The 55,947-nt window shown below is 69.4% G+C and carries 48 protein-coding genes and 2 pseudogenes (2 of these 50 running past the window's edge); 15 read left to right on the top strand and 35 right to left on the bottom strand.

The features are described from left to right. The 3 genes in view from ACQ859_RS07385 to ACQ859_RS07375 are tightly spaced (at most 1 nt apart) and all read right to left on the bottom strand, a layout consistent with a single transcriptional unit that may run on beyond the window. Nucleotides 1-571, bottom strand: partial view of a DegT/DnrJ/EryC1/StrS family aminotransferase gene (locus ACQ859_RS07385; RefSeq protein ID WP_431265228.1) — the 5' portion only. The gene continues 533 nt to the left of window position 1, outside the view; the window shows 571 of its 1,104 coding nt (coding positions 1-571); the start codon lies at nt 569-571; the stop codon falls past the left edge of the window. Beyond that, nucleotides 568-1,164 carry a DapH/DapD/GlmU-related protein gene (locus ACQ859_RS07380; protein ID WP_431265227.1) on the bottom strand — a complete coding sequence of 199 codons (597 nt, stop codon included), beginning with the start codon at nt 1,162-1,164 and terminating at the stop codon, nt 568-570. The genes ACQ859_RS07385 and ACQ859_RS07380 overlap by 4 nt, the downstream gene beginning before the upstream one ends. Nucleotide 1,165: 1 nt before the next feature. Next, a complete protein-coding gene (locus ACQ859_RS07375; RefSeq protein WP_431265226.1) occupies nt 1,166-2,230 on the bottom strand; it encodes a Gfo/Idh/MocA family protein in 1,065 nt (354 codons plus the stop codon). Nucleotides 2,231-2,282: 52 nt separating this feature from the next. Between ACQ859_RS07375 and lysS the strand changes: the two genes are divergently transcribed. Next, the gene (gene lysS, locus ACQ859_RS07370; RefSeq protein WP_431265225.1) at nt 2,283-3,824 is read left to right on the top strand and encodes a lysine--tRNA ligase; all 1,542 of its coding nucleotides are present in this window, start codon (nt 2,283-2,285) and stop codon (nt 3,822-3,824) included. A 228-nt stretch (nt 3,825-4,052) separates the two neighbouring features. Here lysS and ACQ859_RS07365 read toward each other — a convergent pair whose 3' ends face one another. The 7 genes from ACQ859_RS07365 to ACQ859_RS07335 all read right to left on the bottom strand — a co-directional run bounded on the left by ACQ859_RS07365 (nt 4,053) and on the right by ACQ859_RS07335 (nt 10,948). Continuing rightward, nucleotides 4,053-4,337: a DUF4148 domain-containing protein gene (locus ACQ859_RS07365; protein ID WP_431265224.1), complete on the bottom strand. Its 285-nt coding sequence runs from the start codon at nt 4,335-4,337 to the stop codon at nt 4,053-4,055. Nucleotides 4,338-4,621: 284 nt separating this feature from the next. Further along, entirely contained in the window at nt 4,622-5,431 is an 810-nt protein-coding gene (locus ACQ859_RS07360; protein ID WP_431265223.1) for an enoyl-CoA hydratase, read from the bottom strand. A gap of 76 nt (nt 5,432-5,507) precedes the next feature. Further along, nucleotides 5,508-6,755, bottom strand: a complete 1,248-nt coding sequence (locus tag ACQ859_RS07355) for a DUF3108 domain-containing protein (protein ID WP_431265222.1) — start codon at nt 6,753-6,755, stop codon at nt 5,508-5,510. Continuing rightward, nucleotides 6,740-8,506, bottom strand: coding sequence for a M61 family metallopeptidase (locus ACQ859_RS07350; protein WP_431265221.1), 1,767 nt, complete (start codon nt 8,504-8,506; stop codon nt 6,740-6,742). The genes ACQ859_RS07355 and ACQ859_RS07350 overlap by 16 nt, the downstream gene beginning before the upstream one ends. Nucleotides 8,507-8,626: 120 nt before the next feature. Continuing rightward, complete coding sequence (locus ACQ859_RS07345; RefSeq protein WP_431265220.1) at nt 8,627-9,097, bottom strand: DUF3429 domain-containing protein; 471 nt, start codon at nt 9,095-9,097, stop codon at nt 8,627-8,629. Nucleotides 9,098-9,153: 56 nt separating this feature from the next. Beyond that, complete coding sequence (locus ACQ859_RS07340) at nt 9,154-9,927, bottom strand: DsbC family protein (RefSeq protein ID WP_431265219.1); 774 nt, start codon at nt 9,925-9,927, stop codon at nt 9,154-9,156. Nucleotides 9,928-9,967: 40 nt separating this feature from the next. Beyond that, entirely contained in the window at nt 9,968-10,948 is a 981-nt protein-coding gene (locus ACQ859_RS07335; RefSeq protein WP_431265218.1) for an FAD-dependent monooxygenase, read from the bottom strand. A 295-nt stretch (nt 10,949-11,243) separates the two neighbouring features. Here ACQ859_RS07335 and ychF point away from each other — a divergent pair, with 295 nt between their 5' ends. Further along, nucleotides 11,244-12,335, top strand: coding sequence for a redox-regulated ATPase YchF (ychF, locus tag ACQ859_RS07330; protein WP_431265217.1), 1,092 nt, complete (start codon nt 11,244-11,246; stop codon nt 12,333-12,335). 128 nt (nt 12,336-12,463) lie between these two features. Here ychF and ACQ859_RS07325 read toward each other — a convergent pair whose 3' ends face one another. Next, nucleotides 12,464-13,828 (bottom strand): ATP-binding protein, encoded by a 1,365-nt coding sequence (locus ACQ859_RS07325; RefSeq protein ID WP_431265216.1) that lies wholly within the window; start codon nt 13,826-13,828, stop codon nt 12,464-12,466. After that, nucleotides 13,828-14,493 (bottom strand): response regulator, encoded by a 666-nt coding sequence (locus tag ACQ859_RS07320; protein ID WP_431265215.1) that lies wholly within the window; start codon nt 14,491-14,493, stop codon nt 13,828-13,830. The genes ACQ859_RS07325 and ACQ859_RS07320 overlap by 1 nt, the downstream gene beginning before the upstream one ends. Nucleotides 14,494-14,719: 226 nt before the next feature. Here ACQ859_RS07320 and ACQ859_RS07315 point away from each other — a divergent pair, with 226 nt between their 5' ends. Further along, nucleotides 14,720-15,523, top strand: a complete 804-nt coding sequence (locus ACQ859_RS07315) for a MipA/OmpV family protein (RefSeq protein WP_431265214.1) — start codon at nt 14,720-14,722, stop codon at nt 15,521-15,523. Nucleotides 15,524-15,570: 47 nt separating this feature from the next. On the opposite strand, the gene ACQ859_RS07310 is transcribed toward ACQ859_RS07315, so the two are convergent. The 4 genes from ACQ859_RS07310 to ACQ859_RS07295 form a co-directional block, all read right to left on the bottom strand. Then, the gene (locus ACQ859_RS07310; protein WP_431265213.1) at nt 15,571-16,446 is read right to left on the bottom strand and encodes a glycoside hydrolase family 16 protein; all 876 of its coding nucleotides are present in this window, start codon (nt 16,444-16,446) and stop codon (nt 15,571-15,573) included. Between the two features lie 104 nt (nt 16,447-16,550). Then, nucleotides 16,551-17,867 carry an extracellular solute-binding protein gene (locus ACQ859_RS07305; protein WP_431265212.1) on the bottom strand — a complete coding sequence of 439 codons (1,317 nt, stop codon included), beginning with the start codon at nt 17,865-17,867 and terminating at the stop codon, nt 16,551-16,553. Then, nucleotides 17,864-18,763 carry an MOSC N-terminal beta barrel domain-containing protein gene (locus tag ACQ859_RS07300; protein WP_431265211.1) on the bottom strand — a complete coding sequence of 300 codons (900 nt, stop codon included), beginning with the start codon at nt 18,761-18,763 and terminating at the stop codon, nt 17,864-17,866. Before ACQ859_RS07300 ends, ACQ859_RS07305 begins: the two co-directional genes overlap by 4 nt. A 45-nt stretch (nt 18,764-18,808) precedes the next feature. Beyond that, nucleotides 18,809-20,212, bottom strand: coding sequence for a glycoside hydrolase family 30 protein (locus ACQ859_RS07295; protein ID WP_431265210.1), 1,404 nt, complete (start codon nt 20,210-20,212; stop codon nt 18,809-18,811). Between the two features lie 315 nt (nt 20,213-20,527). Here ACQ859_RS07295 and ACQ859_RS07290 point away from each other — a divergent pair, with 315 nt between their 5' ends. Then, a complete protein-coding gene (locus tag ACQ859_RS07290) occupies nt 20,528-21,490 on the top strand; it encodes an IS110 family transposase (RefSeq protein WP_431263498.1) in 963 nt (320 codons plus the stop codon). Between the two features lie 139 nt (nt 21,491-21,629). Here the strand turns inward: ACQ859_RS07290 and ACQ859_RS07285 are convergent, their stop codons facing one another. The 16 genes and pseudogenes from ACQ859_RS07285 to ACQ859_RS07210 form a co-directional block, all read right to left on the bottom strand. Then, nucleotides 21,630-22,700 (bottom strand): hypothetical protein, encoded by a 1,071-nt coding sequence (locus tag ACQ859_RS07285; RefSeq protein ID WP_431265209.1) that lies wholly within the window; start codon nt 22,698-22,700, stop codon nt 21,630-21,632. Nucleotides 22,701-22,800: 100 nt separating this feature from the next. Then, the gene (locus ACQ859_RS07280; protein ID WP_431265208.1) at nt 22,801-24,789 is read right to left on the bottom strand and encodes an RICIN domain-containing protein; all 1,989 of its coding nucleotides are present in this window, start codon (nt 24,787-24,789) and stop codon (nt 22,801-22,803) included. A gap of 125 nt (nt 24,790-24,914) precedes the next feature. Then, complete coding sequence (locus tag ACQ859_RS07275) at nt 24,915-26,819, bottom strand: glycoside hydrolase family 2 protein (RefSeq protein WP_431265207.1); 1,905 nt, start codon at nt 26,817-26,819, stop codon at nt 24,915-24,917. 50 nt (nt 26,820-26,869) lie between these two features. Next, nucleotides 26,870-27,856: a galactofuranose ABC transporter, permease protein YjfF gene (gene yjfF, locus ACQ859_RS07270; protein WP_431265206.1), complete on the bottom strand. Its 987-nt coding sequence runs from the start codon at nt 27,854-27,856 to the stop codon at nt 26,870-26,872. Continuing rightward, nucleotides 27,853-28,950: an ABC transporter permease gene (locus tag ACQ859_RS07265; protein ID WP_431265205.1), complete on the bottom strand. Its 1,098-nt coding sequence runs from the start codon at nt 28,948-28,950 to the stop codon at nt 27,853-27,855. The genes yjfF and ACQ859_RS07265 overlap by 4 nt, the downstream gene beginning before the upstream one ends. Continuing rightward, nucleotides 28,947-29,690, bottom strand: a pseudogene (locus ACQ859_RS07260) (ATP-binding cassette domain-containing protein); the annotation flags it as partial. The pseudogene ACQ859_RS07260 and the gene ACQ859_RS07265, both read right to left, overlap by 4 nt. 563 nt (nt 29,691-30,253) lie before the next feature. Next, a pseudogene (locus ACQ859_RS07255) lies at nt 30,254-30,601 on the bottom strand (ATP-binding cassette domain-containing protein); the annotation flags it as partial. Between the two features lie 104 nt (nt 30,602-30,705). After that, nucleotides 30,706-31,644: an ABC transporter substrate-binding protein gene (locus ACQ859_RS07250; RefSeq protein WP_431266484.1), complete on the bottom strand. Its 939-nt coding sequence runs from the start codon at nt 31,642-31,644 to the stop codon at nt 30,706-30,708. Between the two features lie 292 nt (nt 31,645-31,936). Beyond that, nucleotides 31,937-34,720 carry a TonB-dependent receptor gene (locus ACQ859_RS07245; protein ID WP_431265204.1) on the bottom strand — a complete coding sequence of 928 codons (2,784 nt, stop codon included), beginning with the start codon at nt 34,718-34,720 and terminating at the stop codon, nt 31,937-31,939. A 325-nt stretch (nt 34,721-35,045) separates the two neighbouring features. Further along, complete coding sequence (locus ACQ859_RS07240) at nt 35,046-36,521, bottom strand: extracellular solute-binding protein (protein WP_431265203.1); 1,476 nt, start codon at nt 36,519-36,521, stop codon at nt 35,046-35,048. Then, nucleotides 36,466-37,305 carry a carbohydrate ABC transporter permease gene (locus ACQ859_RS07235; protein WP_431265202.1) on the bottom strand — a complete coding sequence of 280 codons (840 nt, stop codon included), beginning with the start codon at nt 37,303-37,305 and terminating at the stop codon, nt 36,466-36,468. Before ACQ859_RS07235 ends, ACQ859_RS07240 begins: the two co-directional genes overlap by 56 nt. Continuing rightward, nucleotides 37,302-38,267: a carbohydrate ABC transporter permease gene (locus ACQ859_RS07230; RefSeq protein WP_431265201.1), complete on the bottom strand. Its 966-nt coding sequence runs from the start codon at nt 38,265-38,267 to the stop codon at nt 37,302-37,304. Before ACQ859_RS07230 ends, ACQ859_RS07235 begins: the two co-directional genes overlap by 4 nt. After that, nucleotides 38,264-39,406: an ABC transporter ATP-binding protein gene (locus ACQ859_RS07225; protein WP_431265200.1), complete on the bottom strand. Its 1,143-nt coding sequence runs from the start codon at nt 39,404-39,406 to the stop codon at nt 38,264-38,266. The genes ACQ859_RS07230 and ACQ859_RS07225 overlap by 4 nt, the downstream gene beginning before the upstream one ends. Before the next feature lie 80 nt (nt 39,407-39,486). Next, entirely contained in the window at nt 39,487-40,590 is a 1,104-nt protein-coding gene (locus tag ACQ859_RS07220; protein ID WP_431265199.1) for a hypothetical protein, read from the bottom strand. Between the two features lie 13 nt (nt 40,591-40,603). Then, nucleotides 40,604-41,653 (bottom strand): aldose epimerase family protein, encoded by a 1,050-nt coding sequence (locus ACQ859_RS07215; RefSeq protein WP_431265198.1) that lies wholly within the window; start codon nt 41,651-41,653, stop codon nt 40,604-40,606. Further along, nucleotides 41,650-43,974, bottom strand: coding sequence for a UDP-glucose--hexose-1-phosphate uridylyltransferase (locus ACQ859_RS07210; protein ID WP_431265197.1), 2,325 nt, complete (start codon nt 43,972-43,974; stop codon nt 41,650-41,652). The genes ACQ859_RS07215 and ACQ859_RS07210 overlap by 4 nt, the downstream gene beginning before the upstream one ends. Before the next feature lie 111 nt (nt 43,975-44,085). On the opposite strand from ACQ859_RS07210, the gene ACQ859_RS07205 reads away from it, so the two are divergent. The 3 genes from ACQ859_RS07205 (at nt 44,086) to ACQ859_RS07195 (ending at nt 47,814) form a co-directional block, all read left to right on the top strand. Then, nucleotides 44,086-45,093, top strand: coding sequence for an ArsR/SmtB family transcription factor (locus ACQ859_RS07205; protein ID WP_067277641.1), 1,008 nt, complete (start codon nt 44,086-44,088; stop codon nt 45,091-45,093). Nucleotides 45,094-45,278: 185 nt separating this feature from the next. Continuing rightward, entirely contained in the window at nt 45,279-46,460 is a 1,182-nt protein-coding gene (locus tag ACQ859_RS07200) for a glycoside hydrolase family 43 protein (RefSeq protein ID WP_431265196.1), read from the top strand. A gap of 100 nt (nt 46,461-46,560) precedes the next feature. After that, on the top strand, nt 46,561-47,814 hold the full coding sequence (locus ACQ859_RS07195) for a sialidase family protein (protein ID WP_431265195.1): 1,254 nt from the start codon (nt 46,561-46,563) through the stop codon (nt 47,812-47,814). Nucleotides 47,815-47,820: 6 nt separating this feature from the next. On the opposite strand, the gene ACQ859_RS07190 is transcribed toward ACQ859_RS07195, so the two are convergent. Then, on the bottom strand, nt 47,821-50,091 hold the full coding sequence (locus ACQ859_RS07190; RefSeq protein ID WP_431265194.1) for an aminotransferase class V-fold PLP-dependent enzyme: 2,271 nt from the start codon (nt 50,089-50,091) through the stop codon (nt 47,821-47,823). 103 nt (nt 50,092-50,194) lie between these two features. On the opposite strand from ACQ859_RS07190, the gene ACQ859_RS07185 reads away from it, so the two are divergent. Beyond that, the gene (locus tag ACQ859_RS07185) at nt 50,195-50,656 is read left to right on the top strand and encodes an Lrp/AsnC family transcriptional regulator (protein WP_431266483.1); all 462 of its coding nucleotides are present in this window, start codon (nt 50,195-50,197) and stop codon (nt 50,654-50,656) included. Between the two features lie 190 nt (nt 50,657-50,846). Then, nucleotides 50,847-51,530, top strand: a complete 684-nt coding sequence (locus ACQ859_RS07180; protein ID WP_431265193.1) for a PEP-CTERM sorting domain-containing protein — start codon at nt 50,847-50,849, stop codon at nt 51,528-51,530. Between the two features lie 43 nt (nt 51,531-51,573). Here ACQ859_RS07180 and ACQ859_RS07175 read toward each other — a convergent pair whose 3' ends face one another. After that, nucleotides 51,574-52,215 (bottom strand): NrsF family protein, encoded by a 642-nt coding sequence (locus ACQ859_RS07175; protein ID WP_431265192.1) that lies wholly within the window; start codon nt 52,213-52,215, stop codon nt 51,574-51,576. Continuing rightward, nucleotides 52,212-52,775: a sigma-70 family RNA polymerase sigma factor gene (locus tag ACQ859_RS07170; RefSeq protein WP_431265191.1), complete on the bottom strand. Its 564-nt coding sequence runs from the start codon at nt 52,773-52,775 to the stop codon at nt 52,212-52,214. The genes ACQ859_RS07175 and ACQ859_RS07170 overlap by 4 nt, the downstream gene beginning before the upstream one ends. 158 nt (nt 52,776-52,933) lie before the next feature. Between ACQ859_RS07170 and ACQ859_RS07165 the strand changes: the two genes are divergently transcribed. The 6 genes from ACQ859_RS07165 to groL all read left to right on the top strand — a co-directional run. Beyond that, nucleotides 52,934-53,209, top strand: coding sequence for a BufA1 family periplasmic bufferin-type metallophore (locus ACQ859_RS07165; RefSeq protein WP_431259154.1), 276 nt, complete (start codon nt 52,934-52,936; stop codon nt 53,207-53,209). 23 nt (nt 53,210-53,232) lie between these two features. Continuing rightward, a complete protein-coding gene (gene bufB / locus ACQ859_RS07160; RefSeq protein WP_431265190.1) occupies nt 53,233-54,081 on the top strand; it encodes an MNIO family bufferin maturase in 849 nt (282 codons plus the stop codon). Then, nucleotides 54,078-54,887 carry a DNA-binding domain-containing protein gene (locus ACQ859_RS07155; RefSeq protein ID WP_431265189.1) on the top strand — a complete coding sequence of 270 codons (810 nt, stop codon included), beginning with the start codon at nt 54,078-54,080 and terminating at the stop codon, nt 54,885-54,887. The genes bufB and ACQ859_RS07155 overlap by 4 nt, the downstream gene beginning before the upstream one ends. Continuing rightward, nucleotides 54,884-55,375 carry a DoxX family protein gene (locus ACQ859_RS07150; RefSeq protein ID WP_431265188.1) on the top strand — a complete coding sequence of 164 codons (492 nt, stop codon included), beginning with the start codon at nt 54,884-54,886 and terminating at the stop codon, nt 55,373-55,375. The genes ACQ859_RS07155 and ACQ859_RS07150 overlap by 4 nt, the downstream gene beginning before the upstream one ends. Before the next feature lie 165 nt (nt 55,376-55,540). Beyond that, entirely contained in the window at nt 55,541-55,831 is a 291-nt protein-coding gene (gene groES, locus ACQ859_RS07145; protein ID WP_297524612.1) for a co-chaperone GroES, read from the top strand. Between the two features lie 51 nt (nt 55,832-55,882). Continuing rightward, on the top strand, nt 55,883-55,947 hold the 5' end (the start) of the coding sequence (gene groL / locus ACQ859_RS07140) for a chaperonin GroEL (RefSeq protein WP_431259158.1). 1,573 nt of this gene lie beyond the right edge of the window; only the first 65 of its 1,638 coding nucleotides appear in the window; its start codon is at nt 55,883-55,885; its stop codon lies beyond the right edge, outside the window.

The raw sequence follows: 55,947 nt of genomic DNA, 5'->3' as shown, positions 1-55,947 counted from the left end.
AGCCCAGCGGCTTGCTCGGGAAGAAGCTGGTCGCGCCCCAGGTCGACAGGCCGCAGCTCTTCCTGCCCTTGTAGGAAGCGCCGAAGCTCTGCGCGGCGTCCTCGATGACGGGGATGTTCCCGTGCTTCGCGGCGATCGCATTGATCGCGTCCATGTCGCAGACCTGGCCGTAGAGGCTCACCGGCATGATGGCCTTCGTGCGCGGCGTGATCGCCGCCTCGATCAGCGTCGCGTCGAGGTTGCAGCTGTCGGGCTCGATGTCGACCAGCACCGGCACGCCGCCCAGCAGCACGATGGTCTCGACCGTCGCGGCGAAGGTGAAGGGCGTCGTGATGACCTCGTCGCCGGGCTGCAGGTCCAGCGCCATCAGCGCGATCAGCAGCGCCTCGGTGCCGCTGGCCACGGTGATGCAGTGCTTCGTGCCGACGTAGGCGGCCAGCGCCGTCTCCAGCTCCTTGACCTCCGGGCCCATGATGTACTGGCCGTGGTCCAGCACGCGTTGGATGCGCGCGTCGATCGTGGTCTTCAGCGCGGCGTACTGGGCCTTGAGGTCGATGAAGGGAAGGCTCATGGCGCGGGATCCTGGGTCTTGACCAGCGTCAGCGTCTGGCCGTCGAGTTCATAAAGATCGCCGCCGGCGGGGCAGGTCGCGCGGCCCCGGCCCTCGACCGGCAGATCGAGCTTCTCGCCGTGGCGGCTCATCCAGCCGATCTGGCGGGCCGGCACGCCGACCATCAGCGCATAGGACTTCACATCGCCCTTGACCACGGCGCCGGCGCCGACGAAGGCGTACTCGCCGATCGTCGCGCCGCAGACGACGGTGCAGTTCGCGCCCAGCGTCGCGCCGCGCTTCACCAGCGTGCGGCGGTATTCGCTCTTGCGCGGCACCGCCGAGCGCGGGTTGTAGACATTGGTGAAGACCATCGACGGGCCGCAGAAGACGTCGTCCTCCAGCGTCACCGCGTCGTAGACCGACACGTTGTTCTGGATCTTCACGTTGCGGCCGATCGTCACGTCGTTGCCGACGTACACGCCCTGCCCCAGCGAGCAGCCGTCGCCGACGCGCGCGCCCGCGCACACGTGGCTGAAGTGCCAGACCTTGGTGCCCGCGCCGAGCTGGGCGCCGTCGTCGACGACGGCCGAGGCGTGCTGCCAGAAACTCATGTCAGAACACCAGCGGCAGGCCGACGCGCTGGCCGTCGCGCGCGCTGCGGTAGCAGGCCACCAGCAGCTCCAGCGAGCGCAGGCCCTCGTAGCCGTCCACCTGCGCCTGCGCCTCGCCGCGCAGCGTCTGGATGACGTTGTCATAGTAGGCGGCGTGGCCGAAGCCGTAGACGCTGGTCGTCTCGTAGCTGGCGTTCTTCACCAGTTCGTCGTCGGGATGCGGCGTGTCGAAGGTCCAGTGCTCGATCTTGTTGACGGCGGTGCCGCCGATCTTGACCGTGCCCTTCTCGCCCAGGATGGTGATCGAGCCTTCCAGGTTCTGCGGATAGGTCAGCATCGTCACGTTGATGCTGGCCAGGCCGCCGTGGCGCAGGCGCAGGGCCAGCACGCCGGTGTCCTCGGCCTCGATGTCGCGGGCCAGGGTGGCGGTGTAGGCGTGGACGTTGTCCACCGGTCCCACCAGCCAGTCCAGCAGGTCGACGTAATGGCTGGCCTGGTTCATGAAGGCGCCGCCGTCCATGTCCCAGCGGCCGCGCCAGCGGGCGGCGTCGTAATAGCTCTGCGGGCGGGTCCAGAACACGTTGACCGTGCTCATGAAGATCCGGCCGAAGCGGCCTTCGTCCAGCGCCTTCTTGACCAGCTGCACGGTCGCGTTCAGTCGGTTCTGCTTCACGACGAACAGCTTCACGCCCGCGTCGCGGCAGGCGCGGACCATGGCCTGGCCTTCCTCGAACTTGGTCGCCATCGGCTTCTCGCTGAGCACGTGGCGGCCGGCCTGGGCGCAGGCGATGGCCTGCTGCGCATGCAGCCCGCTGGGCGTGGACAGCACGATCAGGTCGGCGTCCGAGCCCGCCAGCAGCGCGTCCAGCGAGGCGAAGCCGCGGTCCGCGGGCAGGCCGGTCTGGGCCAGCGCGGCCGTGACGGCCTCGGGGCGCGTATCGCAGACGGCGACCAGCTCCGCGCGGCCCTGATGCCGGGTCAACGCGTCGACGTGATTCTTGGAAATGCGGCCGCAACCGACCAGGGCGACGCGGACCGGGCGGTCCAGGATGGGGAACTGAGACATGGGGCGCGATTTTAAGAGCCTAAAATCGCCCCCTGCCTTTTTGCAGCCCACGATGAGCCAGCCCCAAGACCCCCAGACCGGCAACGACACGCCGGCGCCCGCCCAAGACGAGAACAAGCTGATCGCCGAACGCCGCGAGAAACTCGCCGCCGTCCGCGAAAAAGCCAAGGCCAAGGGGGTCGCGGCCTTCCCCAACGACTTCAAACCGCAGCACCGCGCGCAGCCGCTGCAGACGCAGTACGGCGAGCTCCCGAACGAGGAGCTCGAGCCGCAGGCCGTCACGGTGACGGTGGCCGGCCGCATGATGCTCAAGCGCATCATGGGCAAGGCCAGCTTCGCCTCGCTGGCCGACGCGACCGGCTCGATCCAGCTCTTCCTGTCCAAGGATGCGCTGGGCGAGGAGGTCTACAACGACTTCAAGCACTACGACCTGGGTGACATCCTGGGTGCCGAGGGCACGCTCTTCCGCACCCGCACCGGCGAGCTGTCGGTCAAGGTCACGACCCTGCGCATGCTCACCAAGAGCCTGCGTCCGCTGCCGAGCAAGTTCCACGGCCTGGCCGACCAGGAGCAGAAGTACCGCCAGCGCTACGTCGACCTGATAACCGACGGCGACGCCCGCGCGCGCTTCGTGGCGCGTTCCAAGGCCGTGTCCTCGATCCGCTCGTACATGGTCGAGAACGGCTTCCTGGAAGTCGAGACGCCGATGCTGCACCCGATCCCGGGTGGTGCGAACGCCAAGCCGTTCATCACGCACCACAACGCGCTGGACCAGGAGATGTACCTGCGCATCGCGCCGGAGCTCTACCTGAAGCGCCTGGTGGTGGGCGGGTTCGAACGCGTCTTCGAGATCAACCGCAACTTCCGCAACGAGGGGATCAGCGTCCGGCACAACCCCGAGTTCACGATGATGGAGTTCTACGCGGCCTACTGGACCCACCAGGAGGTCATGAGCTTCACCGAGGAAGTGATCCGCCACGCCGCGCGCGCCGCCACCGGCAGCGCCCAGGTCAGCTACGCGGGCAAGCCGGTCGACCTGGAGAAGCCGTTCACGCGCCTGTCGGTGCGCCAGTCGCTGATCGTGCACGCGGGCGTGACGGAAGCCGAGGCCGATGACGCCGAGGTGCTGCGCGCCAAGCTCAAGGAACTGGGCGAGGAAGCGCCGAAGCACTGGGGCCTGTCGGCGCTGCAGTTCGGGATGTTCGAGGCGGCGGTCGAGGAGAAGCTCTGGGAGCCGACCTTCATCGTCGACTACCCGGTGGAGGTCTCGCCGCTGGCACGCGCGTCGGATGCAGATCCGACCATCACCGAGCGTTTCGAGCTGTTCATCACCGGCCGCGAGTATGCCAACGGCTTCTCCGAGCTGAACGATGCCGAGGACCAGGCCGCGCGCTTCCAGTCGCAGGTCGCCAACAAGGATGCGGGCGACGAGGAGGCGATGTTCTTCGACGCCGACTTCATCCGTGCCCTGGAGTACGGCATGCCTCCGACGGGTGGTTGCGGCATCGGCATCGACCGTCTGATGATGCTGATCACCGACAGTCCCTCGATCCGCGACGTGATCCTCTTCCCCGCGCTGCGCCGCGAAAGCTGATCCAGGCGCACCGCACGCGCACCACCTGACCCCATTCAACGTGGAGTCAGCGGCTGCGAATTGGGGCCGGAATGGGGCTGGGGGTTCGCGGACGCGATGCCCCCTGCCCCGTGGAGTGCCCGCGCTAGGCCTCCCGAACGCAAAAAGGACACCCGAGGGTGTCCTTTTTCCTTGCTGGCCCCCAGGCCGGCCGGTGCGTCCGGCAGTGTCTCGGGGGAAGCGTCGGCCTTACTTGGCCGAGTTGCCTTCAGTGGCCGCGCCCTTCTTGGCAGCGGTCTTCACGGCGGCCTTCTTGGCGGCGATCTGGGCCGAGGTCGGCGAATTGATGCCGTTCTCCAGCGAGCCGACGCCTTCCTGTTCGGAGGTCAGCGCAGCCAGTTCGCCGGATTCACGGGCGGCTTGCAGCTCGGCGATGACTTCGGCGCGGGTCTTCTGGACCGGTTCGGCGGCGAAGGTGGCGCCGGCGGTCAGGAAGGCGGCGGCGATCAGGGTGGTCTTGATGAAGGTGTTCATGGCGGGCTCCTAGCGGTTCGTTGCACCGGACTCCGCACTCCGCGTCGTCCATGGGTTGAACTCTAGGCGCCACCGCCTAGGGGAAACACTAGGCAATCTGGAAAGATCCGTTCACGGATTGTCAACAATCCCCCAAGCGGTAACTCGGCGTACACCGATCGGGGTCAAGGATTGTTTCAATCAGGGCCGGGAATGGGGTGGACTGCCGAGGCCGCTGGCCCTCACCCCCACCCTCTCCCGCGGCGCGGGAGAGGGGCCACCCCAGTGCTCCTGCGGCGAATGGCTCAGCTGTGCTTGAACACCGGCGCCCGCTTCGCCAGGAACGCGTCCATGCCCTCGCGCTGGTCGTCGGAGCCGAACAGCGCGTGGAAGTAGCGGCGCTCGATCGCGACGCCGTCGGTCAGCGGTCCCTGGTAGGCCAGGTTGACCAGCTCCTTGATCAGCATCGTCGACGGGCCGCTGAAGCCGTTGATCGTCTCCGCCGCCGCCAGTGCCTCGGGCATCAACTGCTCCGCGGCCACCACCCGCGACACCAGCCCGGCGCGTTCCGCCTCGGCCGCATCCATCATGCGGGCCGTCAGCAGCATGTCCATCGCCTTGCTCTTGCTGACCGCGCGCGGCAGGCGCTGCGTGCCGCCCGCGCCGGGAATGATGCCCAGCTTGATCTCCGGCTGGCCGAACCGCGCCGTGTCCGCCGCGATCAGGAAGTCGCACATCATCGCCAGCTCGCAGCCCCCGCCCAGCGCAAAACCTGCCACCGCGCCGATCACCGGCTTGCGCACCTGCAGGATGGTCTCCCAGTTCTTGGAGATCAGCCCGCTCTTGAACGCCGACATGAAGGTGTGCGGCGCCATCGTCGGGATGTCCGCGCCCGCCGCGAAGGCGCGCTCGCTGCCGGTCAGCACGATGCAGCCGATGCCGTCGTCCGCGTCGAAGGCCAGCAGCGCGCGGCCCAGCTCGTCCATCAACGGGTCGCTCAGCGCGTTCAGCTGCTTCGGGCGGTTCAGCCGGATCACGCCGGTCTTGCGATCGCCGGCACCGGCGACCTCCACCAGGATGTTCTCGAACGTCACGCCGGTCAGGGCTGGGATCATGGGATGTCTCCTTGAACTGGAATGGCGGCAACTATAGGGGCGCCCTTGGACCGCGATGCCTGCGGCCTCGGGACGTTCAGGGGCTCGCGGCGGAGGCCGGCACGCCCGGCACCGCTGGGGCCTGCGCCTGCTTCGGCGGCGCCTTCAGCACCAGGTCGATGTGGGTGTGCGGGTCCTGCGGCCGGTTCTGCCAGATCCGCACCCGCACGGGCAGGTACTGCAGCGACGGTGCCAGCCAGAACTCCGCCTGCATGTCGCCCCGCGTGTCGGTCATGTCGGAATCCACGTGCCACGCCGGGATGGGCCCCAGCGGCGTCGCGACGTCCTCCAGGTCCCTGATCTTGTAGCGCCACAGATGCACGTTGCGTGGCAGCGCCAGCGGCTGCTGGATCAGCAGGTCGCCCTGCACCGCCTGCCGGCCGGTCAGGAACAGCCAGGTGAACTGCACGAACTGGCTGGCCGCGTCCTGCGTGCCGTCGGGTACCGGCTCGCGGCGACCATCGGCCAAGCGCACGCCGCCGAGATCGAAGAGCATCGTCGTCTGGCGCTTCCCGCCCGCGAGCCCGCCGGTGATCTCGTCGAAGCGCTTCGGTGCCAGGCCCAGGGGCGTGATGTCGCCATCGCTGCTCATCCGGCGCGACATCAACGGCGCGATCTTCGGACCGATCCAGGCTTCCAGGTGGACCTGGTAGTGCGATCCCTCGCGCAGCCATTGCACGCGGGCATCGCCGTAGATGGGGCCGCGGAAATCGCCGGTGAGCTTGTAGTCGAGTTCCGTCGACAGCGGCCACTCGATGCCCGGCGTCCACTCGCCGACCGCGTCGGACACCGCCAACGCCGGTGGCATGGCCAGCGCCTGCAATTCAGGCGGCGGCTCGCTGGCGGCGGGATCGGGCGGCAGCGGCGCCGGTCCCTCGCCGAGCGCCGGCATCGATTCGATGCGGCGTTGCGGCGTGCCCGGTGGTTCGTCCTTCGGCGGCGTGGTCGACGGCGCCGGGGGTGGCGCCGGGGCGAGTTCCCGGACGAAGGCAGCCTGCAGCCGCTCCGGTTCCGGCGTGTCGGGCATCCATTGGTCGTGGAGTTCGCGGGCGCCGCTCAGCAGCCAGAGATGCGCGGCGATCACCGCCCCCGTGAGCCCCGCCAGCGCGACGTGGTGACGGCGCACGCGTGCCGCCGCCTCGCGCCAGCGGCGCGGATCGGCCAGGCGCGTCGCGACGGCCACCGCACCCCTTGCGGTCGCGGACAGCCCGCGGCCGACCACCCGTCCGGCGTCCTGGATCTGCCGGATCTCGAGGGCGAGCCGCCGTCTCAGCCACCCAGCCATGCGCGCCGCAGGCTTTGCGCACGCGCGGGCGCCTTGTCGAGCAGACCCAGGCAGACCGGCCGCGCGGCGCTGTCCTGCGTCGGCAGCGTCAGCGCGAGCGTCAGCATCCGCTGGTCACGCGTCACCAGCAGCTCGAGCCGTTGCGGGTCGACGTGGTTCAGGGTCAGCGGCAGGTCCTCGAGCTTGCGCACGCGCCAGCCGTTGCAGGCGACGATCTCGTCGCCCGCGCTCAGTCCCGCGGACAGCCCGGCGCCGTCGAGCAGCACGTTCTTGACCGTCACGATGCCGTCGTTCTCCGTCACCCGCAGGCCCAGGCGCTGCGCCAGCGTCGGCTTGTCCAGGCACCAGCGCACGCCAACGCGTTCCAGCAGCTGGGGCAGCGGCAGGTCCTCGGTGCCGTGCACCCAGGTCGACAGCGTCTGCGCGACCGCCTCGCCGCCGATGTCGACGAGCTTCTGCAGGATCTTCGCCTCGCTGACCGGACCGCCGCCCGTGTCCTTCCACAGGCCGCGCATCAGGTCGTCCACCGACTGCGGCTTCTCGCATTTCTCCGCGCCGCGCAGCGACAGGTCCAGCGCCAGCGCCACCATCGATCCCTTGGCGTAGTAGCTGACCACCGCGTTGGGCGTGTTCTCGTCCTGGCGGTAGTACTTGGTCCAGGCCTCGAGGCTGGACCGCGCCACGCTCTGGTGCTTGCGCCCCGGCGCGCCCAGCACCTGCGTGAGCGTGTTGGCGATCAGCTTCAGGTAGCGGGCCTCGTCGATCAGGCCGGCGCGGACCAGGAAGAGGTCGTCGTAGTACGAGGTGAAGCCCTCGAAGAACCACAGCAGCTCGGTGTAGTTCTCCTGCTCGTAGTCGTAGCGCTCGAACACGTCCGGCCGCAGCCGCTTGACGTTCCAGGTGTGGAAGTACTCGTGGCTGATCAGCCCGAGCAGCTTGACGTAGCCGTCGCTGGTCTCGGCCTGGCCCAGGCGCGGCAGATCGCGACGCGCCGCGATCAGCGCCGTGCTGGCGCGGTGCTCCAGGCCGCCGTAGCCGTCGTCGGTGCAGTTCAGCAGGAACACGTAGCGCGACATCGGCGGCTTGCTCTTGCCGCAGTGCCAGAAGGCGATCTGCGTCTCGCAGATCTTCTGCGCGTCGCGCAGCAGACGCTCGCCGTCGAAGATCGGCAAGGCGCCGGACACGACGAATTCATGCGGCACGCCGCCGGCGACGAATTCGCCGCGCCAGAACGGCCCCAGCTCGAACGGGTGATCGGCCAGCTCGTCGTAGTCGGCGGCCTCGAACTGCAGCGGCGCGTCCTCGACCGGCGTCATCGCCGTGGCGACGTCCCAGCCCTGCGGCAGGCCGGTGAGCTCGACGCGGTGCGGCAGCTCGTCCTTGCCGTGCGCGCGCAGGCACAGGCTGGTGGCGTTGAAGAAGCCGCGCTGCGCGTCCAGGAAGGCGGCGCGCACGGAGGTGTCGAAGGCGTAGACCGGGTAGCTGACCACCAGCGCGCCGCGGCCGGCGCAGTCGAATTCCCAGCGGTTCTTCGCCGTCTGCGTGACCAGCACCTCGCGCTGGCCCTGACGCGCCGTGACGGCGCCGAGGTGACGGGAGAACTCCCGCACCAGGTAGCTGCCCGGGATCCAGACCGGCAGGCTCAGGGCCTGGCGCGGCTCGGGGGCCGGCACGGTCAGCGTGACCTCGAAGCGGTGCGCCTGCGGGTCGGCGACGGCGATGCGGTAATGGATCGTGGGGCGAGCGGTCATGGGGAACAGCCTACCAAGGCTGGCCCGCGCGTGGTGCGCGGGGGCGCGTTTTTGGGCGGTTCTCGTTCAAGGCGCCGGTCCAGGGTTCGCCCGGATCGACGCCTGTGCGGATTCGGGACTTCAGGTTCCCTGGGCGGCGATGAAGCAGCTGAGCGCCGCCACGGCGCTCAGCCGGAAGCGCAGCGTCAGCCAGGCCGACGCGCCCAGCGACGGGTACAGCTTGCGGTCGGCGACGTAGCAGGCGATCAGCAGGAAGCCCTCGATCACCAGGCCGGCGTAGGGCGGCATCGTCGAGGCGATCCAGGCCAGCAGCGCCGGCACGATGCCCCAGATGAAGGGCGACGGCGACGGGATGCTCTGGCGCATGCCCAGGCCCCAGTGGATCGCCCCCAGGAAGGTGATGACGATGGCCGCGTAGCGCGACAGCCCGTCGGTGACATAGGGATGGGCGTCCTCCCGCACCAGCCAGACCAGCACCGCGCCGAGCACGAAGGGGATCAGGCCGGCGTAACCCAGTCGCGCGGCGATCGGGTTGACGGAGGCCGAGGCGGCGTGCACCGGGGCGGCGTGATGGGGCGTGCGGTCGCTCATGGGAATCGGGGGGATCGGTCGGGATCGAGGCGGGATCAGTCGGTGTCGAGGCGGGCTCAGGACTTCTTCTGGGACTTGTCCGCGTCCTGGATCGCCTGGAAGCGTTGCTCGAGCTGCTGCGGGCTGAGCGCGCCCGGGGCGCGGGTGCCGTTCTCGAACAGGATGGCCGGCGTGCCGTTGACGCGGATCTTCTGGCTCAGGGCCAGGTTGCGCTGGATGGCCGAGCTGTCGCACTTCGGATCGGCCGGGCCCGTCATCGCGCCGTCGATCATCCAGTTGCGCCAGGCGACGGTGTTGTCCTTGGCACACCACATGGTGCGCGACTTCTCCGGCGAGTCGCCGCCGAGGATGGGGATCACGAAGGTGTAGACGGTGACGTTGTCGACCTCCTGCAGCGACTTCTCGAAGCGCTTGCAGTAGCCGCAGTTCGGGTCGGCGAAGACGGCGATGCGGCGCTTGCCGTCCCCCTTCTTCCAGACGATCGCGTCCTTGAGCGGCAGCGACGCGAAATCGATCGCGGTGATCTTGTCGATGCGTTCCTGGGTGACGTTCTTGCGGTTCTTCAGGTCGAGGATCTCGCCCTCGATGAGGTACTGGCCGGTGGCGTCGGTGTAGCGGATCTCGCTGCCGATGCGGACCTCCCACAGCCCGGCGACAGGGCTGGGACGGACCTCGTCGACCTTGATGTCCTTGGTCAGGGACATCGCGAGGTTCTTGCGGATGGTGTCCTCGTTGGCCTGGGCGGAGCAGCCGTACAGGCCGAGCGCAGCCAGCGAGGCGACCAGGGCGACGGTCTTGCGGGAGAACAGGGAGGACGAGGTGGCGGTCATGGGGACTTTCGAAAACTTCCAGGAAGAACGGCCGGGCCGTTCAATGGCCGAGCGCGCGCGCCGTGAGCCACTTCTTGAGCGGGCCGGCGCGGTCGACCAGGCGCAGGCCTTCATTGCGGAGCCGGGCCAGCACCGGCGCCTGGCTGGCGAAACCGCGCAGCAGGCCGTCGGTCAACTCGCCCATCGCCCAGGTCGGGGCGATGCGGGCGCGGGCGTAGCGGCGCAGCAGCTTCTCGTCGCCGAGGCTGCGCCAGGATTCGCGACGGACGATGACGTCGACCAGCGCCTCGACATCGGCCAGGCCGAGGTTGAGGCCTTGCCCCGCCAGCGGGTGGACGAGGTGGGCGGCGTCGCCGAGCAGCACCCAGCCGGGGCCGCACAGCGTGTCGGCGCGGCACAGCTGCAGCGGCCAGGCCTGACGCTCGCCGGCGAGCTGGAGCGTGCCGGCGGCACCGCCGGTGGCTTCGAGCAGGGCGGATTCGAATTCGGCCGGGCCGGCGGCCATCAGGCGGCGGGCCTCGTCCTTGGGCAGCGACCAGACCAGGCCGTAGCCGTGGCCGGGTTCAGGCCGGTCGAAGGGCAGCAGCGCCAGCACGTCCGGCGAGCGGAACCACTGCCAGGCCTGCCCCTGGTGCGGCTTGCTGGCGACCAGCCGGGTGGCGACGCCCATGTGGCCGTAGTCGTGACGCTCGTAATGCACGCCGAATTCCTGCGCGGCGCCGGTGTCGCGGCCTTCGCACAGGGCCTGCAGCGTGGCGGGGACCGGCTCGGTCACGCGCTGCACATGCGGCGCGAAGCGCAACGCGGCATCGAGCTGGTCCTCCAGCGCGGCCGCGTCGACGATGTGGGCGAGCTCGCCGGCCCCCTGCTGCCAGGCGCTGAAATGCAACTCGGCGCCGGCGCGGTCGCCGTGGATGCGCATGTCATGCACGGGGGTGCGGGCGTCCTCGGCCAGGCCTTCCCACACGCGCAGCCGGGTGAGCAGCGCGACGGAGGCGGCATTGAGCGCGTAGGCGCGCACGTCCGCGGAAGAGGATGGGGGGCGGTCGGCCGGGCGAGCAGGGCCACGCGCAGGCCGCGGGCGCCGAGCGCCAGCGCCAGGCTGCGACCGACGCAGCCGTTGCCGCGCACCAGGACGTCGAACTTTTCCATGGAGGACGATTGTAGGCAGGGGCGATGGGGCGGTTCCGGCCGGCCTTCCAGGCGGCGCACGGCGCCCGGACCGGCGGTTGACTAAAATGCCGGTTTCGCCCGCGCGCTGCCGCAGGCCCGTACAGCCCCCAGCATTCCCCAAGCATTTCCCCCGAAAGCCAACCATGAGCCTCAAATGCGGCATCGTGGGCCTGCCCAATGTCGGCAAGTCCACCCTCTTCAACGCGCTGACCAAGGCCGGCATCGCCGCCGAGAACTATCCCTTCTGCACGATCGAGCCGAACGTGGGCATCGTCGAGCTGCCCGATCCGCGCCTGGGGAAGCTGGCCGAGATCGTGAAGCCGGAGCGCATCGTGCCGGCGATCGTCGAGTTCGTGGACATCGCGGGTCTGGTGGCGGGGGCGTCCAAGGGTGAAGGTCTGGGCAACCAGTTCCTGTCGCACATCCGCGAGACGGACGCGATCGTGAACGTGGTGCGCTGCTTCGAGGATCCGAACGTGATCCACGTCAACGGCAAGGTGGACCCGATCTCCGACATCGAGGTGATCCAGACCGAGCTGTGCCTGGCCGACCTGGGGACGGTGGAGAAGAGCCTGCATCGCTACAACAAGGTGGCGCGCGCGGGCGACAAGGAAGCGGCGGCGCTGGTGAAGGTGCTGGAGAAGTGCCAGGTCGCGCTGGACCAGGCCAAGCCGGTGCGCTCGATCGACTTCAGCAAGGAAGAGCTGGTCATCCTGAAGCCGCTGTGCCTGATCACGGCCAAGCCGGCGATGTTCGTGGGCAACGTGTCGGAAGACGGTTTCGAGAACAACCCGTTCCTGGACCGCCTGAAGGACTACGCGGCGGGCCAGAACGCGCCGGTGGTGGCGATCTGCGCCAAGACCGAGGCCGAGCTGTCGGAGATGGAAGACGAGGACCGCGCGATGTTCCTGGCCGAGATGGGCCAGGACGAGCCGGGCCTGAACCGCCTGATCCGCGCCGGCTTCAAGCTGCTGGGCCTGCAGACCTACTTCACGGCGGGCGTGAAGGAAGTGCGCGCGTGGACCATCCACATCGGCGACACGGCGCCGCAGGCGGCCGGCGTGATCCACACCGACTTCGAACGCGGCTTCATCCGCGCGCAGACGATCGCCTTCGACGACTTCATCCAGTTCAAGGGTGAACAGGCGGCCAAGGACGCCGGCAAGATGCGCGCGGAAGGCAAGGACTACGTGGTCAAGGACGGCGATGTGCTGAACTTCCTGTTCAACGTCTGACCATCCTTTTCCGGTCCCCGAGACGCCCGCCTCTGCGGGCGTTTTTCATTGGCCGGCTGAACGCGGGGACCGCGACGATCACGGCGGTTGCGGTCCGTCCCCCTCCCGGCCCAGTCGCCAGAGCAGCGTCACCTGAAGGCCCCGCCCCCGAGGCCAGGCGACAGCTTGACCCGGCCTCCCAACTGACGCGCCGCAGCCAGCACGATGGACAGGCCGAGCCCCGAGCCCGATGTGGACAGGCTCGCCGCGTGGCCGCGCCAGAAGCGCTCGAAGACCTGCTCCCGGTCGACGTCGGCGATGCCCGGCCCGTCGTCGCTGACGCTGATGGCACACCAGTCGTTCTCGCCGCGCTCCAGCACGGCCTCGACGTGTCCCCCGGCGCTGCCATGGCGGATGGCGTTGCTGACGAGGTTGTGGACGATGGTCTCGACGCCGTGTTCCGGTACCCAGGCGATCAGGCTGTCGCAGCCCTGGTAGCTCAGCTCGATGCCGCGCGTGGCGGCGTCGCTCGCATGGAGCGCGAGGCAGTCGCGCATCAGGTTCGCCAGGTCGATGCGCGACCGGCGCGCCCCGTCGCCCGCCTCCAGGCGCGCGAGCACCAGCAGCTGGTTCACCAGCCGCGCCGAGCGTCCGACGCCCAGGCCCAGGCGCTGCATCGCCTCGTCGCGTTGCGGCCCCGGCGGCGAATGCTTCAGCGTGTCGTACTGCGCCGAGATGACGGCCAACGGCGTCCGGAGTTCATGCGCGGCATCGGCGAGGAAGGCCCGTTCCCGCTGCAGCAGCTCGGACAGTCGTGCCAGCGTGTCGTTCAGCGCGTCCGCCATCGGCATCAGCTCGCGGTGCGGCGGATCGAGGTGGACCGGCGCCAGGTCGCCGACCTGCCGCGCAGCGAGGCTCTCCGACAGCCGCCGCAGCGGGGCCAGTCCTGTCCAGACCGCCAGCCAGATCGGCAGGAAGAGCAAGGGGATGCAGGCCAGCAACTGGGCCAGCGCCGTCGTGTTGAAGACACCGGCGCAGAGCATCCTCATGCGCATCTCCCGGGTCTGCGCCACCAGGATCACGCGGTCGCCGCCGAGGGCCACCTCACGATGCACGCGCCACCGTTGCCCATCCACGTCGGCGTCGAAGAAACCGTTGGCGACCTCCGCCCGGAAATCGGGCAGCGGCACGCCGCCGCGCGCGATCAGCGCCTGTGCGCCGTCCCGGATCTCGAACCCGTAGGGCGCGCCGTCCACGCCCGCCAGGATCCCGTCTTCCACCAGCTTCAGGCGCACGCTCTCCAGCGCCGAATGCAACGACAGGTCGGGGTCCTTGAGCACGCGGTCGATCACGTGCGACATCGCGTGCATCTCCTTGTCGAAGTCGCCCGAGTCCGACCAGGTCGAGGCGCTGAACGAGATCCCCGTCACCACGACCCAGACCACCGCATAGGCGCCCAGCAGGGAGAAGAGCTGCCTGCGCGCGATGGAGGGGCGCGTGAACCAGCGGCGCATCACTCGGCCAGGCTGTAGCCCACGCCGCGCGTGGTGAGGATGCGGGTCTCGCCGAGCTTGCGTCGCAGGTTGGCGATGTGCCACTCCAGCGCGCCGAAGTCCAGCGGCTCCGACAGGGGCGAGATGGCCTGCGCGAGGCGGTGCTTGGCGACGACTTCGCCCGGGCGCCGCGCCAGTTCGGCGAGCACGCCGAATTCCTTGGGCGACAACGCGACGAGGGTGTCGTCCAACCTGACCTCGTGGCGCGCGGTATCGATGCGCAGCGGGCCGATCGTCCAGATCGCGGTCGCATAACCGCCCGCGCGCCGCGTCACGGCGCGAATGCGCGAAGCCAGCTCCTCGGCGGCCACCGGCTTGAGGACGTAGTCGTCCGCGCCTGCATCCAGCCCGGCCACGCGCGTCTCCAGCGCATCGCGCGCGGTCAGCACGATCACCGGGACCTTCAGCCCCTGCTGGCGCCAGTGCGTCAGCAGCTTGAGGCCGTCGCCGTCGGGCAGCCCGAGGTCGAGCAGCACACAGGCGAACCGTGCGGCGTCATCGCCGTCGGTCAGCGCGCGGGCCGGCGCCACGCCGCGCACCCACTCGCTCGTGAGCCCGCAACCGGCCAGCGCGCGCTGCACGTCGGCACCGAGATCGAGGTCGTCTTCAACGAGGAGGAGGTGCACCGGCAGGACCCGAGAGGCTGGGAAACAGCCAGTCTAGCCAACGCCAACCGAGGACTCGCCCAGGTCCGCCGCGCCTCCCGCGCGACGGGGCCACTCGGCATTTCCTGGGCATCGACTTCCAACAATCCCGTCACCGCATGCCGACCCGCCCGGGGTTCCGCATCCGATCCACCCGCATCACCTGCGTCAGCTGCATCACCTGCATCACCCGCTTCAACACCGAACCATGACTTCACTTCAACAGTTCCGCATCACGCTCACCGCCGCCCTGCTGGCCTATGGGTGCTCCGCATCCGCCCAGGAATCGGCCCCGCCCCTGGGCCTCAGCGGCCAGGTCGGCGTCGCCGCCGTCAGCACGTCCACCTACCTCGGCAGCCCGAACCGCGTGACGGTGCCGGCACCTGACCTCGGCCTGAGCTATCGCACCCGCGACTGGGGTCACATCGACCTCGACGGGCGTTCGGGCCTGAGCTGGAATGCCGAGGTCGGCGCGTTCTGGGGCGGCGTCCTGCTGGGCGTCGATCCCGGCCGGAAGGAACGCAAGCCGAGCGGCGGCTTCCCGGTCCCCGGCGACGCCCGCCTCAAGGGCATGGGAGACATCCGCAGCAGCGCGCAGGTCGGCGCGATGGCGGGTTACGGACCGGTCGGCGTCATGGTCCTGAAGTCGGTCGGCAGCCGCGGCAGCGAGGGTGCGCAATTCAGCCTGCTGACCCGGCACGCGATGCCGGTGGGAGACCGGCTCACCGTCACGCTGGACGCCAGCGCGACCTGGGCCGACCGCAAGATGATGCAGGCCTACTTCGGTGTCACGCCGACGCAGTCGGCCTCCAGCGGCTTCGCGGCCTACGCGCCCAAGTCCGGCCTGGAGAAGGCGGACCTGGCGCTGGGCGCCGAGTACAAGATCACCGATCACTGGACGGTGAAGGGCAACATCGGCGCGACACGCCTGCTCGGCGACGCGCGTCACAGCCCGATCGTCAGCAAGCCGACGGTGGCGACCGTCGGGGCGGGCGTGGCTTACCAGTTCTGATCCTCACGGGGCTGGCGGAACGTGGCGAGGCGGGATCCGCCTCAGGATCACTTCCCCGCCTGATACACCTTCACGTAATCGACCTCGTACCCGATCGGGAAGATCTTGTCGTCGATCTCCCCGCCGAGGTCGCCGCCGATGGCGAGGTTGAGGATCAGGAACTGCGGCTTGTCGAACGGCCATTGCGCCGTTCCCGTGCCCAGGTTCGGATACGCCGCGTGCACCTGCCCGTCGATGCCGAAGCGGATCTCCTTCGGCGTCCACAGCATCTGGTAGTTGTGGAACACGCCGCAGGCCGTGGCGAGCTTGCGGCCGTCGCCGACGCCGTGTCCTCCGTGCCCCGAGGTCGTGTGCACGGTGCTGAACACCCAGTCCGGCTTCTGCCCCATGTGCTCGAGGATGTCGAGTTCCCCCGACGCCGGCCAGTCGCCCTGGCTGCCGAGCGTCCAGATCGCCGGCCACGTGCCCTGCCCGCAGGGCAGCTTGGCGCGGATCTCGAAGTAGCCGTAGGTCCACTCGGCCTTGCCCTTCGTGATCAGCCGCGTCGACGTGTACTGCTGGCCGCCCCAGTCGGCCTGCGTCGACAGCGACTCCTTGCGCGCCGTGATCACCAGCCGACCGTCCTTCAGCGACGCGTTCTCGGCGCGCGGGCCCGAGTAGTACTGCTTCTCGCGGTTGTGCCAGCCCTGCTTGTTCATGCCGGTGTCGTAGGCCCACTTCGATTCGTCGGGCAAGGTGCCCTTGTCGAATTCATCGGACCACACCAGCGTGTAGCCCGCCGGCAGTCCGATCGGACCGGTCGCCGCGCCGCCCTTCCCGGTCGCCGTCTGGGCCTGGGCCTGGGCCAGCGCCGCGCCGCCATCGATCGCCAGGGCCGCCAGCAGGGGCACGGCGGCCCAGCGCCGCGTCAGTCGTTGCTTCATGAACGGGGTCTCCTTCGTTGCAGGTCGTCGTGATCCGTCGTGTCGCGACCCGTGGTGGTCGGCCATGATCGGCCCTGGCCAGCGGCGCACCGGCCGCGGCCGGTTCAGCGCTTCGCGCGCCGTTGCAGCAGTTGCTCGGCGTCCGCCAGCGCGCCCTTGATCGTCTTCTGTCCGCGCAGCACCTTGTCGAGCTCGGTCTGCACGACCTCCTCCGCGAACTTGGCCTGCTTGTGCACCGGCAGCGCCGTGATGCGCAGAGCGTCGTCGCGCCACAGCAGCCGCGCGCGCTGGCCGCCGAGGAAGTCCACCGGCTCGCTGAAGAACGGGTCGTCGTGGACATCCCGCAGCGCCGGGAAGGCGTCGTAGGACTTGAAGGCCTGCAGCTGCCGCTGCGGGTTCAAGGTCATCAACTGGATGAAGTCCCACGCCAGGCGCTTGCGCGACGGCGCGGACTTGCGCGCGATCGCATAGAAGGTGCCCCCGTACGGCGCGTGCGACCCGCCCGGCAGCGAGGACACCCGCCACAAGCCCTTGGTCTCAGGCGCGATGAACGCATTGAGCTGTCCCACCAGCCACGCCCCGGACAGCTCCGTCGCCAGACGGCCCTGCTTGAAGCCCGCACCCCAGTCGTTCGACCAGGCCGTCACCTTCGCATCGAGCCCCTTCTGCCGCGCCCGCAGCGCGACCTCGAACGCGCGCTCGAAGCGCGGCGAGTTCACCAGGACGTTGGATTCGGTGTCGAAGTAGATGCCCTCGCCCGGCTTCAATCCATCGGCGATCAGGATGTCCTTGATCTCCTGCACGTTCGCGATCAGGTAGGCCCCGGTCCGCGCCTTGATGCGCTCGCCGGTCGCCACGTAGGCGTCCCAGCTGCGCGTCAGGTCCTCCGGAGCCACCTCCGCGCGTTCGATGACGTCCTTGCGGTAGAGCATCGTGCCCGGCCCGATGTCCGCGGGCATCGCGACCACCGCCCCGCTGCGCGCGATCGCCTGGTCGTACGCGTAGGGCACGATGCGTGACCGGAAGGCCTCGATGCCGAACGGCGGCTGCCGCAGGTCGTCGAGCCCGCCGCCCTGCGCAAAGCGGCCGACGAAGCTCGACTCCAGCGCCATCACGTCCGGCAATCCCACCGCCGTGGACAGCGCGGTCGTCATCGCGGTGTGGTGGTCGGTGTACTGGCGCATCAGGATACGCAGTTCCACGTCCGGATGCAGGGCCTGCCACGCCGGGATCGCGGCCTTGGCGATCTCGTCCATCAGCGGGAAGGCGGCGATCGTCAGCACCTCGCGCGTCTGCGCCAGCGCCGGCACGACCAGCACGCCGGACCACGCCGGCGCCGTCATCGCCGCGAGCAAGCCGCGGCGGGTCAGACCCTGCGGCAGGCGCCCGTTGCGCCCCTGGTTTTCGTCGTGCGCGCTCAAAAGTCGAGCTCCATCGTCAGGACCGTGCCTTCACCCAGCGATCCGCCCGGCGGCGGCTGCAGGTAGACGCCGAAGCGCGAGGCCTCGCCCGGCCAGCGTTGCGCGCTGAGTTCGGAAATCGCCGCGTCGACGCCGGGACTCACCTCGCCGGTGTCCGGATCCACGTTCGGCACGATGCAGCGCTCGCACGCCGAGGCGTAGGTCATGCGCCGCCACCAGCCCTCGCCGTCGCGCCAGACCAGCTGCAGCAGATGTTCCTCGACGAACGGCACCAGCGCGTCCTGCAGACCGCGCAACACGAGGTTGGGACGCAGCCGGCGCACATCGACGCGATCGTGCCGATGGGCCGCGAGGTGCTCGTTGAGCTCGACAACCGACCCCGTGGAGACCGCATGCAGCGCGTTCGGCGCCGTGGCCAGCATCGACGGGCGCTCGAGCTTCACGAGGCGGAGATCCTCGCCGGTGACCTCGCGCAGGAACTGCGCCGCCACCGCGCCCGCGTCGCGGCCCGGATAGATCACCATGCGGCGCTCCTCGGCGTTCCAGATGAGCGCCTGCGTGACGTCGCCTTCCGCTTCGCGCGACAGGCGCAGCGGCTGCTGTCCTTGCGCGCAGAGCAGCAGCGCGTCGGCCAGCAGCTTGGGCTGCAGCAGCGCGAGCTTCGGATGCGATCCGAGCCAGGCGAGCTCGCCGCGCGCATCGACGACGATCCACTCGCGGTCGCCGACGATGCGGCCGTCCCCGTCGAAGCGCAGATCGGACACGCGCACGCCGGCGCAGGACTTCACCGGATACACGTACAGCGCCTCGACGCAGGCGTAGGCCGTCGACGATGCGCCGGCGCGGTCGCCGTCGGTGGCGGCGGCCCTGGCGGTCCTGGCGCTCGTGCCGGTCATGGCGCCCGTGGGCGCGGCGAGGGGGCGAAGTGGCCCACGTCGACCTCAGCGCGGCAACACGTAGGTCGCGATGCAGCGCGGCGGCAGCGACGCGACGCCCGCCTGGCCGTCGATGCGCAGCGAGAAGCGGTGCTCCCGCTCGCTGCGGTTCATCACGACGACGGCGATGCTGCCGTCCTCGTTGACAGCCGCCGTGCATTCGAGATCCTGGCTGCTCGCCGAGCACAGCACGCGGAAGGCGCCCGGCTTGATGAAGCGGCTGAAGTGGCCGAGGTAGTCGTACGAGCTCTGCGGCATCAGCCGGTTCTGCTCGCGGTCCGCGAGCATCGGCGCGCTGCACAGGTTGCCGACGTGGTTCGGTCCGCCGGTCTCGTCGAGCAGCAGGTTCCAGTCGATCCAGCCCACGGTCCAGCGGTTCAGGTCGTTGAGGATGCTGCGGCCGTAACGCTCGCCGGTGTTCCACGAGCCGATGTGCGGTCCGCCTTCCTGGCAGCCTTCGGTGAACAGCAGCTGCTTGTCCGGATAGGCGTCGTGCAGCAGGCCGACGTGGTCGAAGTGGTCCTCGACGTACCAGTGGAAGCCACAGCCCCAGACGTACTTCGCGGCCTCGGGGTCCGAGTACACGACATCGGCGCGCTGCACCATCTGGTCCCGGTTGTGGTCCCAGATGACGACCTTGATCCGCTGCAGCCCCGCCGCATGCAGCGCCGGGCCGAGGTGGTCGCGGACGAAGTCGCGTTCCTCCTCCGCGGTGTAGACGCACGAGTCCCAACGCTGCACCGCATCCGGCTCGTTCTGCACCGACACGCCCCAGACGGGCACGCCTTCGGCCTCATAGGCCTGGATGAACTTCACGTAGCACTGCGCCCAGGCCTTCGCGTACTGCGGCAGCAGCTTGCCGCCGTTGTTCATCTGGCCGTTGGTCTTCATCCACGCCGGCGGGCTCCACGGCGACACCAGCAGCTTCATCGGTCCCGGCGCGACCTTCATCGCCGCCTGGATCATCGGCAGCAACGCGCGGCGGTCGCGGTCGATGTTGAAGTGCGTCAGCGCCTTGTCCCCCGGCACGTCCGCATGCGCGTAGTTGCCCAGCGCGAAGTCGCAGCTGTTCATGTGGACGCGGTTGAACGTGTAGCCGTGGCCCGCGTTGACGTCGAAGTAGGCTTGCAGCAGCGCGTTCGCCTCGGCGGGCGGCAGCTTCTGCCAGGTCGTCGCGGAGGCTTCGGTGAAGGCGCCGCCGAAGCCCTCGATGCGCTGGAAGCGCCGCGCGCTGTTGACGACCAGCTTGGGCATGCCGGCGATCGCGGCATCGGCCATCAGCTGCGCCACCGGCTGCAGCGCCAGCTCAGGCTGCGCCTTCAGGCGCGTCGAGCTCGCCAGGTCCGCGCCTTTGGCGGACAGGGTCCATCGCAGGGACGCGCGTGCGCCCGCTGAAGTTGTCTCCGTCATCGAACTACCTTTGTTGTCGTGTTCAGGCCAGCGCTTGAAAGCGCTTTCATAGTCCGAGCATAGAGGCAGTCGGCTTGACGGTCAATCCAGGGATGGCCCGGAGTCCTTCCACGGCCGCTGGCCCTCACCCCTGCCCTTGTATGTAGCAAAGTACGCCCAGGCCGCCACAGGCCGACCAGCCCAGGGTAGGCGCTTCGGCGCCATGCCGAGGGAGAGCGAGGGTCGTGGCGGCCGACCTCGGTTCGTCATGAACAGACAGCCCGAACGGTTGTGAGGTCCATTGAGGCCGTATCGAACACAAGGAAGGGCGCTGGCATGAGCGAAGAGATCTTCATCGGTGTTGACGTTTGCAAGGCGTGGCTGGACCTGGCTCAGGTACCCGCTGCGCCTGCCGACAAGTCTGGCGCGTTGTCGCCGCGAGTGGACAACGACGAGTCTGGACGAGCAGCGCTGGTATCGCAGCTCAAGAAGCTGGGGCCCACGCTGGTGGTGATGGAGGCCACCGGTGGCTTCGAGGCGGCGCTGGCGAGTGAGCTGTGCGCGGCTGGAATCGCCGTGGCGGTGGTCAATCCCAAGAAGGTGCGCGACTTCGCCCGCGCGACCGGTGTCCTTGCCAAGACGGACCGGCTGGACGCTCAGGTGTTGGCCAGGTTCGCACAGGCCATTCGTCCTCAGGTGTATGCGCTACCGGGCGAGACGCAGCAGGAGATCATCGAGCTGGTGGATCGGCGAGCGCAGCTGGTGACCATGCGGGCGCAGGAGAAGAACCGCTTGTCCACGGTCAAGCACGTGGCACGCACGAGCGTGCGGCAACACATCGAGTGGCTGGATAAGCGGATCAAGGAGATCGACAAGGATCTGGACGGTCGCTTGAAGGACTCGACGATCTACCAGCCCAAGTACGAACTGTTGGACAGCGTGCCGGGTGTCGGTCGAGTCACGGTCACGATGCTGCTGGGGCGCCTGCCCGAACTGGGCACCTTGGACCGCAAGCGCCTGACGGCGTTGGTGGGCCTGGCGCCGTTTGCCGATGACAGCGGCAAGCGGCGCGGCCAGCGCTACATCCAGGGCGGACGAGCGGACATCCGCACGGCGATGTACATGGCTGCACTCACGGCCAAGCGATGCAACGGGCCCATCAAGGCGTTGTACGAACGTCTGCGCCTGGCGGGCAAGCCCTTCAAGGTGGCGATGACCGCATGCATGCGCAAGCTGCTGATCATCCTCAACGCCATCCTCAAAACCGGCCAACCCTGGAGAAACGCCGAAGCCGCTTGACACGGTTGCTCTCCCGCAAGCGGGAGAGGGCGAAAGAGGAGCCAGCGCTGCGAGCCGATCCGGTCGGACTCCCTCTCCCGCTAGCGGGAGAGGGCGGGGGTGAGGGCCCGCTGCGGTGGCAGTGCAGAGGCCTCTTGTCTCACTTTTCCGGATACGCCTTGCGCAGCGCCTCGTACTGCGCCTTCGTGATCGGCATCATCGAGCCGTGGCGCAGCTGCGCGGGCATCTCGAAGCGGTCCCACTCCTTGCGGCGCGAGTTGCCCCAGACCTCCACCCACGGACCTTCGAGGCGGGGCGCCATCGACAGGCCGTAGCCGTTGCCCGCGTACTGCTCGTAGTACAGGAACCAGTCGATACCGTTGGGCGCGCGCACCAGCGTCGGCGCCTCGCGGAACGCGGGACTCAGCGCCGGGCCGGGCTCGGGATACGGGCCCAGCAGTTCCTGCGCGCAGGTCATGCGGATGGTCTTGCCCGTCGTCCAGATGTAGGACGGGTAGCGCTCGTCCTTGATCACCGCGCAATAGCCGCCCTCCGGATTCGCGATCAGGAAGGTGTCGATGGTCGCGATCTCCCAGTTGAACAGGCGCTTGGGCGGCGCGTCGAAACGCTTCAGGTCCGGCGACAGCGCGTAGAGCGTGCGCTGGCTCGACCAGTAGCGCTCGGGATCCTCGGGGACGCCGGGCACCGTGGCTGTATGCCACAGCACCACGAACTGGTTCGACGGCTTGTCGAAGTAGAGCTTGGGCGCGCCGATGCGCTGCATCGCATTGGGCAGGCCGGCGACCTTCGACAGGTCGGGCCGGTAGGTGCCGAAGACCTGCCACTTGATCAGGTCGTCCGAGACCCAGAAGCGGATGTCCGGATCGTCGTCGCTCTTGTTGCCGACCAGGTAGAAGCGGCCGTCCGGTCCCTGCGCGATGGACGGGTGGCCGTGGTACTCCTCGTTGACGGCCTTGCCGCCGTTGAGCTTGGTCCAGTGCAGGCCGTCCAGGCTCACCGCGTAGTGCAGCACGCCGTAGCGTGCGTCGGTCATGTGGGCGAAGAGGTAGGCCTCGGGGCCGGTCTTCGCGAGCGCGGCCGCGCTCGGCGGACCGGCCGTATGGGCCGGGTTCGCCACGACGGCGGGTTTGGCCGCCGGAGCCTGCGCCATGACGGTCGACACCGCGGCCATCGCCAGGATCGCGCCCGCAAGCGCTCGGATGCGTCTCATGTCTCTCTCCTTGTTTGCATTGCTGAATCGATCCTGCGCGATGGCTTCTCCCGCAGGAGCAGCGCGCCTCGACGCGCGGCTCCTCAGTCACGTCCCGGCGTCACGGCGCCGAGATCGCCCATCGCTGGCAGTCGCCGCCCAGCCATTCCCACTGCTGGACCTTGGCGCCGTTGGTCGTCGAACAGGCGTTCACGTCGAGCACGCGACCGCTGTTCTTGTTGATGAAGCGCCAGTAGCCGGCACCGACGTTCTCGATGCCCCAGCGCTGCGTGGCCGCGTTGTTGGCCGTCCATTGCCGCACCTGCGCGCCCATCGCCAGCGAGGCGTCCTGCACCTCGAGCTTCAGGCCGCTGTTCACCGAGGTCAGTTCGTAGAAGCCGTCCGAGGTCGCGGTGACGTTCCAGCGCTGGCAGTTGGCGCCGCTGTAGGGCCACTGCTGCACCAGACCGCCGGCGGCCGTCGAGCAGCCCGCCACGTCGAGCGCCTGCGCGCTGTGCTTCGCGATCACCTTGTAGGTGCCGTTGGCGACGTTGTTCGGGCTGACGCGTTCGAACTTCCAGCGCTGACAGTCGCCGCCGATCCAGCTCCATTGCTGGACCTTGGTCCCAGCCGCGGTCGAGCACGCATCCACGTCCAGCACCAGGTTGCTGTTCTTGTTGATTACGCGGAAGTAGCCGTCGCCGACCGGCTCGATGCGCCACTTCTGGCAGTTGTTGTTGACCACCGTCCAGGTCTGCACCTTGCCGCCGCTGGCCGTGGAGCAGCCGTCGACATCGAGCTGCTGCCCGCTGTGCTGCGCCGTCAGCGTGTAGTCGCCGTTGCCGGTGTTGGTGACGCGCCAGCGCTGGCAATCGCCGCCGACCCAGCTCCATTGCTCGATCTGCGTGCCGGCGGCCGTCGAGCAGCCCGTCACGTCGAGCACCTGCCCGCTGTGCTTCGCGACGAGCCGGTAGACGCCGTCCGCGACCGGCTGGTTCAGCGGCACGCTCGCGAACTGCACGCGGCAGGCGACGTTGGCCATCTGCAGCACGCGGGTGCCGTCCGTCGACGGCAGCAGCTGGCTGCTGTAGTTGCTGCACGGGTCGGTGCCGGTGTTCGGCGTGACCAGCGGCGCGGCGGCCTCGGTCCACTGCCCGGCGCCACCGTTCGTGTTGAACATGTAGATGCGGCCGTTGACGTCGTCGTTGATCGCGTTGCCGGCGTTGCGGCGCACGATCTGGCCGATCAGCAGCAGGCGCCCCTGCGCGCTGCCGTCATTCATCCACGACACCGTCGGCGCATGCGAGAAATGGTTACCCGCCGTCGATTCGACACGCGTGCCCATGTTGCTCGCCGTGCCCCAGTTGCTGCCGTTGGACGAGGTCCGGAGGTACACGTCGCAGCTGCGCGAGCCGCAGATCTCGTAGCTCATCACGTAGCTGCCGTTGGGCAGCCTGCGCACGATGGGCATGCCGGGACGCAGGTCGCCGTTGTCGCTGATGCCGACGTCGATCGTGTCGGCGCTCCAAGTGAGGCCGCCGTCGGTCGACACCTTGTGCGCGATCAGCTGGTTGAAGCCGCCGGACTTGTATTCCTCGCTCGAATAGAACATCAGCAGCCGGCCGGCGCTGTCGACCGAGAACTCCGGCTCCCAGGTGCCGACGCTGCCCGTCGCCGCAATGGCGTGCGAGGTCCAGGTCCGGCCGACGTCCGTGCTGCGGTAGATGCGGATCGAATACGCGCTGCCGTTGCGGGTCGTCGTCGCCCAGAACAGCGTGCCCGGCGCGGTCGAGCCGAGCTGCTGAGGGACCTCCCACATGCCGCTGCAGCAGTGCCACGGCTCGGGCACCGTGACGCTGCCGACCTGGGTCCAGGTCGTGCCCTGGTTGGTGCTCTCGTAGATCAGCGACTGCGCGCCGCCGAGGTCGTAGGACGCGATCAGGCGGCCGTTGGCACCACCGCTGGCGGCCAGCCGGATCATCCGCGGGTAGAAGCTGTCCTGGTTGCCCAGGACCGTCTCCGCCGCCTGCGACGGCCCGGCGACGAAGGCGGTCGCCGCCATCACCATCGCGAGCAGCCAGCGCCACCCACTCCAAGCGAACTTGCTCATGCGTGTCTCCATGTGCGGCCTCGCGGGCCGCGTTGCTGTCGTCGAACGGCGAGGTAAGCGGCGCCGATCAGGGAAGGGGCGGCTCTGCGGCCGCCGCCGGTTGTCTTGGATGGGCCTGTGGCCCGTCAGCGCACGCCCGCGGCGCCTGAGGCGGCGGACGCCGCCGGAGCGGCCGCCTCCGGCGGCAGGCCGTCGATCAACGCCTTGTTGGCCTTGGCCACGCGGTCGAAGTCCAGCTTCTTCACGCGGCGGTCGTAGGTGAAGAAGCCGTTGAGCTCCTCCTCGACGTCCGTCGTCTCGGTGTAGATCGCGGCGCTCAGGCCCTTGTCGGCGCGGAAGCCGCGCAGCGTGTTGACCTGCGCGACGTAGGCATCGTTGATCGCGGCCGCGCTGTCGAACAGGTGGTAGCAGCACTTCGACTCGGGCCGGTACATGTGATCGGGCACCTTCAGGCTGTTGCCGCCGTACTCGCCGAGCACGGCGATGCGCCACGGCTGATACGCCGGCGCGGCCGGACCGGGGTAGTCGTGCAGGTCGATCAGGTCGCCGCCGCCCTCGTCGTGCGGTGCGAAGTTGATGCCGGAGTGCGCATTGATCAGCCGCGTCGGGTCCATCGCCCGGAACTGCGCGGCCATGCGGCGATGCTCGAAGTCGCCCCAGCTCTCGTTGAAGATCACCCAGGTGACGATGGACGTCTCCGAGCGCAGCTGGTCGACGATCCCGCGCCACTCGACCTCGGTCTTCGCGCGCACGGCCAGGTCGGTCTCCGCATCCCAGGCCTGCGGCATGTCCTGCCACACCAGCAGGCCGAGCTTGTCCGCGTGGTGGAACCAGCGCGCCGGCTCCACCTTGATGTGCTTGCGGACCATGTTGAAGCCGAGCTTCTTCGTCTCCTCGAGGTCGAAGCGCAGGGCGGCGTCGGTCGGCGCCGTGTAGAGGCCGTCGGGCCAGAAGCCCTGGTCCAGCGGGCCGAACTGGAACACGAACTTGCCGTTCAGCAGCGGGCGCGGCACGCCGTCGACCATGCCGACCTCGATGCTGCGCATGCCGAAGTAGCTGTCGACCTGGTCGACGACCTGGCCGTCGCGGCGCAACGTGACCTGGAGGTCGTAGAGGAACGGATCGTCGGGCGACCACAGCCGCGGTTGCGGCACGGGCAGCGAGAGCGCCTTGTCGGCAGCACCTCGTACACGACCGACGACCTTCCCGTCCTTCAGCGCGACGGCCTCGACCTGCAGCCCTTTCGCCTCGCCGGCGCGCACGGTCAGCGCGAGCCGCTGTTCGCCGACCACCGGCGTTATGTCGAGCTTCGCGATGTGCGCCGGACCGACCGGCTCCAGCCACACCGTCTGCCAGATGCCGGAGCTCGGCGTGTAGAAGATCCCGCCCGGCTTCAGCGACTGCTTGCCGAGCGTGCCGTCGTTGGTGCTCGGATCGAAAGCGGCGACGACGAGCTCATTGCGCCCGGGTTTCAGCATTGGCGTGATGTCGAAGCCGAAGGACGTGTAGCCGCCCTCGTGCTGTCCGACGCGCGAGCCGTTGACGTAGATCGTCGCCAAGCGGTCGACGGCGCCGAAGTTGATGCGCACACGCTGCCCCTTCCAGGCCGCGGGCACCTCGAAGCTGCGGCGGTACCAGAGGTTCAGCTCGCCGAGACGCTCGATGCCCGACAGCAGCGATTCCACCGGATACGGGACGCGCACGCGTTCGGTCGATGCCGGGAACTTCGGCGCCGAAGCCGGCGGCACGCGCGCGTCCGGGGCGCTCTTGCCGCCCCAGTAGTCCCACTGGCCGTTGAGGTTGAGCCATTGCGCGCGGACCAGCTGCGGGCGCGGGTATTCGGGGAAGGGCACCGGGGCCTTCAGGGCCTCGTCGGTCCATGGCGTGGTGAGCCGCACATGCGGCGCGGGCGCGACGACGGCCTGCGCGTCCTGCCAGGGCTGCGCCGTCGCCGTTCCGCTCAGCGACGCGAGCGCCGAGAAGGCCGCTGCCAGGGTCGCGGCGATCCGCAGGGAATGCTTCGAAGACATCGATCTGTTTCCTCGTTGTTCTGGTGAAGTGCCGATGAAGGGAGGCAGACTCAGGCGCGCCGCGACGAGCGGCCGTGCCACAGCACCATCACGCGCTGCAGCCCGCAGAACAGGCCCAGCAGCGCGCCGATCACGATGCGGGTCCACCACGAGCTCAAGGTGCCGTCGAACAGGATCAGCGTCTGGATCAGGCCCAGCATCAGCACGCCGGTCAGCGCGCCCAGCACATGGCCGATGCCGCCGCTGAGCAATGCCCCGCCGATGACGACCGCGGCGATCGCATCGAGTTCCAGTCCCTGCGCATGCAGCCCGTAGCCCGACAGGGTGTAGATGCCGAACAGCACGCCGCCGAGCGCGGCGCAGCCGCCGCTGAGCGCGTAGACGCCGATGCGTGTCGCGGCGACGGGCAGGCCCATCAGCCGCGCGGACGTCTCCTGCCCGCCGAGCGCGAAGACCGCCCGCCCGAACGGCGTTGACCGCGACACGGCCACCGCGAGCGCGAGCACCGCCAGCGCGCAGACCGCGCCCGGTGTGATCTCGCCGAGCGGCCCCAACGACCAGCGCGCCTGCGACCACGCGGTCAGCGTCGCGTCGGTGATCGGGATCGAGTCGACGCTGAGCAGGTAGCAGAGCCCGCGCGCCAGGAAGAGCCCGGCCAGCGTCACGATGAACGGCGGGATCGCGAAGACATGGATCACCGCGCCCATCAGCGCCCCGAAGGCCGCGCCGCCGAGCAGCAGCAGCGGGATCAGCACCAGCGGCGACAGGTGCGCGCGCTCGACACCGAGCGCCAGCAGCATCGTCGTCAGCGCCACGACCGAGCCCACCGAGAGGTCGATGCCGCCCGACAGGATCACGAAGCTCATGCCGACGGCGACGACGAGCAGGAAGGCGTTGTCGATCAGCAGGTTCAGCAGCACCTGGCTCGACAGCAGACCCGGGTAGGCCGAGGCACCGGCCAGCGCGCCGGCCACCAGCAGCAGCACGGAGGCCCAGCTCGGCAGGTCACGGGCATGCACGAGGGAACGGGCATTCATGACGTCGCTCCCGCGCGCCGTTGCCAGCGCTCGCGCCAGACGCGCCACACCGGCGCCTGGCTGATCGACACCGCGAAGACGACGGCGGCCTTCACCACCAGCGTGACTTCGGGGGCGATGCCGAGCGCGTAGATGCTGGTCGTCAGCGTCTGGATGATCAGTGCGCCCAGCAGGCTGCCGCGCAGGCTGAACCGGCCGCCGAGCAGCGAGGTGCCGCCGAGCGCCACGGCGAGGATCGCGTCGAGTTCCAGCATCAGGCCGGCGTTGTTGGCGTCGGCGCTCTTGATGTTGGCGCTGATCATCAGCCCGGCCACGCCGGCGCAGAGGCCGCACGCGATGTAGACCGCGAGCATCAGCCCGGCGGCGTGAACGCCGGCGAGCCGCGCGGCAGCGGGGTTGGCGCCGCTGGCCTGCAGGAACAGCCCGAGCGCGGTCCGGTGCTTCAGCAGGCCGAACAGCGCCGCGACACCCAGCGCGATCCAGGGCGCGAACGGCAGCCCCAGCAGGAAACCGCTGCCGAGGAAGAAATACGGCTCGTGATAGATCGTGATGATCTGGCCGTCGGTGATCAGCTGCGCGATGCCGCGGCCCGCGACCATCAGGATCAGCGTCGCGATGATCGGCTGGATGCCGCCGGCGACGACGAGCAGGCCGTTGAAAAGGCCGCAGACCGCCGCCGCGCCGAGCGCGCCGAGGATCGCCGTCGTCATCGGCATCGCCGCGCCCTCGCGCGTCACGAGCAAGGCCGCCACCGCGCCCGCGATCGCGACCACCGCGCCGACCGAGATGTCGATGCCGCGCACGGCGATCACCAGCGTCATGCCCATCGCGACGACCATCAGCGGCGCCGCGCGGTTGAGGATGTCGATCAGCGGCCCGTAGGCATGGCCGTCCTGCCAGCGCAGGCTCAGGAACTGCGGATTCAGCAGCGCATTCAGCGCCCAGAGCGCGAGCAGGACGTAGGCCGCGTGGCGCGCGCCGGCGTGGTGGTCGGCTCCTCGCCGCGCGGAGGGGTTCGCGAGGGTGTCTGCCGCCGCGGTCGTGTCCGCATCGGCGCCACGCCGCCAGCGGCGCAGGAAGGACGGCGCGCTCATGCGTGCGCCTCCGTGGCACCGGCCATCTCGTGCAGCAGGCGGTCCTCGTCGAGCCCGAGCGCGTCGAGCTCCGCCACCTGGCGGCGCTCCCGCAGGACGGTGACGCGGTCGCTCGCGCGCAGCACCTCGGGCAGCTCCGAGGAGATGAAGATCAGCGCCATGCCCTGGCGGCACAGGGTCAGCACCTGGTCCATCAGGTCCTGCTTGGCGGCGATGTCGATGCCGCGGGTGGGCTCGTCGAGGATCAGCAGCCGCGGCTCGGTCGCGAGCCAGCGCGCCAGGATGGCCTTCTGCTGGTTGCCGCCGGAGAGCAGTCCGATGGGCGTCTCCGCATCGGCGGTCTTGATGCCGAGCCGGGTGATGAAACGCTGCGCGAGTTCGCGTTGCGCGGGGCCCGACAGCGTTCTGAACACGCCGCGCCTGGCTTGAAGTGCGAGCACGATGTTCTCGCGCACGCTGAGCTCGGCGACGATGCCGTCGACCTTGCGTTCCTCGGGGCAGAAGGCCATGCCGACGCGAACGGCGTCGCGCGGGCTGCGCAGCCGCACGGCGTTGCCGTCGACGCGGATCTCGCCGGCGTCGGCGCGATCCGCGCCGAAGAGCAGGCGCGCGGTTTCGGTCCGGCCGGCGCCGAGCAGGCCGGCCAAACCCAGCACCTCGCCGGCAGCAACGTGCAGATCGATGCCCTCGACCGCGCCCCGGCGCCCGAGCCCCAGGGTGGCGAGGATCGACGGCCGCTGGCCCTCACCCCCACCCTCTCCCGCAAGCGGGAGAGGGGCAAGAGGCCGCTTGACTGCCTAGACCCCGCGCGCTGCGCGCGCCCCTCACCCCTGCCCTCTCCCGCAAGCGGGAGAGGGGGTAAGACGGGTGGCGCGGGCCGGTCAGCTCGGTGCATTCTCACTCCCTCTCCCGCTTGCGGGAGAGGGTGGGGGTGAGGGTCAGCGGCCATGGAAGTGCTGGAGCTTCTTGCTCCCTCTCCCGCTTGCGGGAGAGGGCGGGGGTGAGGGCCAGCGGCGGTGGAAGTACTGAATTCCCGGCCGAGCATCAAGGTCACGAGTTCCATGCGCGGCAGCTCGGACACCGCACGCTCGCCGACGAACTCGCCGTTGCGGAACACGGTGAAGCGATCCGCCACCGCGTAGGCCTGATCGAGGAAATGCGTGACGAGCAGCACCGCGACGCCTTCATCGCGGAGCTTCCGGATCATCGCGAGCAACCGCTCCGTCTCCGCTTCATCGAGCGACGATGTCGGTTCATCGAGGATCAGCACCCGCGCCTGCTGATGCAGCGCGCGGGCGATGGCGATCATCTGCTGGACAGCGACGGGGAAGTCGCCGAGTGGTCGGCGCACATCAGCCTGGATGCCGAGCCGCGCCAGCGCGTCACCGGCGTCCTCGCGCACCTTCGGCCAGTCGATCGCCACACCACCCCATCGACGCGGGAAGCGTCCGGCGAGGACGTTCTCCGCCACTGACAGGTTCGGACAGAGCTGCACCTCCTGATGCACGACCGCGATGCCGGCGCGCTGCGCCTCCAGCGGCGATCGCGCCGCGAAGGCCACGCCGTCGAGCGTGATCGACCCCGCGTCGCGGTCCTGCACCCCGGCGAGGATCTTGATCAGCGTGGACTTGCCCGCGCCGTTCTGCCCCATCAGCACCTGCACCTCGCCGGCGCGCAGCGTCAGCGCCGCGTCCAGCAATGCGGGCACCCCGCGGAAGGCCTTCGCGACCCCGCGTGCCTCCAGCACGACGCTCATCAGTACTTCCGCTTGGGCAGTTCCTGCGCGGCGACCTCGGCCGGGAACACGCCCTCCTCGGTCACGATGCGGCGCGGCACGGTCTTGCCGGCCTTCAGGTCTTTCACCGTCTGCATCAGCTGCGGCCCCAGCAGCGGGCTGCACTCGACAGTGACGTTGAGCTTGCCCGCGACCATCGCCTGGAACGCGCCCTTCACGCCGTCGATCGAGATGATCAGGATGTCCTTGGCCGGCTTCAGCCCAGCCTCCTCGATCGCCTGGATCGCGCCGATCGCCATGTCGTCGTTATGCGCGTAGAGCACGTCGATGTTGCGACCTTCGGCCTTGAGGAAGGCCTCCATGACCTCCTTGCCCTTCGCGCGGCTGAAGTCGCCGGTCTGCGAGCGCACGATCTTCAGGCGCGGGTCGGCCTTGATGCCTTCCTCGAAACCCTTCTTGCGGTCGAGCGCCGGCGCCGCGCCGACGGTGCCCTGCAGCTCGACGATGCGGATCTCCTTGCCAGGCGGGCGGCTCTTGACCTTGTCGGTCAGCCACTTCGCCGCGCGGCGGCCTTCCTCGACGAAGTCGGAGCCCATGAAGGTCGCCCACAGCGTGGTGTCGCTCTCCTGCACCGTGCGGTCGGTCAGGATCACCGGGATGCCGGCGGCTTTCGCCTCCCGCAGCACCGTGCCCCAGCCGGTCTCGACGACCGGCGACAGCGCGATCACGTCGACCTTCTGCGCGATGAAGGCGCGCAGGGCCTTGATCTGGTTCTCCTGCTTCTGCTGGGCATCGGCGAACTTGAGATCGATGCCGGACTCCTTCGCCGCGGATTTGATCGAGGCGGAATTGGCGGTGCGCCATTCCGACTCCGCGCCGATCTGCGAGAAGCCGAGGACGATCTTCTTGTCGGCGGCGAAGGTGCTGGGAATCGCGCCGAGCGCAGCCATCGCGCCCATCGACACGGAACCGAGAACGAAACGGCGGCGCGCGGCCGGACGAGCTTGTCGCATGGAAACTCCTTGGTCTGCGAAGGTCGCTGGCCCTCACCCCTACCCTCTCCCGCCAGCGGGAGAGGGAGTAAGAGGGTCTGAGCAGTGCCACCGCCGCTGGCCCTCACCCCTGCCCTCTCCCGCAAGCGGGAGAGGGAGAGAGAGGAGCCGCCGCTGCGAGCTGAGCCGGTCGGACTCCCTCTCCCGCTTGCGGGAGAGGGTGGGGGTGAGGGCCAGCGGCGGTGGAAGGACTGAAAGATCAGTACTTCGCGTTGAAGCTCAACCCGTAGAACTTGTCGTCCGACCGGATGTCGTGCGGGAAGCTCTCGTTCTGGAAGTAGCTGTAGTACTTCGACCCGGTCAGGTTGTTGGCGTTGAAGCTCACGCTCAGCTTCTCGCTGAACGCGTAGCCGATCGCGAAGTCCAGCCGGCCGTAGTCCTTGACGCGGTTGTAGGTCGGCGGCACGTTCGGGTCGCAGGCCGCGACCGCCATGCCGTTCTCGGCCGACGGCGCCAGCAGGCAGCCGAAGGAGCCTTCGTTGAACTTGCTGCGCCAGGTGTAGGTCAGGCGGCTGGTGAAGCCGTACTTCTCGTACAGCAGGCCGGCGTTGAAGCTGTGCTTGGACACGCCCAGCAGCGGCTTGCCGAACAGCGGATCGGTCTTGGTGTTGACCTCGCTGTCCGCCAGCGTGTAGTTGCCGAAGACGCCCAGCCCGCTGAACGCGCCAGGCAGGAAGTCCATGAAGTACTGGCCGCTCAGCTCCAGGCCCTTCAGCGTCGCCTTGCCCAGGTTGCGCGGACGGCTGATGTCGTACTCGACGCCGTCGATGACCTCGGGCGCTGTCGACCGCACCACGCGGTTCTTCAGCACGCGGTGGTAGACCGCCGCCTGCAGGTAGCTGCCCTTGTTGAAGTACTTCTCGATCGACAGGTCGTAGGCCGTGCTGGTCTGGTCCTTCAGCTCCGAGTTGCCGCCGCTGCCGCTCGGGCGGATGTTGGCGTTGGTCGGGATCGAGTAGGTCAGCGACGGGTTCAGGTCACCCAGCGCCGGACGCGACATCGTCTTGCCGGCAGTGGCACGGATCAGCAGGTTGGGCACGACCTCCAGCTTGGCGCTGAAGTTGGGCAGGAAGCGCGAGGCCGTCGAGCTCGCGGTCTGCGGCGTCACCACGCCGTTGACCCGGCCGGCGCCGCTGATGTCGCGCTCCAGGCGCACGAAGCGGCCGCCGATCACGCCGTCCAGCGGCAGGCCGGCGAGCTTGGTCTCGTAGTGCGGCTGCACGTAGACGGCGTAGGTCTTCTCGTCGGAATCGTAGTTGTTGAGCGGGTCGTAGGACGGGTCCCCCAGGGCGCCGCCGTACAGCGCGCGCAGCGTGTCCGTGTTGTTGAGCAGGTAGTCCGGATTCGGCGTCATCCACGGCGAGCAGTTGTTGATCTGCGGGATGCAGTTCGGCGCCGTGATCAGGAAGTTGCCCGGCAGCTGCGTCGCGCTGCTCACCAGCGTCGCGCGGTTGCCGCCCGGGGCGTTCGGGCCGCCCGGCGCATTCGCGCGCCAGTGCGATTCGCGCTTGGTCACGCGGGCGCCGAAGTCGACATTGCTGATGAAGCCGCCCAGCTCGTAGTTGCCGCTCAGCGCCACCGCGTCCTGCTTGGACTTCGCGCGGTTGATGTCCTGGAACAGCGAGTTGGCGAAGCGGAAGTCCGTCGCCTGGCCGAGCGGATTGCCCGGCATGTTGGTGGTGCCGTAGCCGCCGTTGTTGATGACGATGTCGACGGCGTTGATCTGCTTGCCGAGGTCGACGATGACCGTGCGGTTGCTGTTGGTCGACTCCATCCGCGACAGGTCGAGGTTCATCGACAGCGGACCCGAGTTGTACTTCCAGCCGCCCGCCAGCACGCGCTGGTCGGTGGACTGCTTCTTGGCCTGCGTGCTGGTCAGTCCCGGCACGTTGTTGAAGGTCGCCGACACGCCGTTGCACAGGCGCTGGATCGGCTGCGACGACGGGCCGAGGAAGCCCGCGCCGTCGACGTGCGCGTCGAAGCAGTCGTCGCTGCCCTTCGGGTTGGTGATGTTCTGCGCCGCGAAGATGTCCGAGAAGATGAAGAAGGTCGCGAACTTCGCGCGGTAGCCGGCGTAGAGGCCGTCGACGTAGAACTCGTTCTCCTGGTTGGGGCGCCACTGGAAGGACGCGTTGACCTGCGGACGCTGGTACTCGCCGGTGTCGGTCAGGCCGCCGACGCAGGTCGGCAGCACCAGGCCGGGCGCTCCGGGCGGGCCGTTGGTGCCCGAGCGCGGATCGCAGTTGAACGAGATCGGCCGGTTGAACTTGTGGTCGGCGTAGGAGATGTCGACCAGGCCGCCCATCTCGCCCGCCGGCGTATTGGTGCGGTAGGAGCCGAGCAGGCCGAGCTTGGTGCTGGGCTTGTCGGCGTAGTCGCCCTGGCTGGCGCGGCCGTTGAGCACCAGCGTCAGGCCCTTGCTGAACTCCAGCGGCTTGCGCAGCCGCAGGTCGATCGCGCCGGCCACGCCGCCTTCGATCAGGTTGGCGCCGGCCGACTTGTAGACGTTGGCGCGCGAGATCGCTTCCGCGGGCAGGTCCTGGAACGCGAAGCCGCGGCCCACGCCGGTGAACATCTCGCGGCCGTCGACGGTCGTGATGATGTCGCCGATGCCGCGGATCAGCGGGTTGACGATCTCGTTGTTGAAGTTGACGACGGTCTGCACGCCGGGCACGCGCTGCAGCGCCTCGGCCACGGTGTTGTCGGGGAACTTGCCGATGTCGTCGGCGACGATGGACTCGACGACCTGGTCGGCGTCGCGCTTGGTCTGCACCGCCGCCGCGCGGCTGGCGCGCTGGCCGACGATGACGACCTGTTCCAGCTTGGTGCCCGCCGCGCCCGAGGCGGCGGTCTCAGGCGCGGCGGGAGCCGCGGGAGACTTGGGGGCGTCCTGCGCCAGGACCTGCTGGCCGGCGAGGCACAGCGTCAGGCAGGCAGCCGCCGAGATCGGCGAGAGCCGGAGGGAGTGGGGGATTCGATTCATTGTTGTCTCCAAGGGCCTCGTGACCGGTGCGCGGGGAGGAACGCACGCCTGGTCCGGGCCGGGTTTTAATACAAACAACTTTTCTTGCAGTATTCGGCGAGATTCGGCGCCTGCCGGCACTCGATGCGTGCCTGCCGCTGCCCCGGTGTGGCGGGATCTCCGCTGGACCGGTCCTACGTTTGAAGCTCAGGAAGCCGTAGAAATCGACGCGAACGCGGTGACCGATGCGTGGGCCCAGGCTTGTGCTCCGGGTTGCTTCAGCACGGTCTTTCAGGACCTTAGCGTTCGGTTTTTGTGATTATTCACAAATTAATTCGTTATAAACCTAGCGCAAACCATGAGAGACGCCAGCCTGTGCCGTCGGCGCCACGCCGGTGTCGCTGGAGGCCGCGCCGAGGAAGCGCGATTCGCGCTCCAGCAGGCGGTTGATGCGCTGCTGGCCCTTGGCCAGCGTCGCGTCCAGCGGCTCGCCGGAGACGACGATGGAGGCCACCGTGTCACCCAGCATGCCCATCACGCGCGACTGCCGCGCGACGGTCGTCGGCAGGCCGGTGCCGTGCGCGGCGACCGGACCGAGCGACGCACGCATCGGCAGCGCCTTGAACGCGGCGCTGTCGACCGCCGACTGCCGCGCGGGCAGTTGACCGGTGCGGGCCCAGGCCAGGCTCTCGTCGTTGAGGAAGCGCAGGAAACGCAGCGCGGCGGCGCGCTCCTGCGGCGTCTGCCGCGGATTGCGCAGCATCACCCACACGTGGCTGTCCGCCCAGGTCGCGGGCTGGGTGAACAGCGTGGGCTCGGGCACCGCCTCGTACTGGCTGCTCAGCGGATTGCCGGGCTTGGCCGCGCGCGTGGTGAGATCGCCCAGCAGCCAGGTGCCGTTGGGCATCACGCCGCCGGCGCCGGCCATGAAGGCCTGCAGCGCGGCGCTGTAGTCCATGTTGCGCGTGGACAGGCCCTCGGCGTAGACGGTGCGCATGAACTGCACCGCCTCGCGGACCGGCGGGGACGTGAGGTCGACCGCCTGGTCGCCGCGCGGGAACAACGTCCCACCCTGCTGCGCCACCAGCCCCAGCACCGAGCGCGCGAAGAAGCTCGGATCGTTCAGCGTCAGCCAGACGAAGTAGGGCTTGCCGGTCGCGCGCTTGAAGGCGCGCGCCTGGTCGAGCGCCTCGGCGGTCGACCTGGGCAGACGAGCATGGCCCTTCGCGTCGACGAGGCCGGCCTGCCTCATGAGGCCGAGGTTGATGTGCCACAGCGCCGCGTGCGAGTCGTACGGCAGCGCGACGACATGGCCTGCGAAGGTCACGCCGTGGCGCGCATGCGGGGTGAAGTCCTCGACGGCCACGCCCTCGCGGGCGAAGCCGTCCTCGAGCGGCTGCAGCAGGTCGCGCTTGGCGAAGTCGCCCAGCACCGAGCTGTGCATGATCGCGATGCTCGGCAGGTCGCCGCCGACGATGCGCGCGCCCAGCTGCTGGTAGTAGGCCGAGTGCTCCACGACCTGCGTGTCGACGCGGATGCGGCCGGCCTCCCGCGCGTTGAAGCGGTTGGTGAGCGCGGTGATGATCCCGCACTCGCTGCTGGCCTTGGACGGATCGGTGACCTGGCCGTACTCCGCGTCGCAGCTGCCGAAGAAGCGGGCGAGCGTGATGTGGACTTCGCCGCCCGACGCGCCCCCTGCCCTTGCGCGAACGTCGCGACGTTCAGCGTCAGCAAGGCCGCGAGGGCGATGTGCTTGAGGATGCGCTTCATGCCGCCTTCCCTCCCGCCACCGCGGCGACGATGTGCCGCTGGAAGAAGGCATAGAGCACCAGCACCGGCAGCGCCGCGAAGACCGCCTGCGCCATCAGAAAGCCCAGGCCCTCGGACTGCGCGAAGTTGGTCTGCGTGGCCGCGAGACCCAGCGTCAGCGTGTACATCTCGGGACGGGTCGCGGAGATCAGCGGCCACAGGTAGTCGTTCCAGGCCGCCAGGAAGCTGAAGATGCCCAGGGTCGCCTGCGCCGGCAGCGTCTGCGGCAGGATCACGCGCCAGAAGATCTTCCAGCGCGAGGCGTTGTCCATCAGCGCGGCCTCTTCGAGCTCGCGCGGGATCGCCTTGAAGAACTGCGTCATCAGGAACACGCCGAACGGCGCGGCCAGGCGCGGCAGGATCAGCCCGGCATAGCTGTTGTGCAGGCCGAGCTCCGCGAAGATGCGGTGCAGCGGGATGACCACAGCGGGCTCCGGCACCGCGAGGCCCGCGAGCGCCAGCGCGAAGGCGATGCGGCGGCCGGGGAACTCGCAGCGCGCGAAGCCGTAGCCCGCCAGCGACGAGATGAACAGCACCAGCGCCGTCTGCACCAACGCGACGATGCAGCTGTTGAGCACCCAGCGGAACACGGCCGGGTTGGCGAGGATGTCCGCGTAGTTGCGCAACGTGAAGGGCGTCGTGAGGATCGCATCGGTACGCTCCATCAGCACCGCGTTCGACTTCAGCGACAGCGCGAAGACCCAGGCGAGCGGGAGCATCCACAGCAGCGCGAGCGCGATGGCCGCGCCGAGGAGCACGCGGTCCCACGGACCGTTCTGCCAGACCCGGGCGCTCATGCCTGCGCTCCTTCGCGTCGCTCGGCCCAGCGCTGGACGGACACGCCCAGCACCATCAGCACGAACAGGATCTGCGCCGCGGCGGCGGAGTAGCCCAGCGCCCATTGGTCGAAGAGCGCCTCGTAGATGAACATCACCAGCGTGCGGGTGCTGTTGTTGGGACCGCCGTTGGTCAGCAGCTGCGCCTGGCCGAAGACCTGCAGCTGGCCGATCACCTGGATGATCGCGACCATGATCAGCGTGCGGCGCAGCGCCGGCAGCGTGATGAAGCGGAAGCTGCGCCAGCGGCTGGCGTTGTCCAGCGCGGCGGCCTCGTAGAGATCCGGCGGGATCTGCTGCAGCGCGGCGAGGATCAGCATCATCGGCAGGCCGATGCCCCACCAGAGCGTGACCAGCGCGATGAACGGCAGTGCCAGGGACTCGTTGCTGAGCGGCGCGAGGTCCGGCAGGCCGAAGGCCGCGAGGCTCTGGCTCAGCAGCCCGCGGTCGGGCAGCAGCACCAGGCGCCAGATCAGCGTCACGACGGTCACCGACAGCACGTTGGACGCGAAGAAGGTGCCGCGCAGCCACGCGCCGGTGCGCCCGGGCCGGTTGAGCACCAGCGCGAGCGCGAGGCCCAGGCCGACGAAGGCCGGTGTGCAGATCGCCGCGAAGAAGATGGTGTTGCGCGCGCAGATCAGGAAGACCTCGTCGCGCACCAAGTCCAGGAAGTTGGCCAGGACTACGAACTGGCCCTTGCCGGTCAGCAGGTCGACGGCGTTGAAGGAGAGCCAGAAGCCTTCGAGCACGGGCGCCGCGAGCAGACCCAGGTAGCAGAGCGCGAACGGCGCAATGAAGGCCCAGCCGACCCAGGCCGGGCCGTCCATCGCCGAGCGACCCAGCGCCCCGCGCGGCGGCTCGGCGCCCGAGACGACCTCGGCCGCCTCGCTGGCGGCGCCGGCGGTGAGCGTCGCGGCGCTCATCGGACTTCCGCCGCGGTGGCGCCCGCCACCAGCGCTTCGGCCGGCACGCCGTCCGGGCGCGGCTCGGCGTGATACGCAAGGCCGGCGCCGTCGAAGAGGTGCACCTGCTCGAGGTCCGGTCGCAGGCGGACCGTCTCGCCCATCGCGAGCGTGCTGCTCACCGGGACCTCGGCCACGACGACCGTGCCGTCACCCAGGCCCACGTGCGCGAGGCTGCGTTCGCCGAGGCGCTCCAGCAGCTCGACGCAACCGGCGATCGGGCCATCGGCGGCGAGGCGCAGGCCTTCGGGCCGCACGCCGATCTCCAGTTGACCCGCGATCGGCTTCGCCGCGATCTGCGTCGTCACGACGGCGCCGCCGGGGAGCCGGACGGCGATCCGTCCCTGCTGGTCGGCCATGCGCTCGACCGGCAGGAAGTTCATCGACGGGCTGCCGACGAAACCCGCGACGAATCGGGTGCGCGGGCGCTGGTAGATGTCCATCGGCGGACCGGCCTGGTCGATGCGGCCGCCGTTGAGCACGACGATGCGGTCGGCCAGCGTCATCGCCTCGACCTGGTCGTGGGTGACGAAGACCATGGTCGCACCCAGCCGCTTGTGCAGCCGCGCGAGCTCGATGCGGGTGCGGTTGCGCAGCTTGGCGTCGAGGTTGGACAGCGGTTCGTCGAACAGGAAGGCCTTGGGCTCCTTCACCACCGCGCGACCGATCGCGACGCGCTGGCGCTGGCCGCCGGACAGCTGGGCGGGCCGGCGCTGCAGCAGCGTGTCGAGCTCCAGCATGCGCGCGGCGTCCTCGACGCGGCGGCGCACCTCGGCGTCGGCGATGCCGATGTTGCGCAGGCCGAAGGCCATGTTGTCGAACACGCTCATGTGCGGGTAGAGCGCGTATTGCTGGAACACCATCGCCAGCCCGCGCCGGCCGGGCGGCAGCGCGGTGACGTCCTGGTCGGCGAGCAGGATGCGGCCGCCGGAGACGCTCTCCAGCCCCGCCAGCATGCGCAGCAGCGTGGACTTGCCGCAGCCCGACGGGCCGAGCAGCACGATGAACTCGCCCGCCCCGATGCTGAGCGAGAAGTCGGGAATGATGTCGACAGAACCGTAGCGCTTGGCCACGCCGTCGAACACGATGCTTGCAGTCATACGTCTCCTGCCGGGCGCCATCCGTCGCAGCGCCTCTGGTCATTGGCGACCGGGGCCGTGGTCCCCCGGTCCGCCGTGTCTCAATCCGCGCGGGTCGATCCGCGCTTGCGAGCGCCATGTTGCCGCAACAGCTCGGCCTCGCGCTCACGATACGGCGTGCCGTCGGTGTGCAGCACGTCGTGGAACCAGACCAGCGGCGGATCGATCGTGTAGGGCTTCTTCCACGAGTCCCACGGCATCTTCGTCTGGCTCTTGCCGTCCACGAAGCCCCAGTTGAGCATGCCCACGTCCTCGCGCCAGGCGATCGGCAGCGCGACGTCGAAGGTCGAGCCCAGGCTGCGCGCCATGTACTCGGTGCAGATCAGCGGACGGCCGTAGGCCTGCAGCTGCTTGATGCGGGCTTCGAGTTTCTCGGGCCAGCTGTAGTCGTGGAAGCTGACGACGTCGGAGCCGGCCAGCTGCGCCTTCTGCACCGCGTTGAGTTCCTTGGACTCGGGGCGCCAGTCGTCGCCCAGCCACACGCCGCTGGTCAGCGGCTGCGAGGGCTTCTGCGCGCGCGCCCAGTCGAAGACCTGCGGGATCAGTTCCGCCACCAGCGCGATCTTGTCCTTGGCCTCGCGCGGCAGGTAGTAGCCCATGCCGCCGCCCTGGTTGTCGGGCTCGTTCCAGACGTCCCAGTAGGTGACGCGCGGATCCTGGCCGTAGGTGCGGACGATGTCCTCGACATAGGCGCGCAGCGCGGGCCAGGTCGAGCGGTCGGCGAGCTGCGTCGCGGACGGGCTCTGCACCCAGCCGGAGTTGTGCACGCCGGGGATGGGTTCGCGCTGCGGGCCCAGCTTCGGATGCGGGTCCCAGCAGGAATCGAACAGCACGAACATCGTCTTGATGCCGTGGCGGTCGGCGATGTCCAGGTACTGGCCGATGCGGCCCTTGAAGCCCGCCGCGTCCTGCGCCCACAGCAGGTCGTGCAGGAACACGCGCATGGTGTTCATGCCCAGGCCGGCGGCCCAGCCGAGTTCGAGGTCGATGCGGTCGGCGTCGAAGCTGTCGGCCTGCCACATGGCGAGCTGGTTGATGGCGGAGGCGGGCACGAAATTCGCGCCCAGCGCCGGCGGCTGCGCCTGGAACCAGGTGTGGGCCTGCTCGGGCGTCCAGCGGGCGGGAGCGGAGGTGGAATTGCTCATGGGGGTCTCGGGGTCAGGCCTTGTCGGCCGGGGAGGTCGAGGAAGGGAACGAGGAGGCGGCCGAGGGAACGAAGCGGTAGGTCAGGCGATGACGGTAGACCTCGCCGGGACGCAGCACCGCGCCGGGTTGCGGCCATTCGGGGTGATGGGGACTGTCGGGCAGCGCCTCGGGCTCGATCGCCAGGCCGCCGTGCTTGAGGTGCGGGCGGCCGTGCCGGTCGGGCGTCTGGGGCAGGAACTCGCCGGCGTAGAACTGCAGACCGGGCGCGTCGCTGTGCAGCGCCAGCATCAGGTGGCCGTCGCCTGAGCGGAGCACCGCGGCAGCGCCCTCGCCGGCCGGCTCGTCGATCAGCCAGCAGTGGTCATGGCAAGCGGGCTGGACATCCAGTCGGCGCAACGCCTCGAGCGCGTCGCCGATGCGGCGCGGCTGGCGGAAGTCGAAGGGCGTGCCCGCGACTGGCGACTGCTCGCCTGTAGGGATCAGGTCGGCCCGCACCGGCAGGTAGCGGCTGCCCGCGATCCGCAGTTGCTGATCGAGGATGAGACGGTCCGGCCCATCGAGGTTGAAGTAGGCATGGCTGCTGACGTTCACCAGCGTCGGCGCATCGGTGCGCGCCTCGAAGCTGATGCTGACCGTCAACGGGGCTTCGACGCGGTAGACGACGCGGACATCGAGGCGGCCCGGATAGCCCTGGTCACCGTCTTCCGAGCGCAGCGTCAGTTCCAGCGAGTGCTGGTCGTGATGGGCGACGTCCCAGACCTTGCGGTGGAAACCGGCCGTGCCGCCGTGCAGCTGGTTCGGCCCCTCGTTCGCGTCGAGCGCGAAGCGCTGTCCGTCGAGTTCGAACGACGCGCCCGCGATGCGGTTGGCGTAGCGGCCGACCACGGCGCCGAGATAACCCGGCTGGCGCAGGTAGTCCGCCGGTGTTTCGTAGCCGAGCAGGACCTCGCGGTCATCGCCGTTCACGGGCACCACACAGGACATCCACGACGCTCCCGCATCGGTGATGGCGATGCGCAGTCCGTCCGGCGAGCACAGCTCGAAGGTCTTGAGCGCGCTCATGCGAGCACTCCCGCGCCATCGGAGGCGGCGCAGACATGGACCTCCGCCGCGCGGCCGTCCGGCGAGCGGTAGCCGCGTTCGACGGCGACGCGGATCTCGTCGACCATCGCCCGCGGTGCGAGCGCGATGACGCAACCGCCGAAGCCGCCGCCGGTCATGCGCGCACCGCCGTGCTCGCCGATGACGCCCTGCATCAGCGCGGCGAGCGCATCGATCGCGGGAACGGTGATCTCGAAGTCGTCACGCATGGACCAGTGGGATTCGCGCATCAGGTGGCCGATCGCGGCGAAGTCGCCGCGCGATAGCGCGTCGGCCAGACCGGCGCAGCGATGGCTGTCGGAGATGATGTGGCGCGCGCGGCGGCGCACGACCGGGTCGAGCTGTCCGCCGAGCCGCGACCAGAGCGCGTCATCGACATCGCGCAGCGCCTTCACGCCGAGCCCCTGGGCCGCCGCCTCGCATTGCTGGCGGCGCAGGTTGTATTCGCTGTCGACCAGGCCGCGCTGGATCTTCGAGTCGACGACCAGCACCGCGATGTCCTCGGGCATCGGGATCGGGCGGACCTCCAGGCTGCGGCAGTCCATCAGCAGCGCGTGGCCCTTCACGCCGAGCGACGATGACAGCTGGTCCAGCACGCCGCAGCGGCAGCCGGCGTAGACGTTCTCGGCGCGCTGGCCGGCGAGCGCCATCGTCGTCGGCGGCAAGGTCCAACCGTTCAGCGCGGAGAACGCGTGGCCGATCGCCATCTCCAGCGAGGCCGACGAACTCAGCCCCGCGCCCTGCGGCACGTTGCCCGCGATCGACAGCGTCGCGCCGCCGACGGCGTGGCCCTGCTCGCGCAGCACGGCGACCATGCCCTGCACGTAGCGCAGCCATTGCGGACTCGCCGCGACGTCCGCGGCGTCGGCGATGCGGAAGCGGCCGGCCGCGCCCAGGGCGCCGTCGCCCGGCAGGTCGCAGGCGAGGACCTCGATCACATCGTCGTCGCGCCGCGCCGCGGCCACGACCGTGTCGCGGTCGATCGCGCAGGGCATCGCGAAGCCCTCGTTGTAATCGGTGTGCTCGCCGATCAGGTTCACGCGCGCCGGAGCGCGGCTCAGGCGTTCCGGCGACTGGCCGAAGGCGCGTTCGAATCCTTGCACCGCACGTTCACGCGGTGTCGCTTGACGATCCTGGCTCATGCGCCCTCCGCTTGTGCGGCGCGGCGCGCCTGCCGGTAATGCACGGTGTCGCTGACCTCGCGCAGCCGCTGCGCCGCGGTCTCCGGCGTGATGGTCGCGCTGCGCCTCGCCGAGCATCTCGAAACCGACCATGAACTTGCGCACCGTCGCCGAGCGCAGCAGCGGCGGGTAGAAATGCGCGTGCAGCTGCCAATGCCGGTGCGCGTCGTCGTCCGGCTGTCCGGCGCCGTGCGGCGCACCGTGCCAGCCCATCGAGTACGGGAAGGAGCACTGGAACAGGTTGTCGTAGCGCGTCGTGAGGCGACGCACGGCGACCGCGAGGTCGTCCGCCTGCGCCGGCGTCATCGCGTCGAGCCGCAGCGTGTGCGCCTTCGGCAGCAGCAGCGTCTCGAACGGCCAGGCGGCCCAGTACGGCACGAGGGCCACCCAATGCTCGGTCTCGACGATCACGCGCTCGCCCGCGGCCAGCTCGTCGCGGACATAGCGCACCAGCAGCGGTTCGCCGTGGCGATCGAGGTAGTCGCGCTGATGCGTGTCGGCGAGCACCGCCTCGTCGGGCAGTTGGTCGAGCCCCCAGACCTGGCCGTGCGGATGCGGGTTGGAGCAACCCATCGCCGCACCCTTGTTCTCGAAGACCTGCACCCAGCGGTGATGCGCCCCCATGTCGGCGGACTGGTCCATCCAGGCCCGCACGACGGCACGCAGTTCAGGCAGTTCGAGCTCCGGCAGCGTGCGGGCATGGTCCGGCGAGAAGCAGAGCACGCGGCACTCGCCGGCGACGGGCGCCGCCTGGAACAGGTTTGCGCCCGCCTCGTCCGCGACGGCGAGGCGCGCCTCGTCGCCGCGCGCCGGCTGCAGCGCCGCGAAGTCGTTCGTGAACACGAAGGTCCCGGTGTAGTCCGGGTTGTGCTGGCCGTTCGCGCGGACATTGCCGGCGCACAGGTAGCAGGTCGGGTCGTGGCGGGGCAGCGGCGTGTCGTCGACCGGCTCCTGCGCGCCCTGCCAGGGCCGCTGCGTGCGATGTGGGGAGACCAGCACGTGACGGCCGGTCAGCGGATTGCGGCGGCGGTGGACGCGGCCGGGGGAATCAGCGGAGGTGGCGGTCTCGGCGCCTCGCCCGTCGTGGTGTGCGGGGTTCATGGCCGCCATTATCACGAACTTGTTTGTTATTAATGATTGGTCTTTACCCTAAGGCCTCAGAGGAGCGGAGCGATCCGCATAAACTCGCGAAAAATCTTTTGGGGACGCGCAATGGTGGAGGTCTCGGGCAGCCGGGTCTTGATGGTCGAGGGGGATGCGGCGCTGGCCGTGGCCAAGGCCCTGGCGTCGGACACGCGACAGGCGATGCTGGGCCTGCTGACGCACCAGGTGCTGAACGTCTCCGAGCTGGCGGGCGCGATGAACCTGCCGCATTCGACGGTGAGCTTCAACATCAACCAGCTGCAGGCCGTGGGCCTGGTCTCGGTCGAAGTGGAGCCCGGCACGCGCGGCCAGCAGAAGCTCTGCTCCAAGCGCTACGACGAGGTGCGCCTGCGCCTGCCCGGCGCGGCGATCGAATCACGGCCCAACGTCATCTCGATCAGCATGCCCATCGGCAGCTACCGCCACGTCGAGGCCAAGCCGACCTGCGGCCTGGTGAGCGAGAGCAAGATCATCGGCATGCTGGACGACTCGCGCTCGTTCTTCGAGCCGGAGCACGTCTACGCGCAGCTGCTGTGGTTCGGCGGCTCGGGCTATGTGGACTACGCCTTCCCCAACAACCTGCCCTACGGCGCGGTGCCCAGCCACCTGGAGCTGTCGATGGAGATCTGCTCCGAGGCGCCGCAGTTCAACGAGGACTTCCCGTCCGACATCACGCTCTGGATCAACGACCGGGAGATCGGCACCTGGACCAGCCCCGGCGACTACGGCGGCAAGCCCTCGCTGCTGATGCCGAGCTGGTGGCAGGTGGACCGCACCACGCACGGCCTGCTCAAGCAGTGGAGCGTGGGCGAGAAGGGCTCGATGATCGACGGCGTCGCACTGGGCGCGGTGAAGATCGGCGACCTGGACCTGCCGCAGACCAACCACATCAAGGTGAGGCTGGGCATCAAGGACGACGCCCGCAACCGCGGCGGCCTCAACCTGTTCGGCCGCAAGTTCGGCAACTACCCGCAGGACATCGTCATGCGGATCGCGTTCGACTTCCCGCGCGGACACGGCCCGGACGCGGTCGGCGCGGATGCCTCCGCCTCGCCGAGACCGCGCGAGATGCGTTGAGCGCGGCGTGGCGCTGAAGCGCATCCGGCGCGCGGGCCGCGCCTGAAACCCGGCGGAATTTCAGCGAGGCTCGTTAGTAACAAACATACTTGTTATTAATGACCGATCCGGTCTACCATCCGCGCCGATCCCACCCGGGGCGCGGCATGAGGCCGCGCCGATGCGGCGGGACAGGAGACCTCCCCATGCATCCAGACACGGACGCGGACCTGCCGCGCCGCCGTTGGCTCGGCCTGGCCGCCGGGCTGGGACTCGCGGGCGCCGCGATGTCGACCGGCTGCGCCAGCGCCTCATCCGCCCGCCCCTCGGCCGCCGCGCCGGCCGCCCCGTCCTCCGCCTCCTCCGCTTCATCCGCCGTGAAAGCGGCCACCGCCTCCGGGACCGCCATGTCGACCACCTTCACCAACCCCGTGCTGCCCGACCGCGAGGCCGGGGATCCCTTCGTCGTCTTCCACGAGGGCGCGTACTACCTGACGGCGACCTTCGATCCCGAGGGCGGCGTGTGGGTCTACCGCTCGGACCGGCTCAGCGACTGGCGCCAGGCCGAACGCAAGAAGGTCTGGACCGCCGACGCCAGCGGCCCGCGCAGCGCCATGATCTGGGCGCCGGAGCTGCACCACCTCGACGGCCGCTGGTACCTGTACTTCACTGCGTCCGACCACGTCGACGCCAACCACCGGCATTACGTGCTCGAGGCCGACCATCCGATGGGCCCATACCGCGACCTCGGGCGCGTGCACCTGGCGCATGAGCGCTATTCGATCGACGGCTCGGTGCTGCGGCTGGCCGATGGCCGGCTGTTCTGGATGTACGCCGACGCGGGCCTGTGGATCGCGCCGATGTCGAGCCCGGCCAAGGCCGACGGTCCCGGTGTGCGCATCGTCCAGGGCGAGCACGACTGGGAGCGCGGCTGGCACAAGGTCGACGGCAAATGGCAGGTCCAGCCCAAGGACTACTGGATCGAGGCGCCGCAGCCGTTGCGGCATGCAGGCCGCGACTTCGTCGTGTACTCGGCGGGGCACACGGCGGCGGTGTACTACCTCGGGCTGCTGGAGCTGACCGGGAAGGACCCGATGGATCCGAAGAGCTGGACCAAGCATCCGAAGCCGGTGTTCGGCCCGACGGACGGACCGACCGGCGTGGCCGGCGTCGACGGCGTCTTCGTGCCGGGCCACAACAGCTTCACGAAGTCGCCGGACGGCACCGAGGACTGGCTGGTCTATCACGCCAAGGACAGCGCCGAGAACGACCCGCACGGCCGCACGATGCGCATCCAGCGCTTCACCTGGACGGCGGACGGCCGGCCGGACTTCGGCCGCCCGGTCCCGTCGGGCGTGCCGCAGCGCAAGCCCTCGGGCGAAATCTGAGCGGGAGGACGCCATGACATCTCGTCCCTCCTCCACCGTCTCCTCCTCCGGGCAGGCTTGCGCGCCCCGGGCTCTCCCCAGGCGCCCCCTCCTCCGCGGCTTGACGACCGGCGCCGGCGCGCTGCTGGCGGGCCTGCTGCTCGCCGCCTGCGCCAGTTGCGGCGGCGGCTCGTCGAGTTCCGACGCGGCCACCCCCAGCGCCCCGCCCCCGGTCACCCCGCCACCGGTCACGCGCGCTGGCACACTGCTCAACGGCGACGCGCCGGCCTTCTATCCGCGACTGATCAGGCTCCAGCATCAGACGGATGCCTCGCTGAACGGCGCGTTGCTCGCCAGCACGATCACCTTCGAGGGCGATCGCGGCCAGGGCAAGCTGTTCCTCAGCAAGGACGACGGTACGAGCTTCCAGCCGCAAGGCGCGGTGACCGATGCCGCGTGGCCGAAGGGCCTGTGCTGCGGCTCGGTCTATGAGCTGCCATCGGCGGTCGGCGTGCTGCCGGCGGGCACGCTGCTGTGGTCGGCCTCGGTCGGCCAGGACACGACCGGCCAGCCGATGACGCATCCGATCCACCGCAGCAACGACGGAGGCAAGACCTGGCGCTTCCTCGCGAACTGCGGTGTCGGCAACAAGCCGCGCGGCGGCGACGGCACGGGCATCTGGGAGCCGGAGTTCCTCGTCACTCGAGACGGCGCGCTGGCCTGTCTGTATTCCGACGAGACGGACGGGACATCGGCCGGCGTCTCGCAGACGCTCAAGATCACGAGCACGACGGACGGCGCGACCTGGACGGCGCCGCGCGTGATCGCGTCGGCGGTGAAACCGACGGACCGGCCCGGCATGGCGGTGACGAGCCGGCTCGGCGACGGCAGCTTCCTGCTGAGCTACGAGCACTGCAGCACGGCCGGGCTGGATTGCCGCGTCGCGCTGAAGCGCTCCGCGGACGGGCTGGACTGGGGCGACCCGGCCGTTCGCGGTCCGGAGCCGAAGACGGCCGACGGCCGCTTCTTCCGCCATGCCCCGACGCACGTGTGGCTGCCGGGACGGCAGCGGATCGCGCTGATCGGACAGATCCTGTTCAACGCGGGCGGACAGGTCGATGCGGGCGGCAACGGCGCGACGATCTTCCTCAGCTCGACCGCCGACGGCAGCGGGACGTGGACGACGATGGAAGCGCCGGTCAAGCCGCTGAGCCCGCCTGCGCAGACGAACTGGTGCCAGAACTATTCGTCGCCGCTGCTGCCGAGCGCGGACGGATCCCGGCTGATCATGTTGGCGAGCGACTTCGAGACGAATGCAGCCGGACAGCAGGTCTGCCGCACGCGGTTCGGCAGCGCGGCGCTGCCGGCGCCTTGAGCCCGCTCAGATCGCGATGGCGTCGAGCGCGGTGGCGGTCCGTGCGGTCGGCCACAGCGCCAGGCCGCCGGCCAGGCTCCACGCCTGTCCGTGGCCCAGCCGACGCAGCGCCCGCGCCGCCTGCGCGCTGCGGTTGCCGCTGCGGCAGAAGAAGATCACCGGCGTCTGCTCCGGCAGCGCGCGCCATCGCGGCAGCGCATTGATCAGTGCCGACAGCGGCACCGCCTCCGGCGCGAGTTCCTCGGTGGGACTCATCCGCGCCTCGTAGGCCTCGCGGACGTCCACCAGCACCGGCTTCGCCCCGAAGCCGTCGCCCAGCATCGACTGCAGACCGGCGACGTCGAGCTCGACGCGTTCCGTCGTCCGTACGCAGTCGACCCGCGCGCCGCAGGCCATGGTCTGGTACTCGGTCGGCGCCAGGTCGTGCTCCAGCACGCCCTTGCCGATCGCGAAGGCCTCGGCGCTCAAGCGACCCTTCAGCACACCGTCGAGCAGCGGCTGCGCGCCGCATTCGACGGCGAGCGTCGTCGCGAAGCGATCGTCATAGTCGTGGCCGGGCAGCAGCAGGCCATGCAGGCCGATGCTCAGTTCCAGCGCCTTCAAGGAAGCGCCGAAGGCGGCCGGGGCGCTCTGCTCGAAATCGCTGCGTCCGAGCGCGCCCGGCATCACCGTGTCGCCAACGAAGGTGGCGACCAGTTCATCGCCCGCATGCAGCAGGTAGGCGGTCGAATCCGCCGTATGGCCGGGGATCGCAAGGCGCGACAGCCGGTGCGTGCCAAGCGCGATCTCCTCGCTGCCGTTCGGCCAGCCCAGCGCGTCGACGCGGTCCGCGAGCGCTTCCTCGGCGAGCAGGCTCGTCATCGCGTCGCGCAGCGACTGCGCCGACGACGCATGGTCGCCGTGGCTGTGCGTATCCAGGACCGCGGCCAGCGTCAGTCCGCGACATCGCATCCACTGCGACAGCGTGCCGGTCAGCTCCGGCAGCGGGTCGACGACCACGCAGCGGCGGCTGCTCACGTCGGCGACGACGTAGCAGCAGGCGCCGTCGACGGCGAAACGCGTGAGCAGCTCGGGCGCCTGCGGCGTCTCGTTCGATGCCGGCGTCTGGCAGGTCGCACGCAGCGACTCGCCGCAGGCGCGCAGGCGTCTGCAGGCTTCATCGATGGTCGACTCGGCATCGGCCGCGCCGAAGGACAGCCGCACCGCGGAGCCGGCCCGCCACGCCGGCAGGCCCATCGCCTGCAGCACATAGCTCGGCGCCGCCTTCGACGCGCCGCAGGCGGAGCCGCCACTGACGCGCAGCCCGGCGGCGTCGAACAGGTCGAGCAGCAGCTTCGCGCTCAGGCCCGGGACCGACACGTTGAGCGTCGTCGGCAGGCTGATGTCGAACGGCGCATTGAACACGACGCCGGGGAAGGCGTCGCGCAGCGCGTCGGCCAGGCGCTGGCGGCGGTCCAGCAACTGGCCGAGCGACGCGAACACGCCGCCGCCCTCGAGCGCCTCCAGCACCGCGCCCAGCGCTGCGATCCCCGCCATGTTCTCGGTGCCCGAGCGCTGCGCGCCCTCCTGCCCGCCGCCGGCCATCAGCGGCGTGAACGGCGCGCCTTCGCGGACGTAGAGCATGCCCACGCCCTTGGGCGCGTAGAGCTTGTGACCCGAGAACGGCGCATAGTCGATGGCGCGCTCGCCGAGCAGCAGCGGCAGCTTGCCGAGCGCCTGCACGCCGTCGACGAGCCAGAGGGCGCCGGTGCCGCGCAGCGCGTCGGCGATGCCGTCGAGGTGGCTGATGACGCCTGTCTCGTTGTTCGCGGCCATCGTGCAGACCAGCCCGGCCGACAACGCGTTCGCGCGCAGCCAGGCCAGGTCATGGCGGCCGTCGATGCCGACGGGGATGGCGACGATCTCCAGGTCCAGGCCCAACAGCGTGTTCCAGTGACGGAGCGCTTCAGGCACGGCCTTGTGCTCGGTGGCGCCGTACAGCAGCCGGGGCGGAATGGCCTGGCCGGCCTCGCGGCGCTGGCGCAGCGCGGTCAGCGCGGACAGCACGGCGGTCTGGATGCCCTCGGTCGCGCCGCTGGTGAACACCAGCCGGCCGCCTGGCGCGCCCAGCACGCGGCGCGCGGTGGCGCGGACCGCGTCGAGCCGGGCCCGGGCCTTCAACCCGCTGCCATGGATGCTGCTCGGGTTCCCGAACGCGTCCGCCATCACGGAGAGCGCGGCATCGCGGGCCTGCGGCAGGACGGGGGTGGTGGCGTTGGCGTCGAGATAGATTTCCATGACCGTCGATTGTCAGAATTCACGTGTGGAATTCGCGTGCAAAATCTATCTTTCTTTTGATGATTTCGGCAATTGCATTCCAAGGTTGATTGAAATGGCGAAACTGGATTCCATCGACCGGAAGATCCTGGATATCCTGCAGCGCGACGCGTCCGTGCAGATGAGCGACCTGGCGGCGGAGGTGGGGCTGTCGACGACGCCCTGCTGGCGCCGGGTGCAGCGGCTGAAGGAATCCGGGGTGATCACGCGCAACGTGATGCTGGTGGACCCGAAGCAGGTCAACGTCGGCGTGACCGTGTTCGTCTCGGTGCGGACCAACGTGCATTCGCAGGCCTGGTTCGACCAGTTCCGCGCGGCGATCGAGGCGATCCCCGAGGTCGTCGAGTTCTACCGGATGAGCGGTGACGTCGATTACCTGCTGCGCGTCGTCGTGCCGGACATCGCCGCCTACGACCAGGTCTACCGCCGGCTGATCGCCGGGACGCAGCTGTCGGACGTCAGTTCGAGCTTCGCGATGGAGGAGTTGAAGTTCACGACGGCGTTGCCGTTGTCGTATATCGCGTGACGACCGGACGCACGCGCGATCTGGCGCAAGCGCTGTCCCCGCCTTCGCGCGTTGTTGACGTTTCTATCGACGTTTCAAACGGGATGCCCACGCGTGCCCGGCCTTGTCACCAGAAGGCAGCGCAGCGGCGGCTGGATTCGACCTTCACGCGTTCCTAATCTTCCGGGCCGGACCGGCCTGGGAGATCACCATGAACATCCGATCGATGCTGCGCAGGTGCGCGCTCGCGTTGTGCTCGCTGCCGATAGTGCTGCTCGCCGGGAACGTCCGGGCCGAGGAGTACCGCTACAGCTTCGTGACGAGCCCCTTCACGACCACCGCGTTCTTCCCGCGCGCCTCGCCCGACGTGCCGCAGGACTGGACCTTCGAGAGCCGGCTGGTGGTCAGCGTCTTTACCGACGGACTCCTCACCGGCCCTGCCGGCGAGGCCGACATCCGCCGCTTCGAGATCACCTGGCTCCTGGGTGCCGGCGCACCGCCGATCTCCGGCGGCACGCTCGGCTCGCCGTTCCCTGATCCGGGCTGGGTCTGCTGCTCCGTCTATACCGAGTACACCTGGAACATGAACATCGGCTCGCTGGACGCCAGCGGCCTGCCCGCCACCTGGGACATCTGGATCAACCGCTACGAGATCAACCCGCAGGCCCAGGTGAACTTCCGGCTGGCGTCCTCCAACACCGGCAACAGCCTGTCGCAGGTCGCGGACAGCTACTTCTACATCAACGGCTCGGACAACGTCGCCCCGGGTGCGACAGCCGGCGTGTGGTCAGTCGCGCTGGTGCCGGAACCGGGAACCGGCGCATTGATGCTGGTGGGCATCGCGGTCGCCGGCCTGGCAGCCGGACGGCGGCGGACGCGGGCGCGGGCTCAGTGACCCGGGAGCGGGAGCGGGCGCCGGCGGCGCCTCGGCCGCAGGGTCACCATCTCAGCCAATGCCGTCCCGCGAGCGCCCCCAGTCCCGCCGACATGCCCATCCCGAGCACGTACCAGATCGCGACGAAGGGCGCTTCCATCTCGGGGCAGTGCAGCGAGTAGACACACGCGCCCACCGCGCCCGCCAGCCAGCCGGCGGCCGCTCCGGTCAGCACCGGCCGTGTCGGTGCCAGGCCGCGCAGCGCCCACAGCAGCCCGACACCGATCGGCAGCGCGGTCGCCGTCACGTTGAACACGCAGACCCGCCAGGTGGTGCCCAGCATCAGCGGCAGGCGCGCGGCGGGCTCGGCCATCCAGAGCACCACCGCCGCCCAGATCCACAGCAGCGACACCGGCAGCCACACGCCCAGCCACCAGCCGTTCATCCGTGCGCCGGGGTGGCCGAGGCGGAACACCACGATCAGGCCGGTCGCGGCCACCGCGAGCGGCATCGCCACCTTCCGCCAGAACGCGGCCGTGCCCATCACCTCGGCCAGGTCGGCACGGATGCCGAAGGCGCCCTGCACCCACGCCAGCGCGAGCATCACCCCCACCAGCAGCGCGACGGCGAACCGCCGCTCGCCGGTGCGCGTCGGCACCGGGCCGGCATCCTGCGCCAGCAGTCCGATCAGATCGTCGGTCTTCATGTCATGTCCTTCCACAGCCGCGCCAGCGTCTTCAATCCCCGGTGCACACCCACCTTCACCGCCGACTCGCTCAGCCCCGTGAGCTGGGCAGTCTCCTGGACCGACAGCCCTTCGACCTTCGTATGCAGGATCGGCAGGCGCTGGTTGGTCGGCAACCGGTCCAGCAGCCGGCTCAGGTCGCGGCGCGAATCGCCGGCCTCGTGATCGGCGGTCGCGAAGACCGCGAGTTCGTCGTCGAGCGGCTCGTTCAGCGCATCGTGCCGCTCCCGCCGCCGCCAGAGGTCGACCAGCTTGTAGCGCGCGACCGCGTGCACCCACGCCGTCAGCGGCTCGCCACGGCGGTAGGTCTGGCGTTGCGCATGCACGGCCATCAGCGTCTCCTGCACCAGGTCCTCGACCTCGTCCGGCAACTGCTGCAGGCGCCGCCGGAAGTACCCGCGCAGCAACGCCCCCAGGCGTTGGAGGAAGCGGTGGTAAGCCCCCGCATCCCCGTCCAGCCCGGCCACGAAAAGGTCGTGCAACTCATGCTCTGTCGCGATCACGGGATCTATTCGCGTCATGGGGTCGGAAGGTTACAGGGGCCCTGAAAAAATAGATCGAAAAATTTCCGGCACCGCTGTAACCCCTTGCCGATCGGCTGCGAACTAGCTTACGGAACGTGACGGGCAGACCGCCGCGTCCGACCCTCAACTCGCATCCAACGCACAAGGAGTGCCCCATGAAGTCGACCACCCTGAGCCTCGCCCTCGTCACCCTGACCGCCCTGTCCGCCTCCGCGATGGCGCAGGACGCCAAGCCCGCCGCCGAGAAGGAACGCTGCTACGGCGTCTCGATGGCCGGCAAGAACGATTGCGCCGCGGGCCCGGGCACCAGCTGCGCCGGCACCGCCAAGATGGACTACCAGGCCAACGCCTGGAAGTACGTCCCGGCAGGCACCTGCACGACGATCAAGACGCCCAAGGGCATGGGCTCGCTGGCCCCGGTCAAGTCCTGACCCTCCCCGCCCGTTCGACCGCCATGACGCACACGCTGGGCGCCGGCCTGGGCTTCAAGCCCGAGTTCGCGGAGGACGCGCTCGCCGCGCGCGATCCCGGACTCTGGTTCGAGGTCCATCCCGAGAACTACCTCGTCGCGGGCGGCCCGCGCCTGGCGCTGCTCGAGACCCTGCGCGCCACGCACCCGCTGTCACTGCACGGGGTGTCGACGTCGCTCGGTGGCACGGCGCCACCGGATCCCGACCATCTGCGGCGTTTCGCCGCATTGGCGGCCCGGCTGCAGCCGGCGCTGGTGTCGGAGCATCTGGCCTGGAGCCGCTTCGGTGGCGCCTATGCGCCGGACCTGCTGCCGGTGCCGCGGACGGCGGAGGCGTTGCGCCATGTCGCCGCGAACCTCTCCCGGATGCAGGACGCGCTCCGCCGCCGCGTCGCCATCGAGAACCCCACGCATTACCTGACCCTCGCCCACGAGTGGGGCGAGGTCGACTTCCTGCATGAGCTGGTCCGTCGCACGGGCTGCGGGCTGCTGGTCGACGTGAACAACGTGTTCGTCTCCGCGAGCAACCTCGGCCTCGACGCCACGGCGTGGATCGACACGATCGACGGCGACGCGGTGATGGAGATCCATGTCGCCGGCCATCGCGCCGACAGCGATGCCGGCACCGGGCTGTTGATCGACAGCCACGACGACGCCGTGGCGGCGCCGGTCTGGGCGCTGCTCGATCGGCTGACCGCGCGCATCGGCCCCCGACCGACGCTGATCGAACGCGACGGCAATCTGCCGCCGTTCCCCGAACTGATCGCCGAGCGAAGCCATGCGCAGTCGGTGCTGGGCGCCGCAGCACGCTCGCTTGAGGAGGTGCCGGCATGACGCGCGTCGCATCGCGAGCCCCATCCCCTGGCGGATCGACCGCCGAGGCTCTCGCCAGATTCCAGGAAGAGTTCTGGAGAAGTCTCTGGTCTGAACCGGAAGCCGGTGCCGCTCCCGACGGCACCGCGACGCAACCCGGCTTCGCCGTCTACCGCAACACCGTGCTGAAGGGCTGCGCGGATGCGCTGCTGTCGCTCTATCCGTCGGTGCGCCGGCTGACCGGCGACGCATGGATGCAGGCTGTCGCGCTCGACGCCGTGCGCGCCGATCCGCCGTCGGGCGGCGACCTGCAGCATTACGGCGAACGCTTTCCCGCACTCCTCGATGAGGCACTCGCGGGCAGCGATCTGCCCTGGCTCAGCGAAGTCGCACGCCTGGACCGGCTCTGGAACGAGAGCCATGTCGCCGCCGACGCGCCGGTGCTCGACGTGGCGGCGATCGCCCGGCTCGATCCCGGACGCCTGGCCGCCTCACGCCTCGTTCCGCATCCCGCGGCGCGCTGGCGCTGGTCCGCCGACTGGCCGGCGTTCAGCCTGTGGGACGCGGCACGCTCGCACGCCGCAGATCCGAATCCGCCGCACTGGCAAGGCCAGGGCGCGCTGTTGACGCGCCCGTCGGGCGTGGTCGTCGCGCTCGACATCGAGGCCGCCGAGTGCGCGCTCCTCGACGCCTGCGCCGACGGCACCTCGCTCGGCGAGACCCTGGATGCCGTCCAGGCCCGCTTCCCCGCCTTCGATCCCGGCGCCGCGCTGGGCCGCCTGCTCAATCAAGGCGCCTTCACCGGCGTCACGGAGATCCCGACATGAACACGCTCACCTCCTCCGCCACCTCCCGCTCCGGCACTGGCTCGCCCGGGTCGCTGGCCGCCCTTCGCCAGCGCCTGGAGCGCCTCATCTCCCACGACCTCATCGCGCTGGCCTGCCGCTTCAGCATCGCCGGCGTGTTCTGGCTGTCCGGCCGGACCAAGGTCGAGGGCTGGTTCACGCTGACCGACACCACCTTCCTGCTGTTCCGCCAGGACTACGCGCTCCCGCTGATCCCGCCGGAATGGGCGGCCTACCTGGCCACCGGCGCGGAGCATCTCCTCCCCGTTCTCCTCGTGCTGGGGCTGTTCACCCGCGTGGCGGCGCTCGGCGTGCTGGGGATGACGGCAGTGATCCAGACCTTCGTCTATCCGTCGGGCTGGCCGACCCACCTGACCTGGGCGGCGCCCATGCTTTACCTGCTGGGCCGCGGGCCGGGGCGGTGGTCGCTGGACCATGTCGTCGGCTGGGGTCTTGAGCGTCGCCCTTGAAACGTCAACACCCGTCCATATAATCTCCCTGCTAGCACTCGCGATGGTCGAGTGCTAACAAGCCCCACGGCCCGGTCGCGGGGCTTACTTCTTGTGAAGGGCTGGCCGGTGCGATGAGCGCACGGCGGGTCCTTGAAGCAAGTCTGCATTAGTCAAGGAGATCTGATGAAACTGCGTCCTCTGCACGATCGCGTGATCGTTAAGCGCCTGGAAAACGAAACCAAGACGGCCTCCGGCATCGTCATCCCCGACAACGCCGCCGAGAAGCCCGACCAGGGTGAAGTGCTGGCCGTCGGCCCGGGCAAGCGCAACGACAAGGGTGAGTTCATCGCCCTGAACGTCGCCGTCGGCGACCGCGTCCTGTTCGGCAAGTACAGCGGCCAGACCGTCAAGGTCGACGGCGACGAGCTGCTCGTCATGCGCGAAGAGGATCTGTTCGCCGTCATCGCCAAGTAATCGGCGACCGCGACAGACTTTCATCCAGATAAAGATTTCGGAGAGATACACATGGCAGCAAAAGACGTTGTCTTCGGCGGCGAGGCCCGTGCCCGCATGGTCGAAGGCGTGAACAT

The organism is Roseateles chitinivorans, assembly GCF_050632235.1.
Taxonomy (GTDB): domain Bacteria; phylum Pseudomonadota; class Gammaproteobacteria; order Burkholderiales; family Burkholderiaceae_C; genus Roseateles; species Roseateles chitinivorans_A.
This window is presented reverse-complemented; position numbering and strand designations above follow the sequence as displayed.

What these genes read in the sequence shown, in the direction of transcription:
- ACQ859_RS07200 (WP_431265196.1), top strand. Translation starts at nt 45,279, where the DNA reads ATGCATCCAGACACGGACGCGGACCTGCCGCGCCGCCGTTGGCTCGGC.
- ACQ859_RS07300 (WP_431265211.1), bottom strand. Translation starts at nt 18,763, where the DNA reads ATGACCGGCACGAGCGCCAGGACCGCCAGGGCCGCCGCCACCGACGGC.
- ACQ859_RS07265 (WP_431265205.1), bottom strand. Translation starts at nt 28,950, where the DNA reads ATGAGCGCGCCGTCCTTCCTGCGCCGCTGGCGGCGTGGCGCCGATGCG.
- ACQ859_RS07250 (WP_431266484.1), bottom strand. Translation starts at nt 31,644, where the DNA reads ATGGGCGCGATGGCTGCGCTCGGCGCGATTCCCAGCACCTTCGCCGCC.
- ACQ859_RS07340 (WP_431265219.1), bottom strand. Translation starts at nt 9,927, where the DNA reads ATGACCGCCACCTCGTCCTCCCTGTTCTCCCGCAAGACCGTCGCCCTG.
- ACQ859_RS07365 (WP_431265224.1), bottom strand. Translation starts at nt 4,337, where the DNA reads ATGAACACCTTCATCAAGACCACCCTGATCGCCGCCGCCTTCCTGACC.
- ACQ859_RS07230 (WP_431265201.1), bottom strand. Translation starts at nt 38,267, where the DNA reads ATGAGCGCCGCGACGCTCACCGCCGGCGCCGCCAGCGAGGCGGCCGAG.
- ACQ859_RS07375 (WP_431265226.1), bottom strand. Translation starts at nt 2,230, where the DNA reads ATGTCTCAGTTCCCCATCCTGGACCGCCCGGTCCGCGTCGCCCTGGTC.
- ACQ859_RS07285 (WP_431265209.1), bottom strand. Translation starts at nt 22,700, where the DNA reads ATGAGACGCATCCGAGCGCTTGCGGGCGCGATCCTGGCGATGGCCGCG.
- ACQ859_RS07215 (WP_431265198.1), bottom strand. Translation starts at nt 41,653, where the DNA reads ATGAGCGCGCTCAAGACCTTCGAGCTGTGCTCGCCGGACGGACTGCGC.
- ACQ859_RS07235 (WP_431265202.1), bottom strand. Translation starts at nt 37,305, where the DNA reads ATGAGCGCCCGGGTCTGGCAGAACGGTCCGTGGGACCGCGTGCTCCTC.
- ACQ859_RS07180 (WP_431265193.1), top strand. Translation starts at nt 50,847, where the DNA reads ATGAACATCCGATCGATGCTGCGCAGGTGCGCGCTCGCGTTGTGCTCG.
- ACQ859_RS07345 (WP_431265220.1), bottom strand. Translation starts at nt 9,097, where the DNA reads ATGAGCGACCGCACGCCCCATCACGCCGCCCCGGTGCACGCCGCCTCG.
- ACQ859_RS07325 (WP_431265216.1), bottom strand. Translation starts at nt 13,828, where the DNA reads ATGCGCCGCTGGTTCACGCGCCCCTCCATCGCGCGCAGGCAGCTCTTC.
- ACQ859_RS07355 (WP_431265222.1), bottom strand. Translation starts at nt 6,755, where the DNA reads ATGGCTGGGTGGCTGAGACGGCGGCTCGCCCTCGAGATCCGGCAGATC.
- ACQ859_RS07240 (WP_431265203.1), bottom strand. Translation starts at nt 36,521, where the DNA reads ATGCCTTCTTCCAGCGGCACATCGTCGCCGCGGTGGCGGGAGGGAAGG.
- ACQ859_RS07175 (WP_431265192.1), bottom strand. Translation starts at nt 52,215, where the DNA reads ATGAAGACCGACGATCTGATCGGACTGCTGGCGCAGGATGCCGGCCCG.
- ACQ859_RS07220 (WP_431265199.1), bottom strand. Translation starts at nt 40,590, where the DNA reads ATGAGCAATTCCACCTCCGCTCCCGCCCGCTGGACGCCCGAGCAGGCC.
- ACQ859_RS07360 (WP_431265223.1), bottom strand. Translation starts at nt 5,431, where the DNA reads ATGATCCCAGCCCTGACCGGCGTGACGTTCGAGAACATCCTGGTGGAG.
- groES (WP_297524612.1), top strand. Translation starts at nt 55,541, where the DNA reads ATGAAACTGCGTCCTCTGCACGATCGCGTGATCGTTAAGCGCCTGGAA.
- lysS (WP_431265225.1), top strand. Translation starts at nt 2,283, where the DNA reads ATGAGCCAGCCCCAAGACCCCCAGACCGGCAACGACACGCCGGCGCCC.
- ACQ859_RS07190 (WP_431265194.1), bottom strand. Translation starts at nt 50,091, where the DNA reads ATGGAAATCTATCTCGACGCCAACGCCACCACCCCCGTCCTGCCGCAG.
- ACQ859_RS07150 (WP_431265188.1), top strand. Translation starts at nt 54,884, where the DNA reads ATGAACACGCTCACCTCCTCCGCCACCTCCCGCTCCGGCACTGGCTCG.
- ACQ859_RS07280 (WP_431265208.1), bottom strand. Translation starts at nt 24,789, where the DNA reads ATGAGCAAGTTCGCTTGGAGTGGGTGGCGCTGGCTGCTCGCGATGGTG.
- ACQ859_RS07210 (WP_431265197.1), bottom strand. Translation starts at nt 43,974, where the DNA reads ATGAACCCCGCACACCACGACGGGCGAGGCGCCGAGACCGCCACCTCC.
- ACQ859_RS07380 (WP_431265227.1), bottom strand. Translation starts at nt 1,164, where the DNA reads ATGAGTTTCTGGCAGCACGCCTCGGCCGTCGTCGACGACGGCGCCCAG.
- ACQ859_RS07315 (WP_431265214.1), top strand. Translation starts at nt 14,720, where the DNA reads ATGACTTCACTTCAACAGTTCCGCATCACGCTCACCGCCGCCCTGCTG.
- ACQ859_RS07295 (WP_431265210.1), bottom strand. Translation starts at nt 20,212, where the DNA reads ATGACGGAGACAACTTCAGCGGGCGCACGCGCGTCCCTGCGATGGACC.
- ACQ859_RS07275 (WP_431265207.1), bottom strand. Translation starts at nt 26,819, where the DNA reads ATGTCTTCGAAGCATTCCCTGCGGATCGCCGCGACCCTGGCAGCGGCC.
- ACQ859_RS07350 (WP_431265221.1), bottom strand. Translation starts at nt 8,506, where the DNA reads ATGACCGCTCGCCCCACGATCCATTACCGCATCGCCGTCGCCGACCCG.
- ACQ859_RS07205 (WP_067277641.1), top strand. Translation starts at nt 44,086, where the DNA reads ATGGTGGAGGTCTCGGGCAGCCGGGTCTTGATGGTCGAGGGGGATGCG.
- ACQ859_RS07170 (WP_431265191.1), bottom strand. Translation starts at nt 52,775, where the DNA reads ATGACGCGAATAGATCCCGTGATCGCGACAGAGCATGAGTTGCACGAC.
- ychF (WP_431265217.1), top strand. Translation starts at nt 11,244, where the DNA reads ATGAGCCTCAAATGCGGCATCGTGGGCCTGCCCAATGTCGGCAAGTCC.
- ACQ859_RS07290 (WP_431263498.1), top strand. Translation starts at nt 20,528, where the DNA reads ATGAGCGAAGAGATCTTCATCGGTGTTGACGTTTGCAAGGCGTGGCTG.
- ACQ859_RS07245 (WP_431265204.1), bottom strand. Translation starts at nt 34,720, where the DNA reads ATGAATCGAATCCCCCACTCCCTCCGGCTCTCGCCGATCTCGGCGGCT.
- ACQ859_RS07165 (WP_431259154.1), top strand. Translation starts at nt 52,934, where the DNA reads ATGAAGTCGACCACCCTGAGCCTCGCCCTCGTCACCCTGACCGCCCTG.
- yjfF (WP_431265206.1), bottom strand. Translation starts at nt 27,856, where the DNA reads ATGAATGCCCGTTCCCTCGTGCATGCCCGTGACCTGCCGAGCTGGGCC.
- ACQ859_RS07155 (WP_431265189.1), top strand. Translation starts at nt 54,078, where the DNA reads ATGACGCGCGTCGCATCGCGAGCCCCATCCCCTGGCGGATCGACCGCC.
- ACQ859_RS07225 (WP_431265200.1), bottom strand. Translation starts at nt 39,406, where the DNA reads ATGACTGCAAGCATCGTGTTCGACGGCGTGGCCAAGCGCTACGGTTCT.
- ACQ859_RS07310 (WP_431265213.1), bottom strand. Translation starts at nt 16,446, where the DNA reads ATGAAGCAACGACTGACGCGGCGCTGGGCCGCCGTGCCCCTGCTGGCG.
- bufB (WP_431265190.1), top strand. Translation starts at nt 53,233, where the DNA reads ATGACGCACACGCTGGGCGCCGGCCTGGGCTTCAAGCCCGAGTTCGCG.